Here is a 41,609-nt window from a genome sequence, read left to right on the forward strand (position 1 = left end):
AGCAGTGCGAGCTAGTGTAGAGCTTGATGAGCTAAAAGCGTATAAAACAGAAGCTGAAAGCTTTGCAACACTTGTAATGAGTGACGAATCGAAAGCGCTTCGCGGTATTTTCTTTGCAACCACTGAAATGAAAAAAGAGTGGCGCAATGATGACGCACCCGCAATAAGCAAAACTGCTGTTTTAGGTGGTGGACTAATGGGCGCAGGCATTGCGCACGTAAGTGCTGTTAAAGCTAAAGTACCGGTACGTATTAAAGATGTAGCAGAGCAGGGCATTAGTAATGCAATGAGCTACACCTATAAAATTTTAGATAAGCGTCTTAAGCGTCGTATTATGTCTAAAGCTGATGTGCAGTTAACGATGAACCGTATTACAGGTACAACTGACTACAGTGGCTTTAAACACATTGATTTAGTAATAGAAGCGGTGTTTGAAGACCTTGCACTTAAGCAAGGTATGGTTGCAGACGTAGAGCAGCAATGCCAAGCAAATACAATTTTTGCAAGTAACACGTCATCATTACCAATATCGCAAATTGCAGCGCAGGCAGCACGTCCTGAAAATGTAATTGGCTTGCATTACTTTTCACCAGTGGAAAAAATGCCATTAGTGGAAATTATTCCACACGAAGGTACGTCTCAAGAGACCATTGCCCGCGTTGTTAACTTTGCACGTAAGCAAGGTAAAACGCCAATTGTTGTAAAAGACATGGCCGGTTTTTACGTCAACCGTATTTTAGCGCCTTACTTAAACGAAGCTGCTAACTTAATGTTAGCAGGCGAGCCAATTGAAAAGATTGATGCGGCGCTTGTTGAGTTTGGTTTTCCGGTAGGCCCGCTGGCTCTACTTGATGAAGTAGGTATTGATATTGGCTCTAAAATTGCCCCAATTCTTGAAAAAGAATTAGGCGAGCGTTTTAAAGGCCCTGATGCATTTATGCGTATGATTGATTCAAAACGCCTTGGCCGTAAGTCTGGTCGTGGTTTTTATGAATACGATAAAAAAGGCAAAAAGGTTGATGAGTCAGTTTACGAACTATTGGGTGTTACCCCGGCTCCACGTTTAAACAAGAGCGAAATTGCTAAGCGTTGTGTATCGCAAATGCTTAACGAAGCAGTACGCTGTTTAGATGATGGCATTATTGCCAGCCCACGTGATGGCGATATCGGTGCAATATTTGGTATTGGTTTTCCACCATTTTTAGGTGGCCCGTTTAGCTATATGGATAAATTAGGCGCAAGTAAAATAAGCTCTGATATGTCTACATTAGCTAACAGCGATGCTAACTTTGCACCATGTGAATCACTGGTAACAATGGCAAGCTCTGGTGCTACTTTTTATAACGCAACACATGTTGAGGTTGTAGCTCCTGAAGTACAAAGCACTGAGTCACAAGAGCAAAGTGTAACTGAGCCTGAAGTTATTAAAGAGATTGAAACGAAAGAATAAAGTTTCTGCTATCTAAAAAAACCGCATTTAAATGCGGTTTTTTTATAGTTTTTATAAATAAATGAGGAGCTTAATGACATTATTTACACAAAGATTGAGCATGTACCAAATGGAAGAATCTGATTGGCCTCTTTTTCTAGCGCTTCATCGCGATCCTCAAGTCCTTAAGTATTGTTTTGATACGCCAATGGAGTCACTGGTAAGAAACCGCTTTGAGATACGCTTGCCTAAGTGGAATGCTAAATCACGTCATCCCCTGTGTTTACTCATTATTAATAATCAAACAAAGCAACCTGTGGGTGTTACAGGCTTTGCCTATGACGGAGAAACCGCAGAGCTTGGTTATTTATTATTGCCAAAGTATTTTAATAAGGGCTACGCGACAGAATCCCTAAGAGCTGTGATTGACTGGGCTTGGAAAGAATGTGGTATTAGGCAGTTTAAAGCAGTCGTAACGCGTGGCAATATTGGTTCTGAAAAGGTGCTTGGTAAGTGCGGTTTAACCCATGCCGATACACTTTTTAAAGTGCATACAATAGGCGAAAAGTTATATGACGATTTAATTTATACGCTTAAGGTGTAGGGTTTTAATGGGCTAGTAGCCTAGCCCAAAAAGTGTTTACAAGTGAAGTGAAATAGCTTTTCGGTCTTTTTCTGGCATGTTTTCTACGACTAAATTAAATGAGTTATCAATCATTCTCTCAATTTCACCTTGTGGAATTGTGCCGTCTAAAATTACTGTGTTCCATAAGCGTTTATTCATATGGTAACCAGGGATCACTGCCGGGAAAATATCACGCAATGATATTGCTTCATCAGGATCGCACTTTAAGTTAAGCCACCAAATAACCTCACCATCATCATTAGTTTGACCGTCATTGCCAATAGCAAGAGTCGCAAACATTTTATGATTCACTTTATATACATCAACCTCTTGCGCAAATGGTTTTGTAACCTGAACAAGTGGTTTTTTAACTAAATACTCATGTACTTTTTTCTGGTCCATGATCCATTCCTTGAAGTCATACTCGGTAAAGCTACCATAGCAGTTTTTTTCACATTTGATTATATGTATTTTAGTATAAATTAAAATTTTACAAGCTAATACAACATGTAGCGTAAAACCAACGTAATTTTAGTTGAACAAAATCCAGTTCGTGGTATGTTTCTGGCAATCAAAAAAATAATAGGAATTCACACATGCCAAAGGCGAGTGATGTTAAAAAAGGTACTGCTATTGACTTCAATGGCCGCGTTTTAGTTGTAAAAGATATTGTGCGCTCTGTGCCGCAAGGTCGTGCTGGTGGTAGTTTATACCGTATGCGTTTATACGATGTGGTAACCGGTGGTAAAGTTGACGAAACATTCAAAGACAGTGACATGCTAACGCTGGCTGATTTAACACGCCGTGAAGTAATGCTATCGTACATTGATGGTGACGAGTATGTGTTCATGGATAATGAAGATTACACGCCTTATAACTTAAGCAAAGATGCTATTAGCGAAGAAATTTTATTTGTTAATGAAGAAACACAAGGCGTACACGTAATTGTTATTGATGGCGCGCCAGTAGGGCTTGATTTACCGTCAAGTGTTGAACTTGTTGTTGAAGAAACAGACCCATCTATCAAAGGTGCATCTGCGAGTGCTCGTTCAAAACCTGCACGTATGTCTACTGGCTTAAATATTTCTGTGCCAGAGCATATTTCAACAGGTGACCGTATCCGTATTAATACTGTTGAACACAAATTTATGGGTCGTGCTGAAAAGTAACTTGTAATACCAACCTGCATAAATCCTTGATCAATTTAACGAATTAAATTGCACTATAACGTCGTTAAAAGTTTTTCATTTACGACTGCATGGATGCAGGAGGTAGAGCAATGCAGGGAGCAATTGCCGAGAACAACTAGATATAAAAACTTTTGCCTAGTTCTAGCGTAATTTTCTTAACGTTAAATAGACCCCATATATAAGCAGATTGGTATAAATTATAATTTTAAAAGCCGAATCTGTGTTTAACAGATTCGGCTTTTTTGTGCACGCGGGGGATTTGTTGCTTTAAATTTAATCACGTTAGCGTTAGAATAAGTGCCGTATTTTTGAGCAACTTTAAAGGGTAATTTTGTTTATAGTTTTACTAAGCAGTATATTTATAGCTTTAATGTATTTAGAAGCCATTAAAAAAGGTATGCCAATTAAGCGATGGCTTATTTTAGGCGGTTTACTTGGGCCTGTGGCCTGGTGCTTATTTAATCTACATTATCGTCGTGCTTTAGTTAGAAATGTAGGTATAAATGCGTGTATATGGCGCCCTTAATTTATCGACGCCACATTTTTATTTTTTCTAATTAAGCTTGGGGCTGCTTTAGTGTGTTGCTGCTTTAAAAATTCAGTAAATTCACTTTTTGATAGTGGCTTAGAATAGTAATAACCTTGTACTGTTTCGCAATTAAGCTTTTTAAGTATATCAATTTGATGAGCTTGTTCTACACCTTCAGCAACTACATGCAAATCAAGGTTATGCGCAATAGTGACTATTGAGTCGACCATATTACGCCCACGTTCGTTGGTCATGTCATCTATAAATGCTTTATCTACTTTAAGTGTATTAAGCGGAAATTGCTTTAAATACGCTAATGATGAATAACCAGTACCAAAATCATCCATTGCTAAATGAATACCTCGGGCACTTAACGAACGCATAATTGCAATGGCTTCTTTAGGGTCGTCCATTACAGTACCTTCTGTTATTTCAAGCTCTAAAAAGTAAGACGGTAATTCGTTTTTTTGCAAAATAACGTCAATACGAGAAGTTAAATCGGGGAGGCTAAATTGCTTTGCTGATAAGTTGACAGCTACTCGGCCGCTAAATAAACCGCTATCTAGCCATTCTTTTACGTCTCTGCAGGCTTTGTTTAATACAACTTCGCCAATTTCAATTATTTGGCCCGTTTCCTCGGCTATGGGTATAAACACGCCTGGGCTAATAATACCTTTTTTGGGTGTAATAAAGCGTACTAATGCTTCCATTCCGGTTAGCTTGCCTGTGCGAATATTCATTTTTGGTTGGTAGTACACTTCAAAATGATCTTCTTTTAAACCAAAGCGCATAAGGTTTTCTATTTGCAGTCGTTTAACGGCTTGACGGTTCATCGTGTCGTTAAAAAATAGGTAGCTATTACCTTTCTTTTTAGCATGATACATCGCGGTATCTGCATTTTTTAAGAGCAGTTCAGGCGTATTACCGTCTTCTGGGAATAATACAATGCCTACACTTGAGGTGATTGCCAGTTCGTGGCCAGCCATTTTAAATGGTGTAGCAATGGCTGCTAAAAACTGTTTTGCCATACGTGTAATTACATGTATGTCGTTAGTGTCAGACATTACAAGAGCAAACTCATCGCCGCCTAAACGATAAAATACATCATTTTCGCGGGTTAGTTTATTTAAGCGCATTGCTAGTTTAGCTAATAAGCTGTCACCTAGTTGATGCCCTAACGAGTCATTTATTTTTTTAAAGTTATCTAAATCGAATACAAGCAAGGCGTGATGCGAGTTGAGCTTTACTAGCTTTTGCAAATCAGTAAAAAATAAATTTCGGTTAGGCAGACTAGTTGTGCGATCTCGATTCGATAAGTTATGTAACTGCGATTCGGCTTTTTTACGCTCTGTTAAATCTGAATAAACAACGACATAATTAGTTATTTGATTTTGATCGTTTTTAATTTCATCTATCGATATTTCTATAGGCAATAAAACACGCTCACTATTACGAAGCTTCACTTCTTGTTGGATATGTTCGCGCTCTTTTACTATTTCAATAATTCTGTTTGTGTAGCTTGGCTCATACCCAGATAGGTTGAAATCTTTTCCTAAGTATTGCTCGCGTACGCCACCAAACAAGGTTAAAAAACTCGGGTTTATATCAACCAGTTTAAAGTTTTTATCGTAAATTGCTAAGGCGTCAGTGAGAGATTCAACACATTTAGCAAAAAGGTTTAAGCGCTCTTCCGTTGATTTTAACTGTGATATATCGCGAACGGTACCTGTCATTCTAAGGGGTGATAAGTTGGCGTCTTTTTCAATTATTTTTCCGCGATCGAGTACCCAATGCCAACGACCAAATGTATCTTTGATTCGGTAGGTGGCTTCAAAAAAAGCAGACTGCTCTGCAAAGTGTACTTTTAACAAGTGCTCAACGTTATTAATATCGTGAGGGTGAATAAGGCCTTTGTTTGGCGGAAACCCCATTAAGGTAGTCGAATCCATTAAGTACTTATCGTTAATACGAATAACTTCGCCTGTTTTTATGTTCCAGTCCCAAAGTGTATCGCCGCTACCTTCTACAGTACTTTTAAGGCGTTTTTCCGAAAGACGGAGTTGACGGCGTGAGCGTCTAAGTTTGTGGATTACAAATAACAGGTAGGGCAAAGCAAGCGCTATAATGGCGCTTGCTAGTATAAGTATATTGTCTGAGTTGTAATTAAATGATGACTCAAAGGCAAAAAGCTCAAATGAGTAAGCAAGTACTACAAGCATGCTTAGTTTTATTATTGTTTTTATCATTTTTTGATTACTTCTAATTTACAAATGATAATTTAAAACAAGCTAAACCTAGAGTCAAAGAGATTGAGAGTAAACGGGCATATTTTGAGATTTACTGACTTTCGCCGAGCTTAAAAGCTCATATCTTGGTCTATTATCATCAAATAGGCTTAGTGCATAAACTTTTACTTCTCTTAGTGTTAGTGCGTTTAGGGCATCTAAAAGTCGCTGCTGCATATGAAATTCGTGATCTCTGTTACCAATAGCAAGCCATAACCGTTGTGAGCGCAGGCGCAAGTTTTTATCTTTTTCTGCAATATGAGTACTAAGGCCATGTTTTTGCTGTTGCCAATCGTTTTCATCAAGTGCATCAATGTTATCAAGGTAATTTTTAATAAAGCTGTTATGACGATGCAATAATGTTTTTGCATCAAACTTAGGTGACTGCACATAAAATGCTATTCCAGCACGAGTATTAAAAGGTGCATAACCTGCGCCCACTAAATAACCTAGCTGTTGTGTTGTTCGTAACTCGTTAAAGTAATCTTGATTAATTAAATGATTTAACGCCATCATTTTTACTTTTTCGACCACGCAATCCGTTTGCGCCTGATAGTAAACTACCATGGCATGGTCGCTACAAGGAAGTTCTAACTCGTAGCGAGTTACTTTTTTAATTTCAAAAAGAGGGCGTCTTAAATCTTCAGTTATGGCTGCGTTTTTTAGGTGTTCTGCGACCTTTTTTTGAAAGGCTAATGCATCACTTTGCTGCCAGTTACCATGTAAAAATGATTCAACATGTAGTGCTTTAAAAAAGTCTGTTCTGAACTCATTAAATTGCTGAAAACAGGTGTTTTTTAATGCCGATGCAAGCTCCCCAGGTTGAGGGTTCCAAGGCATTATTTTTGCGCCTAAAATACTAAATAACTCACTGACTGGTTTGTTTTGGTTGCTATTGCGCCAATGCCTTACAAGTTGTTTTTTATATTCAGCAAAGCGTTTTGCACAAATTTCTACATTAAATAAAGCATCTATTAATTGATCAACAAGCTCTAACTGACTGGATGAAAGCCCAGCGGTATGTAGAGTTAATCCACCTTGATGCGAGGTTAAGTGGTAGCTAAGTCCCGCAAGTTCTGCTGGATAAAATTGCTCGCCGACACTATCCATAAATAAATCTGTAAATAAACGGGTGAGTGCCATATGTTTTACATCTTTTACGGCAAAATCAGAATCCATGGCCAAATAAAAATGGCCTTTAGCAACACGAAATGTGTTGTCTTGTTTAAACCAAAAGTCAAAACCGGGTTCTTTTACTAATAACTCGGGTTTTGTTTGTGGTTTTACGACATCAAATAACACCACTTCTTTTGTTAAATAAGGATTAGCTGTAGGTAGCAGCATTTCGCTCAGCGGCTTATTTATCTCGCTAAGGGCATCAAGCCAACTAGGTGAAATATGTTCTACTTTATATGGTGTGTTGTACCATGCCGTTTTATGTTCAGGCTCTACATCTGGATGTATAAGTACGATGCGCATATTATGTGGCGTTAACCAGTGCATGGCCATTTCGTGGGTCGCTTTTTTAAAGCCTTCCATTAAATAGTCGCCTTGCACGTAGTTTGCTTCGTCGTAATGCTGCATATTAATGCTTAAATTACTGACCCAATCAATTAAGCGTGATTTTTCTTGGTTATCGAATGCTATTTGTAATAGATTTTTTTTATCTTGATATAAGCGCGGCAATTTTTCGGTGTTATCGTTAATTAAACAAATGTATTCAAACACCATTTCAATAATATCTTCAAAGTATTCAATACCCTCATCGGTAAGCGCTAAGCTAATATTAAAATCTTTAAAGTTGCTGCCATTAATACCACCGCCAGCAGAGAGCGCGTTTATCCAGCCTTGCTCTTTTAAAATAGAATAAAGAGAACCCGCGCCTTCATAGCCAAGTAAGTGGGCAATAAAACTTACTGTTTTATGGCGATAAAAGTCGTCAATATTAGGCATAGCAAAACTTATAATAAGTTTTTGCATATGCTTATGTGGCTCAATATGGAGTATTTTTCCTATGTCTTGTTTACGATAAAGTGGCTCACTGATCTCTGGCTTTTTAAGGTTTTTGTTGCCGTTAATTGCGCCAAAGTAAGTTTGAGTCCAGCTTTGTAGTGTGTCTAGTGTTTCGTTTGCGCAAATAACTAAAGTCATCCACTGAGCTTGGTACTGGCTATTAAAAAAGTCACGAAGCTCATCACTAATACAGCGCTCTCTGTCAGCTAAGGTTTGTAGGTTTCCTACAGAAAATTTAGCAAATGGATGAGCTGGATTTACCGTTTCTTTATGGGCTTGATAAATACGGCGACCGTCGTCTTTTATTTTTAGTTTAAACTCGGCTTCAATTGCGTTGCGTTCTTTTTCTGTTTCGGCTGAATTTAAAAGTGGCGCAATAAAAAAACGGCTAAATTGGGTAAGCGCTTGTTCAAATTCTTGATTGTTAATATCAAAAAAGTAACAGGTATGCTCAGTGCCGGTCCACGCATTGGTGTTGCCGCCAGCTTGCGAAACAAAATTATTAAAACTGCCTGAATCTGGGTATTGGTCAGTGCCTAAAAAAAGCATGTGCTCTAAAAAGTGTGCTAGGCCTTGCCTATCAAGAGGGTCGTCAAAATGTCCGGCGTTAACTGCCATTGATGCTGCCGCTTTTGTAGAATCTTTATCTTGCACTAATAGTACTTTTAGACCATTGTCCAGTGTAAAGGCGCGGTATGCTCTGTTATCATTGCGGCTGATATTCAAATGATGCTCCTGAAACTAAACGTTTACTTGTTAACAACAGATGATGACTTCAGGAAAGCGAAGTACAGCTTAAAGATTTACCTGAATCTCATGAAAGAACTATTTTAGAAATAAATAGATTTATATTGTTAATATAGCTGACAAACGGGCAAACTGGCTACTGTTTTATATTCTTTAATCGGTTGATTTTTTATGAAAACAATCCTAATAATGCGCCACGGCGAAGCAACACCCATGCAGGTTGATGATGCAGGTAGAAATTTAACCCAAGCAGGGCACGATGAAGCTGAAAAAATGGGCCTTTGGCTCAGTAAAGCACATTACCCTGATGCACTGTTAGTTAGTCCTTACATTCGAGCACAGCAAACAGCTGCAGGTGTGGCTAAAAATAACGTATTTAAATTTAGCGAAACCACGTCTGATATAATTCCCGAAGGCAAACCTCAAATTGCTGCTGACTACATCGAAACACTTATTGCTACTCACCCCCAATGCAATACATGGCTTGTTGTATCACATATGCCTATTGTAAGTTATTTAGTGGACCAATTAAGCCCTGGCAATATGCCCATTTTTAATACGGGCGCTGTTGCTGTTATTAGTTACGATGAGCAAACCCAGCGTAGTAGTTATTTAAGTATAAATGCCCCAGAAAACGTTTAAATATAAATAATTGAGTAAAGTAAAATGACAATAGAACGTTTACAAACAGGTGCGCGCATGAGCCGCATTGTAAAACATAATGGCACTGTGTATTTATGTGGGCAGGTATGCGCCGACGCGCAAAAAGATATCAAAGAACAAACTCAAACTATGCTTGATAAAGTAGAGGCATTGCTTGATGAAGCGGGAAGTTCAAAAGAACATATGCTTAGCGCGACTATTTATGTAAAGAGCATGGAATACTTTGCAGATATGAATGCAGTATGGGATGCATGGGTACCCGAGGGTTATGCACCTGCACGGGCATGCGTGGAAGCTAAAATGGCACGTGATGCACTACTTGTTGAAATTTCAGTCGTTGCAGCTTTAAAAGAATAATAGCTTTAATGAATCGCTCCCCCGTTGTACTTATCACAGGCTCTAGCCGAGGTATTGGCGCAGCTACCGCACTATATTTTGCAAAGCATGGTTATGATGTTTGCATTAATTATAAAGCTGATTTAGCTAGTGCGAAGCTAGTAACCGATCAAGTAAGAAGCTTTGGCGTTAGAGCTCAAGTTATAAAAGCAGATGTATCGAAAGAGGCAGATGTTTTGGCGTTATTTGACTTTATTGATAAAGAGTTAGGTCAACTTGATGTACTAATAAATAACGCCGGTATTTTAAAACCACAAATGCCTTTGTTAGAAATGAGTGCTGAGCGCATAAACGAAGTTTTGACTACAAATATTACCAGTGCTTTTTTATGTAGTCGTGAGGCAATAAAGCGAATGGGAAATGGCGGTAGTATTGTTAATGTTTCATCGGGGGCCGCTAAAACGGGCTCTCCTAATGAGTACATTGATTATGCAGCATCTAAAGGTGCAATGGACACATTTACTATTGGCTTGGCAAAAGAGGTGGCAAGTAAAGGTATTCGTGTTAACTCTGTTAGACCTGGGCTTATTTACACTGATATGCATAGTGATGGCGGCGAAAAAAATCGAGTCGATCGTCTTAAAAGTAAATTACCCCTTGGCAGAGGCGGTACACCCGAGGAAGTTGCTGCAGCAATTTACTTTTTAGCTTCGGAGCACGCTTCTTTTACAACGGGTAGTTTTGTTGATGTAGCCGGCGGTTTGTAAGCTAAAGTAATAAAGCTAGCCAAAACGTAAAGCTAATAACACTTAAGATAGTAGAAAGTACGACAGCCCCAGCAAGAGTAGCTTCATGCTGCTTTATTTGACTCGCAATAAGATAAGCATTTACGCCAACAGGGGACGCACTTAAAAGTACCAATACATTAAGTATTTGCGTGTCTAGCTTAAATACATAGGTGCCTACCAATAAAACTAACGCAGGCAATAAAAATATTTTTAAAATTGATGCTATTAACGCGGGTTGCCAATTTGCTGCTATTTTATAAAAAGCTAAATTAGCACCAAGTACAAATAGCGCACAGGCAATTGCTGGTTTAGCTAATAGCTCCAAACTATTTGCTAAGTCGGTGAACAGTGTTACTCCTAATATGTTTAATATAAGCCCGCATCCAATACTCAGTACTATTGGATTTAACACCATACTTTTTCCAAAGTGCGACCACGAAAATTTATCGCTACTGCCCTTAGCCCCTATTAAAAAAGTAAGTGCAAATAACAATGTGCTATGAAAAGTAATGATCATAAACGCAATGGCTATCATCTCTTTGCCAAGCGATGCAATAACAATAGGAATACCCACTAACACCATATTTGAATAGCTAGAAGCGAGTCCAAAGACGCCGTGTTGTTGGTAATTTTTTAAATACTTTTTATTTAAATAAAAGCGATCAATTAAAATACCCACCCCAAACACGCTCAGAACGGGTATGTAAAAACTCAAAAATGCAAAAAGGCTAATGCTTTGCTGTAAGTTAATTTGCGACATATTTAACAATAAAAAAGCAGGCAAACTAATATAAAAAGTAAATTTACTTAAGCCTGCAATATGCTGCTTTTCGAAAAATTTTAATCGGCAACAGCTATAACCAAACGCAACAATAAAAATGAGTGGAAAAATAATTGAAAAAATATGCACGTAGTTACATCCTAGTAATAGCTAAAGTTAGCGTCTAAATTCATCACTTTGCGGTAAATTAATTAGTATGAGTACAGCGCCTCTACCACCATATTCGAGAGGGGCTTGGTGCATCGCTATTACGTCAGGGTGCTGTACTAAGTACTGAGGCACTTTGTGCTTTAGTACGCCGCCGCCAATACCGTGCACTACACATGCACAATAGTAATGCTGCTTTTTACATTCGTGAATGAGTCCAGCGAGTTCATCTTTAGCAAGTTCTTTATTTAAGCCATGTAAATCTAGCGTCAAATCGGGTGCAAAGTCACCACGGCGAAGCTGTTTAGCTAGGAAGGTATCTTGGCCTGGTTTTACATATTTAACCGTGCCGTGGGTGTCTATATCGGGAATATAAACGTCTGAGAAGAAAAATTCAGATTGAGCCTGCTTTTTTTGCTGGGCAAATTGCTTAGCTTGTGACACCTTAGGCTTTGTATCAAAACGATGAGTATCTTGTTTAAATACTTTGGCGCCTGTGATTGTTTGACGAAATAAGCTTATGTCGTCATTGCTTAGGGACGAATGTGATGGAGTGTCTTTTTTCATAACTATTACCTAAACAAAAAAACGTAAAAACGCAGCGCAAAAGGCGGTACAATACTTAAATGAGGGGCAATTGTAATTTGCCCAGCGCAGATAGGCAATGCAATCGTCTTAAAGACTCAAAACAGTCAGTAAGCTAATACAGGTAAAAATATATGAGCGATTTACAAATAGAAGAAGCAACACTCGAAGAAGCCGTTGCAGAACTGTCAACTTTACATGACTGGTTACGTTGGACTACAAGCCAATTTGCAAGTAGTAGTATATTTTTTGGACACGGTACAGATAACGCATGGGATGAAGCTGTAAGCTTATTACTGCCTGCGCTTAGCTTGCCTGTTGATGCGCCAAAAGAATTAATGCACGCGCGTTTAACAAGCACAGAAAAAAATCAACTTGCGGGTCTTATTGCAGAACGTATTAACGACTGCACACCAGTCCCTTACTTAACAAACATTGCATGGTTTGCGGGTATGCCATTTTATGTGGATGAACGTGTACTTATACCTCGCTCACCGTTTGCTGAGCTTATTAGCAACCGCTTTACACCCTGGCTTGAAGAGCCTAAGTCAGTAAAGCGCATATTAGATTTATGTACGGGTTCGGGTTGTATAGCAATTGCACTTGCTCAAGCTTTTGAGGAAGCACAAGTTGATGCGGTAGATATATCGTATGAAGCGCTTGAAGTGACAGACATTAACATTAACGATTACATGCTAAGCGATCGTGTGTTACCCATTCAGTCTGATGTATTTAGCGGTGTACCAGGTCAAAAATACGACCTAATAGTAGCAAACCCACCGTATGTTGATGCAGAAGATATGGCTGACCTGCCACGTGAGTTTCATCATGAACCAGAGCTTGGGCTTGCATCAGGCCACGATGGTTTAGATGTAACCCGTACTATTTTAAGTGAAGCGAGTGAACACCTAACTGATAACGGTTTGTTATTTGTAGAAGTTGGTAACTCTATGGTACATATGGATGCACTGTATCCGGGCGCGCCGTTTGAATGGATTGAATTTGAACAAGGCGGCTTAGGTGTATTTGTAATTAGCAAAAAGCAGCTAGATGAGTATTTTGCAAAATAAGTAAAAAATGAATAGCCAAGCCGTGTGCTTGGCTATTGGTAGTCATTAGGAATGAGGAAAGTTAATGGCAGGTAATAGCATTGGACAGTTATTTAAAGTGTCCACCTTTGGTGAGAGCCACGGCGTTGCATTAGGCGGCGTTGTTGATGGTACTCCCGCAGGTCTTGAAATCACAGAGGCCGACTTACAAATTGATTTAGATCGCCGAAAACCAGGCCAAAGCCGTTATACAACGCAGCGCCGCGAAAGCGATCAAATAAAAATATTAGCAGGCGTTTTTGAAGGTAAAACCACAGGTACCAGCATTGGTTTATTAATTGAAAACACCGATCAACGTTCGCAAGATTACGGCAAAATTAAAGATGTATTTCGCCCAGGTCATGGCGATTACACGTATTGGCATAAGTACGGCCTGCGCGATTATCGTGGTGGCGGCCGTTCGTCTGCACGCGAAACCGCAATACGCGTAGCGGCAGGCGCTATCGCTAAAAAATACTTAAAGCAATTTCATGGTATTGAAGTTAAAGCATGCTTAAGCCAGCTAGGTCCTATTAAGGCGGAAACGTTTGATTGGGACGAAGTTGAAAATAACTTATTCTTCTTCCCTGATGCAAGTAAGCTTGAAGTGCTTGACGAATATATGCGTGACCTTAAAAAGCAAGGTGACTCAGTTGGCGCTAAAGTAAAAGTAGTGGCAAGCAACGTACCGGTAGGTCTTGGTGAGCCAGTATTTGACCGCCTTGACGCTGAACTTGCACACTCATTAATGAGTATTAATGCAGTTAAAGGCGTGGAAATTGGTGATGGCTTTGATGTAGTTGAGCAAAAAGGCTCTGAGCATCGCGACGAGCTAACCCCTGAAGGTTTTACATCAAACCATGCAGGTGGCGTACTTGCCGGTATTTCGACAGGGCAAGATATTATTGCTTCTATTGCGCTAAAACCAACGTCGAGCATTACCATCCCAGGTAACAGCATTAATACAAGCAACGAAGCGGTTGAGATGATCACCAAAGGTCGTCACGATCCGTGTGTTGGCATTCGTGCAATCCCGATTGCTGAGGCAATGATGGCTATTACATTAATGGATCATTTACTGCGCCAACGCGGACAAAATCCACATGTAAACCACGAACACGGGCCAATTAATGGCTCAGTGTGATTAATTTATTTTTTAAATTAAACTGAGTGGTTTAGTGTATTAGAGCACGGTTTTATATCGTGCTTTTTTACGTTTACTCTTTTATAAATCAAGTTTTGTGACTATTAAAAATTTGCAGTGATTATTTCACTAACTCTTGTTTTATCGGATTATGTGGTTACTTACTCGGTGTTACAGTACTAGGTAACTGAATCAAATACAGAAACCAATATTGTTGCTGTCATTAAGAGGGGGATATAATTTAAATACGAAGTGGTTTTTATATTTTTAAGGGGGCTGTACCCCCAAGTTTAGCTTAAAATTTTAATAGCGGTAATGAGCTGTTTTTTTGATCCGTCCAATGTACTAACTCAGTTTTTAGATAGGATTTCATCGGCGATAAATCACTTACCTTAATAGCATCTAAAAATAGTTGATTACTTGTTAACACAACCCACTCCGAATTTAAAGCGGTGAGCTTTGTTGAATTATGTTTAAATTTTATTAATGCTTTTGCAAAGTTAGTACTATGCGCTTGGAGCACTGGTAGTAAATCTATATGGTTATTTGATATATGGATAACTAAAATACCGTTTTCACTTAATCGTTGCCAGTAAAGCTCAAACGCTTCCTGAGTTAATAGGTGGGCGGGAATTACATCACTTGAAAATGCATCAATAACCAAGGCATTCATTAAAGGGGCATTGTTTTTAAGCTCGTTTACTAATGAAACTCTGCCATCACCAATGGTTACATTTACTTTAGCTGGGCTGTTTTTAAGATAATCAAAATACGTATCAGCCATTTTGTATACTGCGGGGTTTAGCTCATAAAAATGGACTGTATCGTGCTTGTCAGCCAGGCTAGCCAATACTCCTGCACCTAATCCTACGACGCCCATGCTGAGGTTTTCTTGGTTTTTAAGTATCGCGAGCGACTTAGCTACGCCTGTGTGCTGGTGATAGTAACTGTTAGTGAGTGAATTTTGACTATGCAAAGGCTGCGAACCATGAATTGTGGTGCCATCAATTAAGCGTCTTTGCGCAAGCTCTGCAGTATTGATATCTTTTACTGTGAGGTAGCCATAAAAATTTCTTTGTGATGCAACGTTATATTGATTGAAACTAAAATAAAGAACGAGATAACAGCCACACCACAGAGCTGACGCGCCGATTAGCAGCGTATTTATTTTTTTTAATTTAGTTATTTGAATGTAGCTAATGAGAGTAAGTAGTACTGCCAAGCTGACGATATATTCGGTGATTTGTTCAAATAACACGGGAGCAAGTAACGTGGTAAATAAGCTGCCAAGCGCGCCACCTAAAGCAATATACAGGTAAAAGTGTGTTAGCAATGTGCTTTGTGGTGCAAGTTCTCTAAGTTCACCGTGGCAAATCATGCAGCCAGTAAATAAAATAAAGCTATAAATTATAATTTGTGCAATAGCGTTAAATTGGCTCCCTAAAAAGTACATTATCAACCCTGCAAACGCGCTTAATATAAAAGCATATACCCAAACAGAACGATTATAGTTGTTTTTACTGGCAAACGTATAGCTAAAAGTCACTAAATAGATAGCAAGCGGCACGACCCATACAAGTGGCATTGGTGGGATATTAGTGCTGATCATTTGTGTTGTCGCAATTAACATGATTGAGCTTGTCGCGGATAAAATAATCCAAAGTACATTTGGTTTTTTTGACATTTTTTTTGTAAGCGGTAACGGTGATTTATTTTTTTTGCTGCTCATGCTCAATAGCTTATAAGCTAAACAGATTAATAGCATGCAGTAGATAAGCAGCCCTATTTGCCAGTAATTTTTTTGTTGCTGCAGTGAAAAAAACACCTCAAATATAATTGGGTAGCTTATTAAAGCCAATAAAGAGCCTAGGTTAGAAACCGAATACCAATGATAAGGCACTGTATTTTCACCGCGCTTTATGTACCATCGTTGCATAAGCACACTTGTGGCACTTAGCAACATAAATACTAAGCCAATTTGATTCAGCAAGTTTACCATCACTGACCAGTTGGGGGTTAAAGTAAAATTAACTTGGAATTTGTTAAGGCTAATTAAGCTTGCTAAAACAACGAGCGAAATATGGATTACTATTTGTTTTTTTAGTGGATAACGACTTAAAAAGTGTGCATAAAAATAGCCAAGCAATAAAACAGTTTGATAAAAAAATAGACTGGCAGACCACACCGATGCCCCGCCCCCAAATCGAGGTAACAGCTCTTTAGATAACATAGGTTGAATTTGAAATAGCAAAAAGGCGCTAACAAAAATGGTTAAGATAAATAAGATACGAAGCATGGATTTTAATTGTTAATGAATAATGCTATCAGCATTACGGATAATAGATTAAGCAGCAATGGAATTACCCTAGAGTTTCTCTTAAGAAAACCTTAATATATGATTTATAGTAATTTATTGGAGTAGTCAGTGGGCCGTTTTGTAATAGGGGAATTTGCTATAGATGTAAGCCGCTGTAAAATATCATCAGCTGACACAGAGCAAGTCGTTGAACCCAAAGTCATGGATGTATTGCAATATATGTATTCACATCGGGGCACTGTGGTTAGCCAAGAACAAATTTTTTCAGCCGTATGGCCAAATGCTACATTTAGCCCCAGCTATGTGCAGCGCTGTATTGCATTGCTTAGAAAAGCATTGGGTGAAGATTCAAAAAATCCACGGTATATTATTACTCACCCTAAACGAGGCTATAGCCTTGAGGTAGACGTTGCTCAGCTTAATAGACCCAAGTGTATATACTTATCAGTGTTGGTAATTTTAATGGTTACACTGAGTGGGATCGCAAGTTGGCTTTACCCCGATACACCGCAGGTAAAGACACGTTTTACTAAATTGATGCCTATTTCTTCGAGTGAAGAAAATGAATCGAGCACTTCTTTGTCACATAATGGTGAATATATAGCCTTTGTGCGTGGTGATAAGTCGAAGCAAGCTATTTGGTTAAAAAACTTACGCTCAGGAAAAGAAGTTAAATTAACACAAAAGCAATCAACCTATCACAGCCTAGGGTGGAGCAGTGATGACAGTGAAATCGCATTTGTGAATCAGGATGATACCCAAACATTGGGGTATTTCACTTTAGACAAGCTGACATTACAACCTGCAAACTATAGAACAATTTATACTTTTAAAGACTTTAAGGTTACGAGCCAACAGTTAGAGTGGGCGAATAACAATAATATTTATTTCATTGAAAAACGCCAAAGCGATAATCATACTCAACTAAGTACAATTGATTTAACAACCCAAGTAAAACGTGTTGTTAAGGAAGCTGCTGGGCAAGATTGGATGATGTTACATGCATTATCACCGAGCCAGCAGTATATTGCTCTAACTTCTGAATCTGGTCAAAACCAATACAGAATTGATTTGTTCGATATTGAAACAAGCTCGACTAAAACATTAGCAACGGTTGAAGATGGAGTGCAGGGGTTGAGCTGGCACCCCAATGCACAACAATTATTGATTAGTAATAAACATCAACTTCAGCTATTAAATTTACAGGGTCACCTGACTAAGTTGGCGTTTAATAACTACCACATTATTAGAGACGCGCATTTCTCGTTGTCAGGTAACGACATTTTAATGGAGTTAGTAAAGGTTGATGTGGATATTATCCGCTCAACTCGTCAAGAGCCAACGCAATTCGAAACGCTTGTAGATACCTCTTCAGTCGACTTTTTACCGGTTTACTCTCCCGATTCGTCTAAATTTGTATTTGAATCTCACCGATTTGGTACAAAGCAATTATTTTTGTATGAGAATGGGACGCAAACGCTGATTTTTTCTAACCCAAACAATGAAGAATTATTTGGTATAGTGTGGTCAAAAGACGGTGAGGAAGTGATCACTGCCAGTAAAAATACACTATTTAGAATTAATCTAGAAGAAGAAAGCTTTCAGAGTATTCCTCATTCCTACCATTCATTTTATCTACGAGAAATGTATCACCACGAAGCTGCTATTTTAGTTTCTTATCGCGCTGCAGACGGTGTTACTTTTCACCCTGCTAAATTTGATTTAGAGACGCTTGAATTAACACCTTATACAGGTTCAGGAAAGCGCTTGGAGTGTTATGCAATGGATATTGATGAACGGGATCTGGTTTACTTTTCTAATGATAAACAAGTATTTAGGCTTAACGAAAAAAATGAGTTAGAAATTATTTGGGAATCACCAACAAAAGAGATTATTGGTTTGGCCGTTCACGAAACGGTTATGACAGTAACACTTGCAGATAAAGACGGGTATGAGATGAATGAAATAGACTTTAATACAGGAAGGAGTAAGGCGATCTTTAAAGGCAAAGATGATGGGGAGATGTTAATAAACGCATCTCATGACTTTCAGCAGTTTCTTTATTTAACAGAGCCTAAAAGAATACGTACCTTAGTACGCTTAAATTAACAGCTTTAATGAATGAGTAGGGTTAATTCATGATTATTAAAGTGAGATTTTATGAATAATAGCGCTAAACAAAAAGCAATACTCGCAAGACTAGAGCGATTCAGTAAGTTAACTGATAGCAGCATTGGCATTCCTTTTACTAAATTTAATATAGGTTTGGAGGCTGTGATTGGTTTAATTCCCGTTATAGGTGATGCCGCAGGGCTAATTTTATCAAGTTATGTGCTGATAGAAGCCCAGCGTTTAGGTGTGAGTAAACGTATAAAAACTAAGATGATTATCAATATGCTCATAGACTTTGTGGGCGGTTTAGTGCCATTTTTTGGTGATATTTTTGATGCCTTTTTTAAAGCTAACACGCGTAATACACAACTATTAAAAAAGCATTTAAACAAGCAGTTGAGTGAGTAATTAATAGCTTTAAGTAACAGTTAGCAAAGAGACTTTAAACAAAATGTTGTTGGTTGTTAAATCACCTAGTAAGGTAGGAACGTCTATTCACTTTGGTATCTACAATATGCAATTATTTATCGGTAATAAAAACTACTCTAGCTGGTCATTACGCGCATGGTATTTAATGAGTAAATTTGATGTTGAGTTTAGTGAAACCCAGCTGGTACTCGACACCCCCGACTTTTACAATGAACTAAAAAAGACCTTTGCTTTGCAAAAAGTCCCAGCGTTAATTGATGGCGATTTACAGGTATGGGATTCGCTAGCAATTTGTGAATATATTAACGATGCTTACTTATCAGGCGCTGCATGGCCAAAATATATTACCCAAAGAGCTAAAGCGCGTGCGCTAAGCGCTGAAATGCATTCAGGCTTTATGGCACTGCGCAGTGAAATGCCAATGAATATAAGAGCAACCCGTAAAGTAGACCTATCGAGCGAAGCACTAAAAGACATAGGCCGTATAGACGAGATATTTGCACAGCAACAAGATGTGTTTCCAAATGAGTGGTTTTTTGGTGACTTTAGTATTGCTGATGCCATGTATGTGCCTGTTGTACTGCGCTTAAAAACCTATCAAATTACGTTATCGCCAGAGGCGCAGCAATATTGTGATTTTGTGATGCGCTGCCCAGTATTGCAAGCATGGATCACTCAGGCATTAACCGAGACCGATATTGTAGAGTGTGATGAAGCAGGAACGCCTGTATAATTATTGTTTTCTTATATGGCATGTTTTATACCTTAAAATCATAAGTTTAAACTAGGCAGCTCATGTATCTAAATCACCCAAGGTATGGCAATACACCAATAACTACCAATACCCCAGTGACAATAGAGGCGATAGAGAATGCGCACTGGCGTTACTCGAGCCTTAAATACTTCCCTAATACGGTAATATTGGCTGATATAAAAAAGCAAAACTATGCCATTTATCCTCGGGCACTTTATGTTGATATTGAAGAGAAGTGCGGGACTTGCTCTAAGGCATTTATTTTTTTTGCTCAAGAGCAGCAATATTGGTTTGAAACATTAAGATTTTGGGTCGATTCACACTGTACTCATTGCTTTGAATGCCGTAGACATGCCAGATATATACTAACTCTACGTAAACGGTACGATATGTTAACTAGCTTAGCCAATAAAACCTCTAGTGAAAAAACACAGCGTAAAGAACTTGGTAATACTCTTTACTGTTTAGGTATTATTAAAAATATCAATAAAGTGAAAGATTAGTCTGCTTATATTTACTATCACGCCTTATTGTTACTTTAGTTGTAAAAGCCCATACAATTCGTCTCGTTTTTTAGTGCGGAAAATAACTGATCTCATTTCTATTTTTTACAAAACCATAACACAACGCTTAATAAGGTGATGTCTTTTTCAAATCGAATAGACTCAAATACTGAATAAAAATAAGCTAAAACAGCTAAATAAAAAATATATTAATATAAATTCAATCTTGAAGAATAGACTATGGTTTTCTCTCTCTCGTAATGCTAATGTTAATTAAGTTCTGTTTTTTATTATTAAATAAACCAGTGCTTTATAATTATACAAAGAATTACTCTTTAAATAAGAAATTGATTGGTATATAAAACTATTAGCTTAACTATATTAAATACTAATCATAGCAACAAGGAAGTTGGATCTCGTCTTTACCATGATCTGTAACTTCCTGCCGCAATCAATCTATTATTTACTCTCGCAATTTTAGCGTGTTTCTATGAGGATTTATCTATCTTTATAGAGACGTAAAATCGTTTTTTATTAGCTAAGTAAATATTTATCATGGATTTTAAAAAGGAGCAGGAATGCGACAAACTAAATTTGGATTAAATACAGAAGTTAAATATTTTAAAAAATTACTACTTGCGATCACTATAACGTCTTTGGTTGGGTGTGGAAGTGATGATAAAAGTGTCGAACCAACAGCATTACAAAATAAGCCTCCAGCGTTAGTAATGGGAGATGATCAAAGTGTTGATGAAAATACTGAAGTTGTTTTAACTGCTCAGGGAACGGACCCTGAAGGCAGCGAGTTATCATATGAATGGTCTCAAACTGATGGGACAAGTGTTGAGTTGAACACATCAACAACTGCTTCGACCTCATTTATAGCGCCAGATGTCTCTGAGCAAGCAAATTTAGAGTTTCAGTTATCAGTCAAAGACTCTGCAGGTGAGGTGGTCACTGGTAGTGTGATTATTACAGTTAATCCGGTATTTGCACAGCTAAGCAATACCGCAATTAGCTTTAGTTCTGTGCCAGTACAAAACCAAGAAGTGGCTATTAATTTTATTTCTGACGATGATTTAGGTGAAATTAACTGGCAGGTGGAAATGCAACCAGAGACTTCAGCATTAACGTTAACTAAATCTGAAGATCAATCAGTAACTCTTACTCCAACTGCCGTGGGTGAGTATAAATTAATTGCGCAGTCAAAAGATAATGATAGCGTTAAAAGTACAACATTTAGTATTACTCCAAGTTTTGAATTTGATGTGTTAAAAGTTTCTGGTAATGATGATACTACTGAAGTTAACGAGCTAATAGGGGCGATATCAAATCAATCTTGGGTCTACTCGTCTTCACTTGATAAGGATGCACTTAAAACGCTCGTGGCTAATTATGAGCAGTTAGTTGTAAAAGGTTATGACGAAACACAGGGCTTATTAGTTGAATATGATGAAAGTGATTTAAAGACTAAAGAAGCAATGGAGCTGTTAAAGCTAGAGCAGGGCGTTTCAAGTGTTGATAACCGTGTTTTTGAAGGGCAGAACGTATTACGACAAGAAGATACAATACCAAATGACGGTAGTGACTTCACTGATGGCGGCGATAACTGGCATCTAGAGAAAATATTAGCAACTGCTGCATGGGACTTTACAACGGGTAGCACTGATGTTTTAGTAGCAATTTCTGATGGTGGCTTTGATACAACCCATCCAGAGCTAAAAGGACGCTACTCTGAAGTATTGACGTCCCAAGTTTCTGATCATGGTACAGCTGTAGCAGGTACTATTGGTGCCGCTACCAATAATGGGACAGGCATGTCTGGGATTAACTGGTCTTCTCAATTAATCTTAGGTAATTGGGGTAAAGAAAGCCTTAAAGCTTTATTATCAAAAGCGGGTGTTGTGACGGTAAATAGCTCATGGTCAATCCCTGGTTATATTCCAGTTTCTTTCGACCCATCGAACATTGTTAGCTTAGAAGAGCGAAATACGCTTGCTCTAGTCGCTTCTAGACCCTACCGAAAAATAGCAGAAAGTAATTTAGATAAGTTATTAGTGTGGTCTGCAGGTAATGGCATCGGCAATGGTGCGGGCAACAGCAATAATATTTACGGTGTGGATGCACGCTTACATAGCTCAGCTCTTCACTTTACTAGTAACGGTAATTTACAAAAGCAGCAGAACGTGATGTTTGTTGCCGTTGTTGGTGATGATAACCGTTTACCTTTTTATAGTAACTATGGGAGCTCAGTAGATATAGCAGCACCGACTTCTTATAAAACCTTGAAGTCAAATTCTCAATATTATACAGATAGTCAATATGGAGATGGTACAAGTGCTTTTTCGGGGACATCTTCAGGTGCAGCTATAGTAACAGGGGTGGCTTCACTCATATATTCTATTTACCCAGATTTTACAGGCGAAGAGGTAAAAAATATATTAATTGATAGTGCAACAGAGTTTGTGACTGAGCGTTATATTACTCCATCAGAGAGTGTGGATGAGGGGACTAATATTGCGACGTTAGCTCACCAAATTCCAATTGTTAATGCACAAAAAGCTTTAGAAAAAGCACAGGCAATTATTGATAGCAAAGTGATCATTTCAAATGCTATACCCGATCCTTTTACGGCTCAAACACAACTATTATTTGACTCGATAGATACTGATTTACAAGTAGAAAATATCGATTGGGAACTGCAGTCTTTTGGTGCCTCAGATAAATGGCAAACGGTTAAAGCTAGCTCAACAACCGAAAGCGAATTACTAGTTGATCTTGATACGAGCGCTTCAAGACATCGCTTGCTTGCAACTATTAACTTGCTTAACCCTACGAGTGGATCAGAAGTTGTTGTTGTTAAGGAGTTTGAATTTGAGTACTCAACAGTCATATTAACCGCAAAAGACACTGTATCCCTTGAGCCGCAAGTGGGCGTACAAATTAGCCTTGAATCTGACACAGGACAAAACTTTGAAATGTCTAGCTACACAGATTCGTTAGGTGTTAGTAATATGTACTTAGAAGCGGGATCATATAAAGCATATGGCACTAAAGAAGCTTACCAAACAGCCGCTACCTCAATCATCGTTAATGATGAAAGTACAATTCAAACAACCTTAAATTTAGCATCTGCTGAAGTGGGTGCTGTTGGCTCTTTAAGTGGTTTTATTGTTGATGGTAACGGTAATCCATTAGAAGGTGCCTCTGTAAGGATTTCTGGTGGTGAGCAAACAAATGGTTTCTTTGCCGCTTCAACTACTGATAGTAATGGTGAATTTGCTATTTCGAATATTTCAAAAAGTGATTCGGATGGTGGTGAAATTGAATCTTTCATAATGGAAGTTTCTGCATTCGGTTATACAACCTCAGTGCGTGAAGAAGTTATCATATTGGCAGGTAAAGAGCGTCTAGAGAATTTCACACTTGTTAGCCAAAATTTAGAAGAGCAAATAATATTTTCTGATGGCTTTGAAGAAGGTGAAAATAGCTGGCAATTTACAGGATTTTGGAACCAGGTTGACCTCGCAAATAATAGCATTACTAATACCTTAGTTGATGGAGGATATACTTCTCTAGCGCCAGATGAGGAAGGCCCAAAAGCGTTATTACCTAAAGCATCGAGCGGTAACAGTGCGTGGTGGTATGGTCAGGAAGATACGGGTACATTCATAGGCACACAAAACAGTAATGATTACCTTCTTAGTGGCGGGGGCTCAGAGCAAGCAAATTCAGGGCAGCTTGTATCGCCTGCGATTGACTTGACATCAGTTAGTGCCGCACTTCTTAAATTTAGAACATGGTGGGAAATTGAATCAGTAAATCCTAATGAGAATGGATACGATATCATGGAAGTGCAAATAAGTACTGACAGTGGTGAAACCTTTGAAACACTTAAGAAGCTAAACCCTTTTGTTGATCCAAATGAGGCAGATCGTAAGGCAAAACCATTCTCATCGGGTGGTTATAATCGTAAACCTGTTTGGGTGCTTGAAGAGCTAGATCTAACTGATTATGTAGGTCAATCAGTTGTCATACGTTTTGACTTCCAAACGAATGATGGGCTCTACAATGGCTTTAGAGGCTGGATAATTGATGACTTTGAAATGCTTGGCTTTGCTTCGGATTCTAAGCTGCTACAGAGCACCAAAGCATTAACTCCTTCGTTAACTAAAGCAGCTGCATCAGACAAATCGGATGTTAGTGAAAAGTTTGTAGAAGTACATAAAAAACCACAAGTTTATTCACCTAAGGTAACACCAACTCGCGATTAATAAACGCGAAATGGCAGGCAGCCTTTATTAAGGCTGCCTATTTTTAGTAGTGCAGCAGCGATACATTAGCCACTTATTTTACTTTTCAACGTAATCGAAGTAATACTTTGTGAAACACTAAAACCTTTATAATAAAAAGAGCTTATCCCCCATTCTTTTAGCCCATCACTAACTTACCTAACAGCTTTAATAAGTAGCTCCTAAGGAATAGCAAATAAGTTGAGACTGATACTTTTGTTATTAAACATAGAGAGTAATCCTAATAAATCAATGCGCCGTAATAAGCAAATAGGTTTGGCTTTATGATCGTGTGGCATTGGTGTTTCCTATCTATGTGTGCAAGCAGTTTATTTATAAGTATTGTTGTTTAAGTGGTAAACACTAGGAGCTTATTTTTACTTTAGTTGTAAAAGCCCGTACAATTCGTCTCGTTTTTACTGCGCAAAATAGCGCTGCAACCGAGAAAAATTAGCCTAATTTTATGCATCAAATAGCTGATCTAATTTCAATTTTTGAACGCACTTTTTATCAAAGTCATAATACATGTCTGATAAAAGGCGATTTTGAACCTGTGTATTTACCAGCAACAGAGCACGTGCCATATCACCAAGTTGTATTTGCGCATGGTTTTTATGCTAGTGCATTACATGAGGTTGCACACTGGTTGGTTGCAGGCGATGCACGTCGTTTATTAGAAGATTACGGCTATTGGTATTGTCCTGATGGGCGCAACAAACAAAAACAAGCTGAGTTTGAAAACGTAGAAGTAAAGCCTCAAGCTATAGAGTGGTTATTAAGCACCGCAGCAGGGTTTAATTTTAATGTGTCGGTGGATAACTTAAACGGCGAGCAAACATGTCGGTTTGATTTTCAGCAGCGAGTACATGCACGCGTATTATCGTTAATCGAAAATGGCTTTAACTCTCGTACAGAGTCACTTTTAAAAGCACTCTCTGATTTTTATAATACACAGTGGCCATTAACAGCGCAGCAATTTAATTGGCAACACCCAAAGGAGCTTTGTAATGGCGTTTAAATTAGGTTTAATTGTAAACCCAGTAGCAGGTTTAGGCGGCACAGTTGCCTTAAAAGGTAGTGATGGCGCACACACAGCCGCTAAAGCAATCGAATTAGGTGCAGAACCAAAAGCAAATAGCCGTACAAAAGCAGCGCTTGAAGTGCTATTGCCTTATAAAGAGCGTTTAACCATTTACACCGTTAACGGTGACATGGGTGAGCAAACAGCAAAAGCCTTAGGCTTTAATGTAGAGGTTGTATACAACTCTGCAGTAATAACAACCCCAGATGACACAAAAGAAGCAGCAAAAGTACTTAAAGACTTTGGTGCTGATTTAGTTTTATTTGCTGGAGGCGATGGTACAGCGCGTAATATTTGCCATGCAATAGAGGATACCGTTCCGGTACTTGGTATTCCTGCAGGCTGTAAAATTCATTCTGGTGTATACGCCATTACACCCAAAGCTGCAGGGCGCGTAGTCGAAATGCTGGTTAAGGGGGAGTTAGTTACCTTAGCTGATGCAGATGTAATGGATATAGATGAAGATGCCTTTAGGCAAGGTACGGTAAAAGCAAAACGTTATGGCGAAATGCAAACACCCAGCGAAGTACGTTATATGCAGGCTGTTAAAAATGGCGGTAAAGAAACCGATGAATTAGTACTAGCTGATATTGCTGCGCATGTTGTATCGCAAATGGATGAAGATACATTTTATATTATGGGTAGCGGCTCAACCGTTGAGGCCATAATGGAAGAAATGGGACTTGAGAATACGTTGCTTGGCGTTGATTTAATAAAAGATCAAACCTTAGTTGCTCAAGATTTAACGGCGAAGCAATTACTTGAGCTTACACATGATCAAAGTACTAAGTTAGTCATTACGCTCATTGGCGGGCAAGGGCATATATTTGGCCGTGGTAATCAGCAATTGAGCCCTGCGCTTATACGCGCAATTGGAAAAGAAAACATTATTGTAGTAGCAACAAAAACAAAACTACAAGCGCTTAATGGTCGCCCCCTTATTTGTGATACAGGCGATGGCGAATTAGATGATGAATTAACGGGTTATATTAAAGTAACCACCGGATTTAACGACCATATTATGTATGCAGTAGGGCACCAAAACCTTGAAAATACAGGTGCTTTGCAAAACCAGGAGATTAATAAATGAGTTTAGTGAACTATATCGATGCAGCCCAGCAGTACTTCGATGATTTAGTAATAAAAGCAACTGATGATGAGTTATTTGCAGGCGGCTATTTACGAGGTCATTTTGATCTTGCAGTTGGTTATGCCGAAGTAGAAAAGCTGACAATCAGTATAGATGAGCTAAACGAAACTGTAGAGCAGAGCTTAGTTAAAGCGTATCGTAATGGTGAGCTTAACGAAGAAGATAAGACATTAGTTGCACGCTTGTGGGAAGAAGTTAAAGCCCTCGCTTAAAAGTAAGTGATACAAAAAACACGATTTGTTTATCACTATCGTGTTTTTTTGTGTCCAAAACTTTTAAAGCTAATTTTTATGTTAATTTACTGTTTTGTTTTTATGCGATATTGTTACTAAAAATAAATTTAGGAACAATAAAAATGAATAATAATCAAGACGCTTTACCTTCAGGGGTTGTTGCGCGTTTTTTAAATTTTGTTGAACGGGTTGGCAATAAGCTTCCAGATCCAGCCGTAATATTTCTATTTGCAATGTTATTAATTTGGTTTTTGTCGTGGTGGTTTTCAGGCGTAAGTTTTGATGCAATAGACCCACGTACCGGCGAAGCGATTATTATTAATAATATGCTGGCAAGTGATTCGCTCGCTACCTTTTTATCCTCTATGGTAAAAACCTTTACCGGCTTCGCTCCCTTAGGTGTCGTTTTAGTAGCTATGTTAGGTGTAGGTGTTGCAGAGCATTCGGGCTTTATTAATACCGGTCTTAAGTTAATGCTTAAAGTTACTCCTAAAAAGCTATTAACGCCTTCAATCATTTTAGTAGCCATTGTGAGCCATACCGCTACTGACGCAGGTTATGTATTAGTTATTCCACTTGCCGGTGTTATATTTTATGCTGCAGGACGCCATCCGCTTGCGGGTATAGCAGCGGCATTTGCAGGAGTCAGTGGTGGTTTTGGGGCTAACTTTATTCCATCAGGGATTGATCCATTGCTACAAAGCTTTACCCAAAGTGCGGCGCAAATAATTAATCCTGCAATGACAATTAACCCGTTAAATAACTGGGCATTTGCTTCAGCATCTAGCTTATTTATTGTGGCATTAGGCTGGTACATTACCGATAAAATTATTGAACCACGTTTACAAAAAACAGCGGTTGATGGTGCTAAAGAGGACTTACCTGTATTTGAAGATGCACGTAGTGATGAAAAACGTGCCTTTTATATAGCCAGTACCGTGATGATTGCAGGGCTTGCGTTATTAGCATTTGTCTCTGCTCCAGACGATTCTGCAATGCGCAGTAGTGACGGATCCCTTACTAATTTTAGCTCCCCTTTAATGCAATCAATTGTACCACTAATATTTTTACTTTTTTGGCTACCTGGCACAGTATATGGTTTTACGGTAGGTACCTTTAAAACTTCAAAAGATATGATTGATGCTATGAGTAAAGCGATGAGCGGCATGGCATATTATATCGTTATGGCGTTTTTTTGTTCGCTATTTATTGCTGCATTTAGTAAATCAAATTTAGGTGCATTACTCGCAATCGAAGGTGCACAGTTATTAAAGGCAATGGAATTGCCAAGTGCAGTAACGGTTGTGGGCATTATCTTTTTAACTGGCTTTGTTAACTTGTTTGTAGGTTCAAGTTCAGCAAAATGGGCGTTACTTGGCCCTATTTTTGTACCGATGTTAATGCAACTTGGCATTTCGCCAGACTTAACTCAAGCCGCTTATCGTGTAGGTGACTCAAGTTCTAATATTATTACACCGTTAATGCCTTATTTCCCATTAGTGGTGGTGTACTGTCAAAAGTATGTGAAAGGCACAGGTATAGGTACTTTAATTGCTATTATGCTACCGTACTCAATCGCCTTTATGATTGGCTGGAGTATCTTTTTATTAGGTTACTGGGCACTTGGTATTCCACTAGGGCTTGATGCTAGCTACGTTTACCCAGCTTTGCCTTAACCTTAACCTAAACCTTGATTTATGAACCTCACTCACTTGAGTGAGGTTTTTAAATAAAAGTTCTGTAATGTAAAAGTAAGTCTAAGTTACCTTTCTAAATCTCTCACTATATAGCCAAATAAGTTGGCCTCACCAACAATATACACATAATCGTTTTTGTTGTTTATTATTGTAGACTTAGCGTCGTACCACCTAAAATCATGAATTTTATTCGTTTTAGGGTCTTTGAAGTATAAATGAGTACAACTATCTTCATACTCGGTGCCACATTTTTGTACATCGGTCAGTATATATTCCTTATACCAATAGCCGCCTTGCGTGTAGTAAGCCCATAATTTAATGGGATCAGAGATAAAAATATAGAGTATTCCATAGATTAATAAAGGGGATAATGGGTACATGGAAATGGATGCCAATTTCATTTTTGTATCTGAAAAATTGTATTTAAGTGATTCTCTATATTTACTGCAGCGTTTGTATTTATTGAATATAAGTATATTTAAATAGATAAATAGTGCGCAACAGATAATAGGGACGGCTATAAAGAAAACAACGTCGTATAGCTCATTTGAGATGAATGGTGGATCTGTAAAGTCCATTAAAATAGGAATAGTGATGCATAATAAAATGGAGAGTATTATTGCTACAAAGAGCAAGTTGTCGTAAATCTTTTTCAATTTTTAATTCATCCGTGAACTATAGCCTTTGTTTAGTTTACAGAATTTTTGTTATTTTAAAAATCAGAGGAATATATTTTTAGACATTAAGTAACCCGAACTCAGGCTAAAAAAACTATCTCAAGCTGCTATTGAATTGACGCGAAGGTTTACTTTGTATTCACTGTGGCAGCAGCTTAAAAACAAAAAAACCTTGTCACTTTCGTGGCAAGGTTTTTTATTAAAGAGTCGTTGCTTATTTAGCTGTGAAGCTTACTGGGCGACGTTCTTTACGAGGGCCAGTACGCTTATCACCGCGTTGGCTATCGTCTTTATCTTTACTAAAGGTGCGCTTTTTGTCACCAGCTGGACGCTCAGAGCGTTCTGCACGTGGCTCAGCAGGGCCTTGATCTTGTGTAATTGTTAAGCCCATAGGACGTTTACAAATAAACACTTTTTGGAAATGATCAAGTACATCTTTAGGCATGTTTTGCGGTAATTGAACCGTACTGTGATTGTCGTGTAAACGAATATCACCAATAAACTTGCTTGAGATGTCAGCTTCGTTAGCGATAGCACCAACAATGTTCTTAACCTGAACACCGTGTTCACGACCTACTTCGATACGGTAAGTATCCATAGGGCCTGCATCACGACTGTTACGTTCGCGAGGTTTACGCTCAGCGCGTTCACCACCACGTTCGCCGCCACGTTCGTTACGACGTCCACGGTCACCACCGCGATCATTGCGGTCGTTACTACGTGGGTTGCGATCGTTACGCTCGTTACGTTCACGAGGTTGAATCTTAACTTCTTCAACTTTAATTGGAGACTGTTGCTGTGCTAAACACAGTAACGCACCCGCTAAGCTTTCAAGAGGAAGTTCAAGTTTTTCAGCCATGTTAGTAGCTATCTCGTTAAAGAATGTAATATCTTTGTTTTCAAGCGCAATAGTTAATTTTGCTTGTAACGCTTCAATACGTTTTTCTTCAACGATTTTTGCAGTTGGTAATTCAACTTGTGCAATTTCAGACTTCGTATGACGAATGATATTTTTAAGTAAATAACGTTCGTTATGTTTTACGAATAAAATTGCTTTACCAGTACGACCAGCACGACCTGTACGGCCGATACGGTGAACGTAGGCTTCAGAATCTTGTGGTATATCGTAGTTGATAACTAAGCTTAAGCGGTCAACATCTAGACCACGAGCAGCAACGTCTGTTGCAATAACAACATTTAGCATGCCGCTTTTTAAGCGTTCTACAGTGCGTTCACGTGCTTGCTGGTTCATATCACCATTAAGTGGAGCAGCAGAGAAACCTTCGCGCTCTAATAACTCAGCAAGTTGTACTGTATCGTTACGCGTACGTACGAAAACAATAGCACCTTCATACTGTTCAGCTTCTAAGAAGCGAACAATAGCTTTATTTTTATGTACGCTTGCATTCCAAAACACTTGCTCAACAGATGATACTGTAGAGTTACGCGCAGAAATATGAACCTGTTCAGGATTGTTCATATACTTGCTGCTGATGTTTTGAATTTGCTTAGGCATAGTCGCAGAGAAAAGACATGTTTGCTTTTCGCGCGGTGTTTTTTCCATGATGCTTTCTACATCATCGATAAAGCCCATACGTAACATTTCATCGGCTTCATCAAGTACAAGTGCTTGTAGAGCATCAAACTTGATAGTGCCACGGTTAATGTGATCGATTAAACGACCTGGAGTTGCAACAATAACCTGAGCGCCACGACGAAGTGCGCTTAATTGGATACTGTAGCTTTGGCCACCATATAGTGCCAATACTTCAATACCACGAACATGTTTAGCATATTGTTCGAATGCCTCAGCAACTTGGATCGCAAGCTCACGTGTTGGTGTGAGTACAAGGATCTGTGGCTGTTTCACAGACGGGTCAATATTATTTAGTAATGGCAGTGCAAATGCTGCGGTTTTACCTGTACCCGTTTGAGCTAGTCCCAGTACGTCCTTTCTTTCTAGCAATAACGGTATACATTGAGCTTGGATTTCAGATGGTGTCTTGTAACCCAACTCTTCAACTGCCTTCAAAATTGCAGGAGAAAGATTTAGAGATTCAAACGTGACTGGTTCTGACATTAATACGCCTCAACGAATTTAAAGAGGCGCGCATTATATAGGATTCGCGAGGCAAATGCTTGTATAAATTGAAACTAATTTGTATGTGTTTGATGTTGGTCGAAATTTAACCAGCTCAATGTAGGGTTTATTAAACTGGTTAACATATTTAATACAAAGCTTATTTATACAAGCCTAGGTTTTCTTTTGCGTAAGCTTCAAATTCTGTAAATCCACCAACGTGATTTTGGTCTACAAAAATTTGTGGAACAGTAGGGCAAGGCTTACCCGCTGACTTTTCAAGGTCGGCTTTACTAATGCCCTCTTTAATTATGTCGATGTAACGAAATTTAAAGTCATCACGTTCATTTGATAATTGCTCAGCAACATCTTTCGCACGAACACAAAATGGACAGCCTTCACGGCCAAAAATTACGGTTAACATAGCTTTCTCCTCAATTTGATTAATATCAGTTTAAATGAATGAAAAATTATTTAAAGAGAAAAAAATCGATTGCACCATTCTAATAAAAGCATAAATCATATTATGCATAGCAATATGATTTGCAAAATGCGAATGAAAAACCAGAGCCCTGTTTGTCTAATACTTAAGTCTATGAATGCAAGTGTGTTTACAAGAATTAATTTATGGCACATAACTTGATGATGTAGAGCTATACATTGGGTTAACGAGAATGCTTTATGAATATTAATAGTCATGTTTTAGAAATTATCCAAGGGGTAATAGGTAAATATTGTGAAACCCAAAGTCAAAAATTCTCTATTACCTTAATCAACAAGTTGCAATGTAACTACGTTTGTTTGCAAATGCCGCCAGAGCAAATGATTGCACAATGCGAGGCGTTTCTTACTCCGGCGCTAGCAGCAGTAAAGCAGTGCTTTTTACTTAACCTCGAAGCAAATATTCAGGGAGTTAGTATTCACTATCAGATTGATGATTCTGAACAAGTAAACACGTTGGATTTTCACGGGCTCTTAGCAACTAAAGAGTCTGTTAGTTTAGCGCTTGATGTTAGACAAAATGTAGACGTTTTAACTGATTGCGAAGCGTTACTCAAAAGCTGTTTAAAAATGTCAGCTAATACTCACGATCGTTTTGGTTTAAATTTTAAATTATTTAATAGCACGCTTAGAGAGTCTGCACAGCTAGAGGATTTACGCCATCTTAGTGGTAACGCATTAATTGATAAATTAAATAGTGACAGCTTAAATACACACATAAAGTTGTGCTCTATTAACGACATTTACGAGCTGAGCCAAGCTCATAAACTATCTAAAAAAATATTAGGCTGGCCATTTTTTGATACCGACTTAATTACTATTTTAACAACATTTCACACACAAACACGTTTATCGGTATTAGTAGCAGACGACAGCTTACCGAGCCAAATTGCTACAAAAGTAATGCTTGAAATGCTGGGCTGTTTAGTAACGTGTGCAGAAAATGGTGCTAGTGCATTAACGCTTGCTCAAAATGAACCATTTGACTTGCTACTTTTAGATGAGCGTATGCCAGGAATGTTTGGTAGCGATGTGGCGCAGCAATTAGTTAGGCAAAATACACCTAATAACAATACCCCTAAAGTTATTTTAACGGGGTTAACAGGCGATGAGCAAATAGCTGAGTTGTTTGATAAAGGAATTACTCACTATTTACAGAAGCCAGTGACAAAAGCGGTACTTGAGAAATTTATTAAACCTTGGCAGTTAGCCTCTTAAATTGATTAATAAGGAGAGAGTTATGGATGATTTCTCTAAGACAGCACCTATTTTAATTGGTTTTCAAAACAATTACTTTTTGCCAAAAGGCATTTTGTATGACGAGGTTGAAGAGTCATCAAGAATTACTGGCGTGGGGGAAAATACACTCTATTTATTGACCTTCTGCGCAGAGCAATTTGCTTTAGTTATTAATACACCCATTCACTTTACGCAAAATTATAGCGAGCTTAAAAATCCGATTGGTATATTAAAAGTCATTGTGGTGGGGGCATTTAAAGCAGGTTCGTACGGTGCTCAAACCATTAAGCAGCTAGACCTTTTTAGTAATATTATAGAGGTGGTATTTGGGAAAAGAAGTTTAAATGCTTTTACACATATAGGTTTAGCCGAAAACATCAAAAAATATGGGGCCACTAATATAATTTTAGCGGGTACTGTGTCTTCTATCTGTATTGATTCAACTGTGCGCACTGCTGTTGCACTTGGTTCTAATGCCACTATTTTAAGTGACTGCACACCGAGACGCACTCCTTTTGAACAAGCATTCTACTGTGAAAAGGTTTCCCTTCTTTATGCACGAGTTTGTCAGAGTAATACTTTTATAAAGTATTGGAGAGATCATGAATAATAATGATGAGCTACAAGTTCAAATCCAATATGCACTAGTTGAAAAACTTTCCAATAGTAATCGACGTCAAGCAAAGCTATTAGCTATTTTAGATGAGTGTATTTTTGAGTGTGATAAACATTTGAATTTTACCTATATTAATGAAGCTTGGGAGAAGAAGTTAGGTTACTCAACCGATTCATTAATTGGCTCCAATATTACTAAGTTAATGAATTGCGATGATATTATGCATTTTGTCGCATACAGCTGTTGTTTACTAGAAGGGAAGCAGGCTCCCAGTGTAGAAATACAAATTAAAAGCAGCATCGGGCTCATGAACTGGTTTGAGTTAAGGTTAGTTTATGATGAAAAAAGCGGCTTTATAGGCTCGTTCTATGACATTCAACGTCATAAAGATTCTCAATTTTTGCTCACACAACAACAAAAATATGTAAAACGCTTATCGCTTGTTGCGAGCCATACAAATAACTTAGTGATTATTACAGATAAGTTTGGTGTGATTGAGTGGGTTAACAATAGTTTTGAAGTACTTACAGGCTACACTTGTGATGAGGTTATAGGCACTAGCCCAGGTCAATTGCTACAAGGGCCAAAAACATGTGAAAAAAGTCGTAAGGTTATGTCTCACGCTGTAAAAAATGGGCTTCCTTTTCAAGTTGAAACTACAAATTACGATAAAAATGGTAACGTTTATTGGGTTGCTATTGATGCAAATCCAGTGCGAGATGATGAAGGTAAAGTAAAGCATTTTATCGCTATAGAAACTAATATTACGCAGCGAGTTAAAGCTGAACAAGCAATGGCAGAGATAGAATATAACTACCACTCTGTCGTCGATAATATTCCTGATATTGTTTTACGCCTTGATACATTTGGCAATTTATTATTTATAAATCAAGCATGGCAACGCGTCTTACACAGCAATGTAGATGAGAGCCTTGGCTTACCTATAATTAAGTTTATAGCAAAAGAAGATGTAGAAAAAATTTGTAGCACTTTGCTTGATTATAAACAAGGTAAGCGTGATATACGTCGCTTTGACATACGTTTGATTAATGCACAAGGCATAAATAATTGGGTTGAAATGACACTTACTCCCATTGTGGGTGGCTACGAAAGCGATTTGTTATCTATTGCCGCAACACTTGTTGATATACAAGAACGTATTGAAAGCGAGCAAATATTGCTTGAAGCTAAACATCAGGCAGAAACATTAGCTGAGTCTAAAAGCCGATTTATGGCAAATATTAGCCATGAAATTCGCACGCCATTAAATGCCGTTATTGGCTCTGCAGATATTTTGCATCATACCGGTTTAACTTCTGAGCAAATGCGTTACACACAAATGATTAAAACAAGCTCTGATGCATTACTGAGTGTATTGGACGATGTATTAACGTATTCGCGTTTTGAAGCACAAGCTATAACACTCGATAATCAGCCATTTAGTATTGATACGTGTATTGAAGAAGCAATAGATATTATTACCCAAAGTGCTTTGCAAAAAGGGCTTGAGGTTGTTTTTGATTTTTATCCTGATGTCCCCGCTCAAGTAATTGGTGATCATGCACGTATAAGGCAAATAGCCATTAATTTATTAGCCAATGCGATTAAGTTTACTCAGCAAGGCGTAATAACGGTGACCGTTAGATGTACTTACATTGGAGCCAATAATTTAAATCTTCATTTATCAGTAAAAGACACTGGAATGGGAATCGCAAAAAATAAAATAGAAAGTATGTTTATGCCTTTTATTCAATCAGATAATTCAATTACCCGAAAACATGGTGGTAGTGGCTTAGGCCTTGCGATATGTAAGCAAATTTGTGATGTAGTAGGGGGAGATATTTCGGTTAACTCTGAGCTCAATAAAGGGAGTGAGTTTATCGTTAATTACCCGTTACAAATAGACACAACCGACTCAATATTGCGAGAGGGGTTTGCAGCACGAAGTAAAAAGCCGAGAGTATGGATTGTAGGACATAACCAAATTTTAAAAACCGCGTTGGAGCACACACTCACTCGGTTTTCTATCGCTTTTATGCACTATGAAATATGCCCAGATATCCCTGAGTATGATAGTTTTCCTGATGCAATTGTATTAACTGATCCTCCAATGCTAGCCCAAACACGCGAGTGTATAAATACATATAACTCCCTTAATTCACCATGTTTACTTATCTTAGACTTACTAGGTGAAAGCTTATTACCGCAAAATCTTAACGACAGAGAGCTTAGGTTAAATGGCCCTTTTAAAGTATCGCATGTACCGCGAGCAATTAGTTTATTGGAAGAGCAGTTATTTCATTTAGATATTATATTTACTAATCGTGAACAAAAAGAAGCCTTAGAAAGCCCTTCAGGGTTAACTCAGTTGAATGGGACCAATGTATTGGTTGCTGAAGATAATACTAATAATCAAATAGTAATAAGACAGTTTTTAGAGCAAAAAGGTTGTCGGGTATATATTGCTAGCGATGGGCAAGAGGCAATATTAAAGGCGCAAAGAGATGAAATTGATATTATTTTTATGGATATCCAAATGCCAATACTAGATGGGATCTCTGCAACCAAAGCAATCAGAAAGTTAGGTATAGCCACCCCTATAATAGCGCTCACAGCAAATGCAATTCATGGTGATAAAGAGCGATTTATAGAAGCGGGGATGAATGATTACTTAGCTAAACCAATTGTAAGTGAAACACTTTATTTATTGCTTGATAAATATGCACCAAAGCAGGCTATTGAATCTAAGCATTTAAAGCTTACTCGTTTAGTGCAAGTGTGGGAAAAGCTGAGCTGAGCAATTGAAGGTCAGGGTCTGTTGAACTTTCAGGGTTAAATTTGCAGCAGTCTGTTTGGTATTTAGGCCAGGCAGAGCCTATGCAGTGTGGTTATTCCCCATAAATGGGCGATAACGTAGCATTAATGCCAAACAGGCGCTGCCCAAAGGGTTCTTCCTAGGGGCTATTTACTCTTTGTTGCTCGGTTTTTACTTAGCCCGCTAGGTTACAAACCTCGCGCCGCGATTAAACCGCCTCTAGTTTGAACAAATTTTAATCCGCAAAGATCAACAGACCCTAATATAAAAAGTGGGTTTGTGTTGCATAAAACTTGATAAACGAAGAAAATAACCTAGTATTTTAGGAGTAAGTTAAATTTATTTTTTAGTATTTAATGAGTGTTTTTATTATAGTTTTTCAATTTGATTCGCAAATTGCAATTCAAAATAAAAATACAACGTTACGAATTATTTTTGGATTCTAAATTACATTTTTAATTTTTTTAATACTTTGATTTTGTTGTTTATTTTATCTTTCGTTTGTTTTTGTTTAGTTGGCACGGCTTTCGCAACATATTAAATATCAAATCAAGACAATTTAGTTAAATTTTTAAGAGGTGCAATATGCAAACAAATACAAAAGCCAAACAACAACCTAAAAGTAATAATTGGGTACTTACACCTGAAATCATGGTTTTGTCTATTTTGCTTGTAGCTACCTTAGTAATAGGTATTACAGTTCTGCGCGGTAGCGATTCTGTAGAGCCGTTAACGGACATACAGCCGATTACTTTTACACAAGCTGATGTTGAAAATGCACAGTCGATGAGTAATACGTTTGACTCGCAAAATACTAACTATGCACAACATGTAACAGCCCCTAAAAACGAAAATAACGACACTCTTTCAAACTAGAGACTTTTGCGCAGGTAACTATTTATTGTTGCCTGCGTTTTTTTTATGTTTCCTATCACCGTTTTAACTTTTTCTCCCTAGCTTTAAAATTACGTCTACGCTTTTTAATTCAAGCTGTGCGTAACTAAATTAGTTTTATCCAGCCTTTCTTTATACTCATCTTCAATTACTAATCCTTACTTTTAGCCAACAATTACTAACTGGTTTCTCTGTGCTGTTTGGGCTTGAGTAAGCTCTTATTTATTAATTTAGGTGCATTGCAAATTGAATTGCAAAATGCAAATAAAATGGAAAAATTTAAATACTCAAATAACTAAACTTAACCTTTTGAATTTGCTGTTTTTATTTTTGTTATATTCACTTTTTAAATGGTCTGTAACTTGCTCTTGATTACATAAGTCACTAAGAGTGAAAATCGGAGCAAAATATGAATGCATTTAAGTACCTAGAATCAGAAAGCCCAGTCAATCTCGCAAGATGGCATGAGTTAGAGAGAATCATGTCGGATGCAATGCAAAATAATTATTTTAAAATGGTTTATCAACCGCTTGTATCATTAGGAACGGGAAAGTTGGTCGGCTTTGAATCGCTAGTAAGGTGCCAATCACCCCGCTTTGGTATTGTAGGCCCTGATGAGTTTATCCCTCATGTAGAGCAATCGGGAATGATTTTAGAATTAGGTGACTGGATTTTTGAGCAATGTTTGTCGGATTTAAAACAGATGCGACATTTTGGTATGACAGATATTGCTGTTTCTTTAAATATTTCACCGGTACAAATTTTAGATGGTGATGTGTTTTCAAAAGTAATGGCTTTGCTAGAAAAGCACCAAATACCACCACAAGCTATTAAAGTTGAATTAACGGAAACAGCGCTCATTCATAGTCCTGACAAAATAGCTAAGGCGTTTGAAAACTTCCATAAAGAAGGCGTAAAGGTGTGGATTGATGATTTTGGCACTGGGTACGCGTCTTTAGGTCTACTTCGTCAATTTGATATTGATGGTTTAAAAATTGATCGCAGTTTTGTAAGTGGTATTGCAACTAATAACGAAGACTTTACGTTATGTAGCGCAATTATTGCGATGGCTCAACGATTGGGCTTACAAACTGTAGCAGAAGGCATTGAAGAGAATGAGCAATTACAAATATTAGAACAACTTGGTTGTGATATTGCTCAGGGGTACTTGCTCGATAAGCCGCAAACATTAACAAAAAGTATTGATACCTGGGCTCTGTAATTGTTTATATTCATTTTGATTTGCAAAATGCAAAAAACAAATTACTCTTAAACTACAATTCTTACATTTTATTAGTGTACGAAGCTTTAACTTACACAAAGGTTATCTATGCCTATATCAGAGCAGTTTATCGATAAAAGTATTACGGAGTTAAATGTTTTAATTCAACTTGAAAAGGATGTTGGAATAAGCGTTTTAGCTCGATTAGTAAACTTATTTATCGATGAATTAGTTACTATGGCTAACCAATTAGATACGGCAATTAGTAATGCAGATATTATAAAAATTAGAGAAATAATGCATGTTTTGAAAAACTCGGCTGCCTTATATGGAGCCGCTCCTTTAGCTGCATTGGCAACACAGTTACACGATTCACCACCACCAACCACAGAAGAAAATTTGCACGCAGCGCTTGTTATTAAGCATAACTTGGATAAAACCCGAGACGCATATCAAATAATGAGTAAGAGTATAGCTATCTAGGAGAAAGCCGTGTCAGATATAATGGGTAAAGGCCTTGTTTATATTGTTGAAGATAGCATCGCAAGTGGTGCTTTGTACGCAAGTCAGCTAGAGCAAGTAGGTTTTGAATGTAAGCATTTCGCAGATGGATATTCTGCTTTGGTCGGTATTAAAGAAAAAATGCCTGCGGTGATAGTACAAGATGTATGCTTGCCTGATATAAGTGGGCTTGAAGTTTTACAATTTGTAAATAAACAAAAAAATCCTGCTAATGTAGTCATGATCACCTCAAATAGTTCTATTGATATTGCAGTGGAAGCTATGCGTTTAGGTGGCTTCGATTTTTTAGAAAAACCCTTCACAAGTCAGCGACTTATTAGCTCAGTAGAAAGTGCGTTAACACCCAAAGAGCAAGCTAAAGTACAACCTTTGGTTCAAAGCAGTGATAAAAGCCAAGATTTTGTTGGTGAATCTCTCGCAATGAAAACCGTTTTTAGATTGCTAGATAGCGCAGCTAGAAGCAAAGCATGCGTATTTATTACAGGTGAAAGTGGAACCGGTAAAGAAGTATGCGCACAAACCCTTCATGATTCGAGCCCTCGCAGCCAAGGCCCTTTTATTGCTATAAACTGTGCTGCGATCCCTGCTGAGTTATTTGAATCAGAATTTTTTGGGCATGTTAAAGGGGCATTTAGTGGCGCTTTAAGCGATCGTAAGGGCGCAGTTGAAGTGGCCAACGGCGGTACGTTATTTCTAGATGAACTATGTGAAATGGAGCTTAACTTACAAGCTAAGTTATTGCGCTTTTTACAAACTGGCATATTTAGCAAGGTTGGTAGCAGCGAGGTATTACACAGCGATGTTCGCTTGGTATGTGCAACCAACAGAAATCCAATAATAGAGGTAGCAGAGGGGCGCTTTAGAGAAGATTTATATTATCGTTTAAATGTTATCCCCGTAAAGCTCCCGCCTTTAAGGGAGCGCGGAAACGATATTTTACTGCTCGCTGAGTATATTTTAAAACAAAAAAGCGATAGCAACGCTAAACATTTTATTGGCTTTTCTGATGAAGTTAAGGCGCTTTTTTGTAATTACGATTGGCCAGGTAATATACGCGAACTGCAAAATGTAATTGAAAATACAGTCGTTATTAATGATGGCGATGTAATAGAAAGAGATATGCTACCAAATTCATTTGGTCTAGGCGCTGTAAAACACTCAAGCTCAGCTAAGTCAATTCACAATACAAACGATCAGAGTGTTCAATTATCTCCTATGTCGGTTCACGATATAGAACCATTATGGCAAGTTGAAAAAAGGGCTATTGAGAACGCAATCAAAAGCTGCGAAGACAACATTCCTCTTGCTGCTGCTTATTTAGGAGTAAGTGCATCTACCATTTATAGAAAAATAAAGGGATGGTCTTAAAGCTTTAATAGATTTTTAATTGCAATTTTAGGTTGAATTAATAAAAGTTACCCTAAACTCTATGTGTAAGAGCAAAATTAATTTTTAATCTGAAATAGTAAAAGGAGATCGCAATGAGTAACACTAGTTTAAAACCTGCGGATATTATGCCATCACTAGTAGTGAGTGATGTTGATGAGAAAAAGGTAGATTTAGTTGACAGAATAAGTGACTCTCCGTGGAAAATGATTGTTGTTTATCGAGGCCAGCACTGCCCTAAATGTACTGCGCAACTCAACGAGCTTGCTAAAGTTCATAAAGACTTTAAAGAGGCTGGAGTTGAAGTGGTTGCAGTAAGTGGTGATAGCCATGAGCAGCTTAATAAACATCTTGAAAAAATAGATATTAACTTCCCAATTTACTATGGTTTAACAATCGAACAAATGACTGATTTAGGGCTACATATTAGCGAGCCTCGCAGTGGTGCAGAAACTGATCATCCATTTGCTGAACCAGGAATTTATGTGCTTAATGAAAAAAATCAGCTTCAAATGGTAGATATATCAAACAGCCCGTTTGTTCGTCCTGATTTAGAGCAACTGCTAGGTGGGATTAAGTTTTCAAGAGAAAACGACTATCCAATCCGGGGCACATTTATTAAATAGTATTCATTTTAAATGGTTTCAAAAAAGGCACTCTTCAGCTGTCTCTTATACACAAATCCCTGCTAAGAAATTAGCGGGGATTTTTTTGAACTAAATCTCAATGTCATGATCAG

At 38.0% G+C, this 41,609-nt stretch carries 34 protein-coding genes (1 of these 34 only partly in view); 26 read left to right on the forward strand and 8 right to left on the reverse strand.

What is annotated here, in order from left to right; translation table 11 throughout:
• Together fadJ and I6F42_RS14050 are read left to right on the forward strand one after the other, a co-directional pair.
• A protein-coding gene (gene fadJ / locus I6F42_RS14045) for a fatty acid oxidation complex subunit alpha FadJ (RefSeq protein WP_197152522.1) crosses the window boundary here: on the forward strand, positions 1 to 1,450 show its 3' portion. The gene continues 758 nt to the left of window position 1, outside the view; the window shows 1,450 of its 2,208 coding nt (coding positions 759-2,208); the start codon falls outside the window, past its left edge; its stop codon occupies positions 1,448 to 1,450.
• A 73-nt stretch (positions 1,451 to 1,523) separates the two neighbouring features.
• Positions 1,524 to 2,033 carry a GNAT family N-acetyltransferase gene (locus tag I6F42_RS14050; RefSeq protein ID WP_197152523.1) on the forward strand — a complete coding sequence of 170 codons (510 nt, stop codon included), beginning with the start codon at positions 1,524 to 1,526 and terminating at the stop codon, positions 2,031 to 2,033.
• Between the two features lie 36 nt (positions 2,034 to 2,069).
• Here the strand turns inward: I6F42_RS14050 and I6F42_RS14055 are convergent, their stop codons facing one another.
• Positions 2,070 to 2,456: an MmcQ/YjbR family DNA-binding protein gene (locus I6F42_RS14055; RefSeq protein WP_007580596.1), complete on the reverse strand. Its 387-nt coding sequence runs from the start codon at positions 2,454 to 2,456 to the stop codon at positions 2,070 to 2,072.
• A 194-nt stretch (positions 2,457 to 2,650) separates the two neighbouring features.
• Between I6F42_RS14055 and yeiP the strand changes: the two genes are divergently transcribed.
• On the forward strand, positions 2,651 to 3,223 hold the full coding sequence (gene yeiP / locus I6F42_RS14060; RefSeq protein WP_007580599.1) for an elongation factor P-like protein YeiP: 573 nt from the start codon (positions 2,651 to 2,653) through the stop codon (positions 3,221 to 3,223).
• Positions 3,224 to 3,575: 352 nt separating this feature from the next.
• Positions 3,576 to 3,770 (forward strand): hypothetical protein, encoded by a 195-nt coding sequence (locus tag I6F42_RS20225; RefSeq protein WP_010554659.1) that lies wholly within the window; start codon positions 3,576 to 3,578, stop codon positions 3,768 to 3,770.
• Here the strand turns inward: I6F42_RS20225 and I6F42_RS14065 are convergent.
• Together I6F42_RS14065 and I6F42_RS14070 are read right to left on the reverse strand one after the other, a co-directional pair.
• Positions 3,767 to 6,019 carry an EAL domain-containing protein gene (locus tag I6F42_RS14065; protein WP_197152524.1) on the reverse strand — a complete coding sequence of 751 codons (2,253 nt, stop codon included), beginning with the start codon at positions 6,017 to 6,019 and terminating at the stop codon, positions 3,767 to 3,769. The genes I6F42_RS20225 and I6F42_RS14065 overlap by 4 nt on opposite strands.
• A 54-nt stretch (positions 6,020 to 6,073) precedes the next feature.
• Positions 6,074 to 8,797 carry an insulinase family protein gene (locus I6F42_RS14070; protein WP_197152526.1) on the reverse strand — a complete coding sequence of 908 codons (2,724 nt, stop codon included), beginning with the start codon at positions 8,795 to 8,797 and terminating at the stop codon, positions 6,074 to 6,076.
• A gap of 192 nt (positions 8,798 to 8,989) precedes the next feature.
• On the opposite strand from I6F42_RS14070, the gene sixA reads away from it, so the two are divergent.
• The 3 genes from sixA to I6F42_RS14085 are packed head-to-tail and all read left to right on the forward strand — an operon-like array spanning position 8,990 to position 10,584.
• Positions 8,990 to 9,460: a phosphohistidine phosphatase SixA gene (gene sixA, locus I6F42_RS14075; RefSeq protein ID WP_197152529.1), complete on the forward strand. Its 471-nt coding sequence runs from the start codon at positions 8,990 to 8,992 to the stop codon at positions 9,458 to 9,460.
• A 24-nt stretch (positions 9,461 to 9,484) separates the two neighbouring features.
• Positions 9,485 to 9,838, forward strand: coding sequence for a RidA family protein (locus tag I6F42_RS14080; protein WP_197152531.1), 354 nt, complete (start codon positions 9,485 to 9,487; stop codon positions 9,836 to 9,838).
• A gap of 8 nt (positions 9,839 to 9,846) precedes the next feature.
• Positions 9,847 to 10,584 carry an SDR family oxidoreductase gene (locus I6F42_RS14085; protein ID WP_197152533.1) on the forward strand — a complete coding sequence of 246 codons (738 nt, stop codon included), beginning with the start codon at positions 9,847 to 9,849 and terminating at the stop codon, positions 10,582 to 10,584.
• A gap of 1 nt (position 10,585) precedes the next feature.
• Here the strand turns inward: I6F42_RS14085 and I6F42_RS14090 are convergent, their stop codons facing one another.
• Positions 10,586 to 11,515, reverse strand: coding sequence for an AEC family transporter (locus I6F42_RS14090; protein WP_024591640.1), 930 nt, complete (start codon positions 11,513 to 11,515; stop codon positions 10,586 to 10,588).
• 27 nt (positions 11,516 to 11,542) lie between these two features.
• The gene (gene smrB, locus I6F42_RS14095) at positions 11,543 to 12,100 is read right to left on the reverse strand and encodes an endonuclease SmrB (RefSeq protein ID WP_007377742.1); all 558 of its coding nucleotides are present in this window, start codon (positions 12,098 to 12,100) and stop codon (positions 11,543 to 11,545) included.
• A 152-nt stretch (positions 12,101 to 12,252) separates the two neighbouring features.
• On the opposite strand from smrB, the gene prmB reads away from it, so the two are divergent.
• On the forward strand, positions 12,253 to 13,188 hold the full coding sequence (gene prmB, locus I6F42_RS14100) for a 50S ribosomal protein L3 N(5)-glutamine methyltransferase (RefSeq protein WP_197152536.1): 936 nt from the start codon (positions 12,253 to 12,255) through the stop codon (positions 13,186 to 13,188).
• A 64-nt stretch (positions 13,189 to 13,252) separates the two neighbouring features.
• On the forward strand, positions 13,253 to 14,350 hold the full coding sequence (aroC, locus tag I6F42_RS14105; RefSeq protein ID WP_197152545.1) for a chorismate synthase: 1,098 nt from the start codon (positions 13,253 to 13,255) through the stop codon (positions 14,348 to 14,350).
• A gap of 295 nt (positions 14,351 to 14,645) precedes the next feature.
• Here the strand turns inward: aroC and I6F42_RS14110 are convergent, their stop codons facing one another.
• Positions 14,646 to 16,646, reverse strand: coding sequence for a fused MFS/spermidine synthase (locus I6F42_RS14110; protein ID WP_197152547.1), 2,001 nt, complete (start codon positions 16,644 to 16,646; stop codon positions 14,646 to 14,648).
• A 129-nt stretch (positions 16,647 to 16,775) separates the two neighbouring features.
• On the opposite strand from I6F42_RS14110, the gene I6F42_RS14115 reads away from it, so the two are divergent.
• From I6F42_RS14115 to I6F42_RS14155, 9 genes are all read left to right on the forward strand, one after another.
• A complete protein-coding gene (locus I6F42_RS14115; RefSeq protein WP_308807878.1) occupies positions 16,776 to 18,776 on the forward strand; it encodes a winged helix-turn-helix domain-containing protein in 2,001 nt (666 codons plus the stop codon).
• A gap of 51 nt (positions 18,777 to 18,827) precedes the next feature.
• Positions 18,828 to 19,187 (forward strand): DUF4112 domain-containing protein, encoded by a 360-nt coding sequence (locus I6F42_RS14120; RefSeq protein ID WP_024608896.1) that lies wholly within the window; start codon positions 18,828 to 18,830, stop codon positions 19,185 to 19,187.
• A 106-nt stretch (positions 19,188 to 19,293) separates the two neighbouring features.
• The gene (locus I6F42_RS14125) at positions 19,294 to 19,941 is read left to right on the forward strand and encodes a glutathione S-transferase family protein (RefSeq protein WP_197152549.1); all 648 of its coding nucleotides are present in this window, start codon (positions 19,294 to 19,296) and stop codon (positions 19,939 to 19,941) included.
• A 62-nt stretch (positions 19,942 to 20,003) separates the two neighbouring features.
• Entirely contained in the window at positions 20,004 to 20,465 is a 462-nt protein-coding gene (locus I6F42_RS14130; protein WP_197152552.1) for a zinc-ribbon domain containing protein, read from the forward strand.
• 578 nt (positions 20,466 to 21,043) lie between these two features.
• Positions 21,044 to 24,739 carry a S8 family serine peptidase gene (locus I6F42_RS14135; RefSeq protein ID WP_197152554.1) on the forward strand — a complete coding sequence of 1,232 codons (3,696 nt, stop codon included), beginning with the start codon at positions 21,044 to 21,046 and terminating at the stop codon, positions 24,737 to 24,739.
• Between the two features lie 481 nt (positions 24,740 to 25,220).
• Entirely contained in the window at positions 25,221 to 25,775 is a 555-nt protein-coding gene (locus I6F42_RS14140) for an elongation factor P hydroxylase (RefSeq protein WP_197152556.1), read from the forward strand.
• On the forward strand, positions 25,765 to 26,928 hold the full coding sequence (locus tag I6F42_RS14145) for an ATP-NAD kinase family protein (protein ID WP_197152557.1): 1,164 nt from the start codon (positions 25,765 to 25,767) through the stop codon (positions 26,926 to 26,928). Before I6F42_RS14140 ends, I6F42_RS14145 begins: the two co-directional genes overlap by 11 nt.
• Entirely contained in the window at positions 26,925 to 27,200 is a 276-nt protein-coding gene (locus I6F42_RS14150; RefSeq protein WP_002962183.1) for a YfcL family protein, read from the forward strand. The genes I6F42_RS14145 and I6F42_RS14150 overlap by 4 nt, the downstream gene beginning before the upstream one ends.
• Positions 27,201 to 27,343: 143 nt before the next feature.
• Complete coding sequence (locus tag I6F42_RS14155; protein ID WP_197152558.1) at positions 27,344 to 28,897, forward strand: AbgT family transporter; 1,554 nt, start codon at positions 27,344 to 27,346, stop codon at positions 28,895 to 28,897.
• Positions 28,898 to 29,809: 912 nt separating this feature from the next.
• On the opposite strand, the gene I6F42_RS14160 is transcribed toward I6F42_RS14155, so the two are convergent.
• Both I6F42_RS14160 and I6F42_RS14165 read right to left on the reverse strand, forming a co-directional pair.
• Entirely contained in the window at positions 29,810 to 31,675 is a 1,866-nt protein-coding gene (locus I6F42_RS14160) for a DEAD/DEAH box helicase (RefSeq protein ID WP_007585469.1), read from the reverse strand.
• Between the two features lie 160 nt (positions 31,676 to 31,835).
• Positions 31,836 to 32,099 (reverse strand): GrxA family glutaredoxin, encoded by a 264-nt coding sequence (locus I6F42_RS14165; RefSeq protein WP_197152559.1) that lies wholly within the window; start codon positions 32,097 to 32,099, stop codon positions 31,836 to 31,838.
• A 257-nt stretch (positions 32,100 to 32,356) separates the two neighbouring features.
• Between I6F42_RS14165 and I6F42_RS14170 the strand changes: the two genes are divergently transcribed.
• From I6F42_RS14170 to I6F42_RS14205, 8 genes are all read left to right on the forward strand, one after another.
• Complete coding sequence (locus I6F42_RS14170; RefSeq protein WP_165721375.1) at positions 32,357 to 33,394, forward strand: response regulator; 1,038 nt, start codon at positions 32,357 to 32,359, stop codon at positions 33,392 to 33,394.
• 22 nt (positions 33,395 to 33,416) lie between these two features.
• Entirely contained in the window at positions 33,417 to 34,025 is a 609-nt protein-coding gene (locus I6F42_RS14175) for a cysteine hydrolase family protein (RefSeq protein WP_169059908.1), read from the forward strand.
• Positions 34,018 to 36,828: a PAS domain-containing hybrid sensor histidine kinase/response regulator gene (locus I6F42_RS14180; RefSeq protein ID WP_197152560.1), complete on the forward strand. Its 2,811-nt coding sequence runs from the start codon at positions 34,018 to 34,020 to the stop codon at positions 36,826 to 36,828. The genes I6F42_RS14175 and I6F42_RS14180 overlap by 8 nt, the downstream gene beginning before the upstream one ends.
• A gap of 603 nt (positions 36,829 to 37,431) precedes the next feature.
• The gene (locus I6F42_RS14185) at positions 37,432 to 37,722 is read left to right on the forward strand and encodes a hypothetical protein (protein WP_007585474.1); all 291 of its coding nucleotides are present in this window, start codon (positions 37,432 to 37,434) and stop codon (positions 37,720 to 37,722) included.
• Positions 37,723 to 38,149: 427 nt separating this feature from the next.
• On the forward strand, positions 38,150 to 38,962 hold the full coding sequence (locus I6F42_RS14190) for a bifunctional diguanylate cyclase/phosphodiesterase (protein WP_165729193.1): 813 nt from the start codon (positions 38,150 to 38,152) through the stop codon (positions 38,960 to 38,962).
• 108 nt (positions 38,963 to 39,070) lie between these two features.
• On the forward strand, positions 39,071 to 39,445 hold the full coding sequence (locus I6F42_RS14195) for an Hpt domain-containing protein (protein WP_024591627.1): 375 nt from the start codon (positions 39,071 to 39,073) through the stop codon (positions 39,443 to 39,445).
• 9 nt (positions 39,446 to 39,454) lie between these two features.
• Entirely contained in the window at positions 39,455 to 40,852 is a 1,398-nt protein-coding gene (locus I6F42_RS14200) for a sigma-54 dependent transcriptional regulator (protein WP_197101590.1), read from the forward strand.
• 113 nt (positions 40,853 to 40,965) lie between these two features.
• Positions 40,966 to 41,496 (forward strand): peroxiredoxin-like family protein, encoded by a 531-nt coding sequence (locus tag I6F42_RS14205; protein WP_007585494.1) that lies wholly within the window; start codon positions 40,966 to 40,968, stop codon positions 41,494 to 41,496.
• Positions 41,497 to 41,609 lie beyond the last annotated feature (113 nt).

It is taken from the genome of Pseudoalteromonas sp. SWYJZ12 (assembly GCF_015864395.1).
Lineage (GTDB): Bacteria > Pseudomonadota > Gammaproteobacteria > Enterobacterales > Alteromonadaceae > Pseudoalteromonas > Pseudoalteromonas arctica.

Excerpts from the sequence above, each read along its gene's own strand:
- I6F42_RS14050 (WP_197152523.1), top strand. The coding sequence starts at position 1,524 with ATGACATTATTTACACAAAGATTGAGCATGTACCAAATGGAAGAATCT.
- I6F42_RS14055 (WP_007580596.1), bottom strand. The coding sequence starts at position 2,456 with ATGGACCAGAAAAAAGTACATGAGTATTTAGTTAAAAAACCACTTGTT.
- yeiP (WP_007580599.1), top strand. The coding sequence starts at position 2,651 with ATGCCAAAGGCGAGTGATGTTAAAAAAGGTACTGCTATTGACTTCAAT.
- I6F42_RS14065 (WP_197152524.1), bottom strand. The coding sequence starts at position 6,019 with ATGATAAAAACAATAATAAAACTAAGCATGCTTGTAGTACTTGCTTAC.
- sixA (WP_197152529.1), top strand. The coding sequence starts at position 8,990 with ATGAAAACAATCCTAATAATGCGCCACGGCGAAGCAACACCCATGCAG.
- I6F42_RS14080 (WP_197152531.1), top strand. The coding sequence starts at position 9,485 with ATGACAATAGAACGTTTACAAACAGGTGCGCGCATGAGCCGCATTGTA.
- I6F42_RS14085 (WP_197152533.1), top strand. The coding sequence starts at position 9,847 with ATGAATCGCTCCCCCGTTGTACTTATCACAGGCTCTAGCCGAGGTATT.
- smrB (WP_007377742.1), bottom strand. The coding sequence starts at position 12,100 with ATGAAAAAAGACACTCCATCACATTCGTCCCTAAGCAATGACGACATA.
- prmB (WP_197152536.1), top strand. The coding sequence starts at position 12,253 with ATGAGCGATTTACAAATAGAAGAAGCAACACTCGAAGAAGCCGTTGCA.
- aroC (WP_197152545.1), top strand. The coding sequence starts at position 13,253 with ATGGCAGGTAATAGCATTGGACAGTTATTTAAAGTGTCCACCTTTGGT.
- I6F42_RS14110 (WP_197152547.1), bottom strand. The coding sequence starts at position 16,646 with ATGCTTCGTATCTTATTTATCTTAACCATTTTTGTTAGCGCCTTTTTG.
- I6F42_RS14120 (WP_024608896.1), top strand. The coding sequence starts at position 18,828 with ATGAATAATAGCGCTAAACAAAAAGCAATACTCGCAAGACTAGAGCGA.
- I6F42_RS14125 (WP_197152549.1), top strand. The coding sequence starts at position 19,294 with ATGCAATTATTTATCGGTAATAAAAACTACTCTAGCTGGTCATTACGC.
- I6F42_RS14130 (WP_197152552.1), top strand. The coding sequence starts at position 20,004 with ATGTATCTAAATCACCCAAGGTATGGCAATACACCAATAACTACCAAT.
- I6F42_RS14135 (WP_197152554.1), top strand. The coding sequence starts at position 21,044 with ATGCGACAAACTAAATTTGGATTAAATACAGAAGTTAAATATTTTAAA.
- I6F42_RS14140 (WP_197152556.1), top strand. The coding sequence starts at position 25,221 with ATGCATCAAATAGCTGATCTAATTTCAATTTTTGAACGCACTTTTTAT.
- I6F42_RS14145 (WP_197152557.1), top strand. The coding sequence starts at position 25,765 with ATGGCGTTTAAATTAGGTTTAATTGTAAACCCAGTAGCAGGTTTAGGC.
- I6F42_RS14150 (WP_002962183.1), top strand. The coding sequence starts at position 26,925 with ATGAGTTTAGTGAACTATATCGATGCAGCCCAGCAGTACTTCGATGAT.
- I6F42_RS14155 (WP_197152558.1), top strand. The coding sequence starts at position 27,344 with ATGAATAATAATCAAGACGCTTTACCTTCAGGGGTTGTTGCGCGTTTT.
- I6F42_RS14160 (WP_007585469.1), bottom strand. The coding sequence starts at position 31,675 with ATGTCAGAACCAGTCACGTTTGAATCTCTAAATCTTTCTCCTGCAATT.
- I6F42_RS14165 (WP_197152559.1), bottom strand. The coding sequence starts at position 32,099 with ATGTTAACCGTAATTTTTGGCCGTGAAGGCTGTCCATTTTGTGTTCGT.
- I6F42_RS14170 (WP_165721375.1), top strand. The coding sequence starts at position 32,357 with ATGAATATTAATAGTCATGTTTTAGAAATTATCCAAGGGGTAATAGGT.
- I6F42_RS14175 (WP_169059908.1), top strand. The coding sequence starts at position 33,417 with ATGGATGATTTCTCTAAGACAGCACCTATTTTAATTGGTTTTCAAAAC.
- I6F42_RS14180 (WP_197152560.1), top strand. The coding sequence starts at position 34,018 with ATGAATAATAATGATGAGCTACAAGTTCAAATCCAATATGCACTAGTT.
- I6F42_RS14185 (WP_007585474.1), top strand. The coding sequence starts at position 37,432 with ATGCAAACAAATACAAAAGCCAAACAACAACCTAAAAGTAATAATTGG.
- I6F42_RS14190 (WP_165729193.1), top strand. The coding sequence starts at position 38,150 with ATGAATGCATTTAAGTACCTAGAATCAGAAAGCCCAGTCAATCTCGCA.
- I6F42_RS14195 (WP_024591627.1), top strand. The coding sequence starts at position 39,071 with ATGCCTATATCAGAGCAGTTTATCGATAAAAGTATTACGGAGTTAAAT.
- I6F42_RS14205 (WP_007585494.1), top strand. The coding sequence starts at position 40,966 with ATGAGTAACACTAGTTTAAAACCTGCGGATATTATGCCATCACTAGTA.